Origin of the sequence: Streptomyces sp. NPDC102270 (assembly GCF_044766405.1) — a bacterium.
Taxonomy (GTDB): domain Bacteria; phylum Actinomycetota; class Actinomycetes; order Streptomycetales; family Streptomycetaceae; genus Streptomyces.
Genome location: NZ_JBIWLX010000014.1, coordinates 57,672 through 115,342, shown reverse-complemented (window position 1 = coordinate 115,342; position 57,671 = coordinate 57,672). Strand labels below are relative to the sequence as shown.

Genomic DNA, 57,671 nt, shown 5'->3' with positions numbered 1-57,671 from the left:
CCGCTTCGGTGATCTTCTCGAAGCACTCCCGGAGTACGGCTTCGGCCCAGGACCCCTCCTTCTCGAAGCCGAGGACGAGGCGGTCGGGCCGGACGGTGTCCTCAATCGCGCGGGCCTCGCGCAGAAACTCGGGATTCCACGCAACCTCGACTGCGTCCCCGGCGGGGGCGTACTCGTGCAGCAGATCACGGATACGAGGAGCCGTGCCGACCGGGACGGTCGACTTCACCGCGACGACGGCCCGGCGCGTCAGGTGGGGCGCGAGCTGACGGACCGCAGTGAAGAGGTGGCTGAGGTCGTAGGCGTGTGCGCCAGGCTGTTGTGGGGTGCCGACCCCGATGAAGTGCAGGTCGCCGAAGCCGGCGGCCTCTGAGTAGGAGGCGGTGAACCGGAGTTGGCCGCTGGCGGTGTGCCTGGCGAGGAGGTCGTCGAGGTCGCGCTCGTGGAAGGGGGCCTTGCCCGTGTTGAGGACGTGGACCTTGTCGACGTCGGAGTCCATGCCGAGGACCTCGTGGCCAAGCTCGGCCATGCAGGCGGCGTGGGTGGCGCCGAGGTATCCGCAGCCGATGACGGTGAGCTTCATGAACGAGGTGTCCCTTCCAATGAGGCCGCTTGGCGGCGGGGTGCAAGACGGGCCGAGCGGCCGCACAGCGATGGATGTCGATGCGGATGACTGGCGGGTCGCGAGGATGCCCGGGAACTCGTGGGCGGAGAACCGGAGATCGACGTCCTCGGCCGGAGCAGAGTGACTCGTCCTTCAGGAACTCCGTCACCGGCACAACCACCTCGCCGGAGACATCCAGAAGTCGGCACGGCCCCCGAGGAACGCCGGAGCCACCGGGCGGGCAACTCCGCGCCGGGGCACGAGAACCGCGGTAGCCCGGGCTGGCCGGCAATCCTCCACCTCGAGCAGCTGCCGAGCAGTAGGAACCCGGGCCCAGCGGTGGGTGACGACGCCACTAGCCCGACGCGGATCCGGGGCAGCACCCGGTTCCGGGAGCGGATCGGGTCGCCGACGGTGAACCGGACCGTCAATTCCTGGCAGATGGTCCCACGGCTCGTGACAAATGACTGTACTTTTCCAATGAAGTCTAAATCTGCCGACATCAGATGCTTCCCGCACCAGTGTATTTCCGCAGGCTAACGGAGAAAAGGGATCTGGCGGCCGCGAAGGCGAGGATCCCGACGAGCGGCGCGATCGTCGCCAGCCAGGGCGAAAAAGGGAGTTCCGCTGTCTTGTCGGCCAGCTCAGCCGCCGGGACATAACCAATGAACGCTATCGGAATACAGAAGGTGAGCAATAGTTGTACATTCATCGGAAAGATCTTAAGCGGATAACTTCCAAAAGTAGCGAGAAGCTCGTCGACCCACTGGGACCAAGGAATCGTTGATATCGAACGCAGTGCGAAACAGGCGATAACGGTATGCAGGGACGCCTCCAGGAACACGCCTCCGATGATGGCCAAAATCAGGTAGCCGATTCGCGGGGCCGTCCAGTGCACATGCATCTCAGGCATAGCCATGGTGAACAGTGTGATCGCCACGACCAGGTCACCGATGGCGTTGAGGAATAGCTTGTCCAAAAGGATCTGCCGGTAGACTGAAAGCGGGCGCAGCATGAACGTATCGATCTTCCCTTCCTGGACGATGCGGGGAAGAGCTGCGAGCGAATTGAATCCGGCGACGTACAGGCTGTGGCTGAGCAGTCGGATGGCAGCCACCAGGAGGACCTCGCCCTTCGTCCATCCCGCCAGGTTCGGGAAGCGGTTGACCAGCACCGTGGCCAGCACCAGGACAGACGCCTGCCAGATGATCCCGGACGCGATTGCGAGCAGGAAGTCGCCGCGGTATTCGAGATTCGCCCGAAAGTTCACCTTCGTCACACACCAAGTGAGACGCAGATTGTGGAATCTACGGCGGCGGAGCCCTTCAAGTGCCACGACGCCAGGGGGATGCGCGAGTTGTCGAGCCTGAACCTCCCGCGTTTGTTTCACGTCCCCGCGCACGGTTATCCCCCCTCAATTGCCGTGCTCGACTCCGCTCGGCGCCACATCAGCCGAGTCAGAGTCATGAGTATCACTATCCACAACAGTTGAACACCGATCAGCGGAACTGCCGCGCTCGCCGATGTCCGGCCCACGTAGACGGACAGCGGGGTATTGAGGACGTTCTGAAACGGCAAGAGCTCGTTCACCTCGCGAAACCATTTCGGAAAGAGCCACAGTGGCGCGATGGCGCCGGACATCAGGCTCATGACGAACTGGTATATGTTCAGCGCATTGGTATTCATCATCGTCCAGAAGCAAATCAGATCCAAGATCTGATTCAGGTAGTAAAGCGTGACACAGCCGAGCGCGAACGATCCGAATGCGATGACTGCCGTCGACGCGCTCACCGGCGCGGCGATGACGCCGGTGTACCGGCAGGCGATGTAGCCGATCGTTCCCCACGCCAGGCCGTATGCCCGGTCACCGATGGCGCGCAGGGCGTAGTAGCGGCGTGGAGGGATCGGCCGCACCAGCCAGTAGAGGATGGTTCCACGCTGGAGGTGCTGGACCATGCTGTCGCGGGAGAACATCCGGTCGATGCCGCCCGTCTGAGTCACCAGGACCGCGAGGACGGCATAACTCACGGTTTGGGTGGCGGCCATGCTCTGTGTACCACCGGACGCCTGGTAGAAGCCCCGCCAGAAGCAGGACACGACGAAAAGCTGCATAGCCAGGCGGATGGCGGCGTTGACCACCCGGGCTCGCTGTCCGAGCTCCGCGCACCAGCAGATTCCGGCGATAGTGGTCAAGCGCCGCGCAGACCGTCCGGGTGTCAGCCTCGGCCCAGCCCGATGCTCATCGGGTTTCGCGGTAGGCAACGTTCATCACGTCCTCCAGATCGTGGGTGTCGGTCCCGTAGCGGGAGCGGAGATCCCCGATCGGACCGTCGAAAACCGTCCTGCCGTGGTTGACCAGGATCACGCGGTGAGCGAGCCGGTCCACCTCCGTCATGTCATGTGTCGTCAACAGCACTGTCCTGCCGCAGGATTCGACCTGGTGGCGGAGGAACTCCCGGACGCTCTCCTTGGCGATCGCGTCCATCCCGATCGTCGGCTCGTCCAAGAACACGACCGGTGGATCGTGGAGGAGCGCGGCGGCGAGATCGCAGCGCACGCGCTGGCCCAACGAGAGATGCCGCACCCGGGTCTCCCAGAAGGCGGACAGCTCCAGGAGTCGGTCGAACTCATTCAGCCGGACTTGGTAGTCGTGCTCGTCTATGCCGAACACCTCGCGCAGAATGCGGAAGCTGTCCCGCGCCGGCAGGTCCCACCACAGCTGGCTGCGCTGGCCGAAGACGGCACCGATGGCCATGGCATTGGCCTGGCGGTTGCGATGCGGCACGAGTCCTGCGACGTTCAGGCTGCCCGCGGTGGGCTCCAGGATCCCGGTGAGCATCTTGATCAGCGTCGATTTGCCGGCGCCGTTCGGGCCGAGCAGCGCCACGAGTTCGCCCTCCGCGACGGTCAGGCTCACGTCCTCGACCGCGACCTTCGTCTCATAGCGTGGGTTCACGAGGTAACGCAGGCCACCGGCAAGACCCGGATCGCGCCGCGGGACCTTGAAAGTACGTCGCAGACCATGGGCGACGATCATCGGTCGCTTCTCGTCACTCACCGCTTGTCCCCACGCGGCCGACGCAGTACGGCAACCTGCGACGGACCGAGTTCGACGCTTCCGTCGTGCACGACGCCGCTCAGCAGATCCGTACCCGAGGCCGCGACCTCATGCGCCCCGGACCGGTCATGGTTGATCAAGAAGAGATACTCGGCGTGCTCGGCCTGGCGTACCACGGCCTCGACGGGCTCGGGCCAATCGGCCGATCGCACGCCCGCGTCCGCGAGTACCGTCTCCAGCAGAGCAAGCAACGCATCGGGCTCAAGCCGTGTGGCCACGTACCACGCAGTGCCGTCGCCGAAGGCGTTGCGGGTCACGGCGGGCTCTCCGGCATCGAGCCCGGTCGTGAAGGCAAGCCTCGGCTCGGCACTCGTCGTGACGACACGTTCCGACCAGACCCGAGCCGTCGTTCCGTCCGAGAGCAGCACCTGTTCCTCAAGGTCCAGCGGATGGAACTCCTCGGTGTAAGCGCCGAGCACCTCGCGCAGAGCGCCCGGATACGGTCCGGGGTGCACGTGATCGTGCTGGTCGACGATTCCGCTGAAGTAGGAGACGAGAACGGAGCCGCCGGTGGCGACGTAGTCGCGCACATTCGAGGCGCACGCATCGTCGAGCAGGTAGAGGCTGGGGAGAACGAGCAGCTTGTACGCGCCGAGCTCGGCCCATGGGGGCACGAAGTCGATCGTGACCTTGCGGCCCCACAGCGCCCGATAGTAGGCGCGCATGCGTTCCAGATAACGCAGGTCGCAACTGGGCTTGTCCTCGAACTCCATCGCCCACCACGACTGCCAGTCCCAGACGATCGCCACATCCGCCACCACTCGGGAGCCGCGGACCTCCGACAGGGCGCGCACATCGCCGCCGAGAGCGACCACGTCGCGCCAGAGGGCCGAGTCGGTGTGTGCCTGGGGCAGCATCGCGGAGTGGAACTTCTCGGAACCGAAGCGCGAGGCACGCCACTGGAAGAACATCGCCCCGTCGGAGCCGCGTGCGATGTGGGCCAATGTGTTGCGACGCATCTGGCCCGGAGCCTTGGCCGGGTTGCGCGGCCGCCAGTTGACGGCGCCGGTGGAGTGCTCCATCAGCAGCCACGGGTGCCCGCCGGCCACACCACGTGCCAGGTCGGCGGACATGGCGAGCAGAACATGGCTGTCCGGTTCGGCTGTCTGGAGGTAGCTGCTGGTGCCGACGTAGTCGACGTGCCCGGTCCACATCCAGTAGTCCTGGTACTTCGCCTCGCCGACCATGAAGTTCGTGGACACCGGTATGTCGGGGGTGATTTCGCGCAGTACGTCGGCTTCCGCGGAGTAACACGCGAGGTGTTCATCGTTCGAGAAACGAAGAAAGTCGAGGCGTTGGGTCGTGTTGACCGGCATAGGCGCCTTGCGCGGTGGGGTGACCTCCTCCCACCGCGTGTATGCCTGGCCCCAGAAGGCCGTCCCCCATGCTTCGTTCAGCGCGGTGATCGACCCGTAGTGGTGTGCAAGCCAGTCGCGAAAGGCCGTTGCGCTGCGATCGCAATAGCACATCGGGACGTGCGCCCCGTATTCATTGTTGACATGCCAAGTTCGTAGCGCCGGGTGGTCCTTGTAGTGCTCGGCGAGCGCTCGCGCGATCCCGGTGGCCGCCCGCCGGTATTCCGGCGCGCTCGGGCAGAAAGACTCGCGGGCACCCGTTCCGAGGGTCACACCGACCGAATTGACGGGCAGTACCTGCGGGTACCGCCGTAGAAACCACGCCGGCGGCGCGGCGGTCGGTGTTGCCAGGCTGGCGCCGATTCCGGCGTCGGCCAGCAGATCCATCACCTTGTCCAGAGCCGCGAACTCGTATCTGCCCGGCTCGGGTTCGAGCGACACCCACGAGAACGTATTGATGTTCACCAGGTTGATGCCGGCCTGCCGCATCAGGCCCATGTCCTCGTACCACGTCTCGGCGGGCCACTGGTCCGGGTAGTAGTCGGCGCCGAAGATCATTGTGTCCGAGTGGGGAAGGCGGGGCGCTGGGTGCAACCTGATCTCCTTGCCTACGTGCTTTGTGGGAACGATCCCAGTACAAGAAGCGCCATCTTGAGGTCTTCTTGAGTGGCTGTCAACAGATCATCGACTGAACTGACTTGAGGCCGCCGGAGGAGCTGCCCGATGTTCGCGGTACCACGGCCCGCTGTCGCCCCGGCCGTGTGGGGTGATCTGAGGTGTTCCGCTGCAGCACTCTCCAACTGGGCTGATATCGCTGCGTGTCGGCATGAGTACGACGATGGATCCACGTGTGCTTCGTTCTGCGCATGTACGAGATCATGAATCCGGACATCCCCTCCAACTCCGGTGGTCCGGTGGGAAGTTGCCGCGGCATCCTCTTGATCGACTCGATAGCCGGTGTTACGTTGTGCACGTTCCCAGTCGGGATGGGGCATCGCGAAGATCACCGACGACACCGAGGGACTGCCGACGTGACCAGGGCGCCGAACTTGAGCGTGACGCCCGTGCGGACAGGGCGACGAGGTGGACTTCGGTGACCACGCGTCGACGGTCCTGGGCGGACTTGACGAGTTCAACACCGTCGCGAGGGCCGGAGGCCGGACTTCCGGCGCCGGGCGACCTTCGAGCGCACAGGCGCCTCCGCTGCCTGATCACGGGCCACCGAAACAGCGACTCTCGATAATTGGTCGATTTGATTCCAGGAAGGCGGCGAGACAGTGGCGTTCCCAGTTGTTTTCCCTGTCGGATCCAATACCGGACGAGCGGTCGGAAGGAATGTTGCAATCGCCGTGACGGCGGAAAGAGGTCAGCCGTCCCGGCGGCTGCTCGGTGCGCTCCAGGGTGGTAACGGGGAGGGTCGATGACGCGGGCCGCGCGCCGCGCAGTGGTGACCGGCGGAGCAGGATTTCTCGGTTCGCACATGTGCGAACGGCTGCTGGCTCTCGGCTACTCGGTGGTCTGCGTCGACAACCTGAGCACCGGCACCCTGGACAACATTCGGGCACTGTCCCAAGACCCGAACTTCGAATTCCGGGAGGCCGATGTATCGGCGGGGCTGGACATCACCGGCTCTGTGACGGACGTCCTGCACATGGCCTGTCCGGCCTCACCGCGCGACTATCTCCGGCTTCCGCTGGAAACCCTTCGGGTCGGCTCGGCCGGCACCCAGCATGCCCTGGACCTGGCCGCCGCCCATGGGGCCCGTTTCCTCCTCACGTCGACCAGTGAGGTCTACGGCGACCCGCTGGTCCATCCGCAGCCGGAGTCCTACTGGGGAAACGTCAATCCAGTCGGCCCTCGCGCGGTGTACGACGAGGCGAAGCGTTTCAGTGAGACCCTCACTGTCACCTACCAGGAGCGGCAGGGCCTCGACGCCCGTATCGCACGGATCTTCAACACCTTCGGCCCGCGGATGCGCGGCGACGACGGCCGGATGATCCCCACGTTCATCACCCAGGCACTCGCGGGCGACCCGCTCACCGTCGCCGGCAGCGGTGAGCAGACCCGCTCACTCTGCTATGTGGACGACACGGTGGACGGTCTGCTCGCCCTGCTCACCAGCCCGGACGTACATGGTCCGGTGAACATCGGTGGGAGCGCGGAGCTCAGCGTCCTGCAGACGGCCCATGCGGTGATCACGGCCGCCGGTTCGTCGTCCGATGTCGTCTTCGTACCCCGCCCCGAGGACGACCCCTCCCTGCGCTGCCCCGACACCAGCCTCGCCGCGGAGCGCCTCGGCTGGCGACCCAGGATCGATCTGGAAGAGGGGCTGCGGCGCACGATTCACTGGTTCGCGGAGTCCCGCGTCGCTAGCCCGGGGCTGAGCCGATGACGAAGCCGACCCCTTCGCCTGTCACCCCGGTCGATGCGGGACAGGCCGAGTTCAGCGCTCTGTCCGTCGTCATCCCGACCAAGGGAAACCCCTGGGCCGTCGCACGGCTCGTCGAGTCACTGGGCGTCGCCGTGACGGAGATGCCCGCCGGAGTCCGGACCGAGATCGTCGTCGTGGACGACTCGTCGTACGACGACGGCGAGCGAATCCGGGGAACCTGCGAGAAGGCGGGCGCACGCTATCTGCGCGGACCCCGCCGGGTCGGCGCCAAGCGCAACCTCGGCGTCGCCGAAACCCGCCATCCGCTCGTGCTGTTCATCGACTCCGACTGCATCGCGACGCCGACCCTGCTGCGCGAGCACCTGGACTTTCACAACGCCCACCGGGGCCGACAGGACATAGGCGCCGTGGCTGGTCCCACCGTGGTCGCGGGCGAGGCCGCCTCCGGACCCTGGCGCACCGTTCGGCACTCGCTGGTTGCCAATGCCCCTTGGAACTGGCCCTTGCGTTTCGAGCAGCTGTGGTGGGCTGCCACATCCAACCTTTCCGTGCGAAGGACGGCCTTCGAAACGATCGGTGGCTTCGACGAGCACACCTACACCGTGGTGGGCGGCGAGGACGTGGACCTCGGGGTGCGCATGGACGCCGCCGGGTACCGCACACTCGGGCACCCCACCGCCGTGGTGGTCCATGCCACGGACGGAATCACGCGGCTGCAGCAGTTCCGCCGCAAGCTCTTCCTGTACGGCAGAGCCTGCGTCTACAACTGTGCCCGGCAGCCGGAGCACACCCGCTGGTGGCCCAATCCCACGACGGTCGCCCTGGCCGCCGGTGCGACCGCGGCGCTCCTGCCGCGGCACCGCCTGCCCGTCCTGCTGACCGCCGCCGCAGGAACCGCCCTGTGGTTCGGGAACGACACACGGCAGACCGCTCGCCGCGCCGGCACCACCACGGGATCCGCCGCAGCAGCCGTCTCCGTCGACTGGAGCTACCACCTCGGGATCACGCTCGAGGCCATCCGGCGTGGCAAGCCGACGCTGGCCATGAAGCGCTTCGACTACTTCCCGGAGGAGCGCTTCGTGCCGACCGCTCCCGGGACGTCGCCCGAAGGTCAAGATGAGGAGACAAGGTGAATCCACGACTCGTCCTGCAAACAGGCATCTACGGCTACGGAATCCTGGGGCAGAGAGCCGAGACCGATCTGGAAGGCACACTCGATGCCATCCGTGCCGCCGGATACGACGGCCTTGAGGTCATGTCCTCCCTCCTGGGCGACCCCGCCCGGCTGCGGGACGCCTGCGCCGAGCGTGGCCTCGACACCGTGGCCGTGCATCTGTTCTGGCACGAGCTCGACGACTTCTCCTGGGAGACGTTGCGGGCGCTCGCCTGCGACCGGCTGATCCTGTCGGGACTCCCCGTCGACTCGGTGTCCAGCACCCTGGACACTCTGCCCGCGCTGCGCGACCATGTCGCACGCGCCGCCGACGTCGGCGCACGGGTGGCGGTGCACAACCACGAGGAAGAGGCCAGGCCGCTGCACGACGGCCGTACGCCGCTGGAGATCCTCTGCGCCGAGACGGCCCCCGACGAACTGGGATTCGTGGTCGATCTCCACTGGGCCTCGGTGGCCGGCGCACTCGAACGCACGCTCAAGGCGACTGCTGGGCGCTGCGACTACCTGCACATCAAGGACGGGCTGATCGCGGACCCGCAGGCTCCGCACTCGTTCGACCTGGGTACCGGGGAGGTCGAATTGGCGCACGGCTGGTCCACCGCGCGGAGCACGGGGGCGATCGCCGTCACCGCCGTGGAGCGCGCCATGCCCGCGCCCGATCTCCCCGCCGCTCTGCAGCACGACGCCGAGTTCACCAGGCGACTCTGGCAGACCGGCACGGTGCAACGGGGAGCCATGCGGTGAGCCGGCCCGTTCGCGTCGCACTCGTCGGCTGCGGGGCCATCGCCGAACTCGGCCACGCTCCCGCGCTCTTGGGCCTGCCCGACGACGCCGTCGTCAGCGCCGTCGTGGACCTGGCTCCGGCCCGGCGCAACCTGCTCGGTGATGTGCTGTCCGTCGCTCCCGACCGTCGGTACGACAGTGTCGACGCGCTGCTCGCAGACGCCGAGCCGGTCGATCTCGCTGTGGTCGTACTGCCGCCGGAACGCACCCCTGCCATTGTCGAGCGACTTCTCCGTGGCGGCGTCCGCGTCCTGTGCGAGAAGCCCATGTCCGTCGCGGCCGACGAGGCCGCCCGGCTGGCGGGACTCGCCCCGCACGATCGACTCGGCCTGGTGCACAACTACCTCCACCGCAGCGACGTACGCCAAGCGATGCACCATCTGCGCACCGCCGGACTCGGCCGCGTCCGCTTTCTGCGTCTGGAGCAGCCCGATTCAGGGCACTTCCCCGGCGCCGGAGTCAGTCCGCACTGGCGGCGGCAGAACACCGGTGGAGGTTGCCTGACCGACAACGCCTACCACTGGGTGTACGTCGCGCGGGAACTCACGGGTTCACCCGTCGCACAGGTCACGGCGCGCCTTGCGCGGCCGGATGCCACGTCCGCCGTGGACATCGCCATGGTCCTGCTGGACCACGAGAACGGCGCACTCACCAGCGTGCAGACGGCGTGGTGCGCTCCTAGCGCCCAACGCGTCCTCGAAGTGCACGCGGAGCACGGGTCGCTGCGCCTGGAGGGCGACTGCGGACCGTGCGAGGTCTTTCCGGCCGCCGGTCCGACACAGACGCAGCCGGTCGAACCCTCGTACACAGGTCTGTATCGAGAGGTTCTCGCCGCGGTACGCGCCGGAGAACCCTTCGCCGCGCCCGCGGACGCCTGCGTCGACGTCCTCGCCGTACTGCAGGCCGCCGATCTCTCCGCACGCCAGGGCCGGACCGTGCCGGTCGTTCCAGCCGGCGCCGCATAGCCGGGCAGAGCCCGTTGCCAACCGGGCCCGGCGCTGCCGTCAGTTGCGCGCCTTTCCCCCTCCACCGTCCCCATCCTGGTAGGAGCCAGTTGCCGTATGCCGACCTCCGTACCCGTCAACACCGCGCTGACCGTGGCCGTTTGCAGTATCGGACGCCCCGACCTCTTTCGGGCGCTCAGCCTGATCGCCGCAGATGACACCAGCCTCATCGCCGAACTGATCGTCGTCGACAACACCGGCGGCTCGATGGACCGTGAGGCCGTCGCCGAGGCCGTCGGGAGCCTCCCGGTGCGAGTGCTCGACGGCCCCGGTCCCGCCGCCGTCGGACGCAACCTGGCCCTGTCCCAGGCCCGGACGGATGTGGTGCTCTTCTTCGACGACGACTGCCTGCCCGAGCCCGGCTGGGCCACGGAGATGGCCGCCTACATGTCCGCCGAGCCCGAGGTCGCAGCGGGCTTCGGCCGGGTCGAACCCGTGCCCCTGCCGAACTGGCGGCTGGGTAGTGAAGTCGTGCCCCTGCTGGGCGAGAACGCATGGGGAGAGGTCGAGACGCCCGACGGCGACCTGTGGTGCCCAGCCGTATCGGGCCCCAGCTGGCAGCCGGGTGTGTACACCGGACCTCCCACCATTCCCGTGTCCGTGGTCGGTTCCTCCAACAACCTGGCCCTGCGCAGGAGCCTGCTGCTGCCCGACCGCCCCGTGTTCCTCCCCCATCTCGGCCCTGGAACCGCTCCCGCTTCGGGCGAGGACACCGAACTCGGTTACGCACTGATGCGGGAAGGCCGCAAGGTCGCCTACGTCCCCCAGGCCAAGATGGTTCACAACTCGTGGCTCGGCACGGACCGCGCCGAACAGAAAATGCGCTGTTACCTCCGCGGCAATGTGGAGGCACTCGGCTACCACGCCCTGCGGGGCGACGACCACGCGGCGCGGTTGCTCGCCGCGTACTTGGGCCAATTCCGTGTCGGCAACGGCCGCGGGCTCGATGAGTTCGGAGACATCTTCGCGTGGGGATACGGCTCCCTCACCGGCGGCACGGCCGGGACATCCTCGCGCCAGGCCGAGTCGGGCTGATCCGAAAGACCCGGCCCGGATCCGGTCTGATCTCCACCGAACGTCGCCCGCATGCCGCCGATGCCATCCGTTTCTTCGAGATGCCATCCGTTTCTTCGAAAGGAGAAGTTCGTGACCGTCAGCGTGCCCGCTCCCGAGGGTGCCCTGCGCTGGGGTATCCTCGGCGCCGCCCGTATCGCGGCGAACTTTGTCGGACCGGCCCTCGCCCGTTCACCCCACGCCGCGGTGCGCGCCGTCGCATCACGCCGCCCCGAGGCCGCGCGACGGCTCGCCGAAGCGGTGGACGCGCCGCGGGTTCACAGCGACTACCAAGCTCTGCTGGACGATCCTGACGTCGACGCGGTCTACATCGCGCTGCCCAACGCACTGCACGCACCATGGACGCTCGCCGCTCTGGCCGCGGGGAAGCATGTGCTGTGCGAGAAGCCGCTCACCACCACGCCGCACGACGCCGAGGCGATCCGCTCCGTCGCGCGCGAGGCAGGCCGCGTCGTCGCCGAGGCGTTCATGTACCGCGTCCACCCTCAGTTCGCGGCCTTCGTGGAGCGGATCCGGGCCGGCGCCGTCGGCGAGGTCCGCAGCGTCGAAGCCGCACTGTCCTTCGTCCTGGAAGACCCCGCTGACATCCGGATGTCGGACGAACTGGGTGGCGGGGCACTCCTCGACCTCGGGTGCTACATCGTCGATGCCGCCAACCTGGTGTACGGCGGCCTCCCCGTCGCGGGCTCCGCCGTCAGCCACCGCAGTGACTCCGGCGTGGACCTCCACACCTCTGCAGTTCTCGACTACGGCCGTGGCAGGACCGCCCAGCTCTCAGCGAGCTTCCTGCTCCCCTGGCACGACTCTCGGCTGGTGGTCCGCGGAGACAAGGGCAGTCTCAGCCTTGACCACTGCTTTAACCCCGGTACGGGAGAGGGCCGTCTGACCCTGCTGACGGCAGACGGCCACCGGGAGCTGACCACCTACGCGGGTGTCGACATGTACGAACAGATGGTCGACCGCTTTGCCCACATGGTGAGTGGGCGCGGGGAAAGCTACGTCACTCTCGACGATTCCGTGGGCGTGCAGCAAGCACTGGCGCTACTCACCACGCCGCGCACCGATCGGTGACGCGACACCTATCCGTCTTCACTCCGGCAAGGAGATCGATGTGCGAAAAGACGACCGACTTCTGACCGCGCCGGTGCAGCCGTTCGAGGTCACAGACCGGCGCCGCGACAACCAGGCCCTGAACATCGAGGAGTATCAGCAAGGGGCGGTCGAACTGCGCAGCCGGCCGCTGGCCCTGTTCGTCGAGCTCACCGAGAACTGCAATCTCAAATGCCCGATGTGCCGCTTCGGGGAAAAGTATGACCCGGCCTTGAACATGGACGAGCAGATGTTCGACCGCCTGGCGGACGAACTCTTCCCGTACGCGCATCTGGTGGACGTCCGTGGCTGGGGCGAGTCCACCATGCTCAGCGGTTTCGGGGACATGGTGCTGCGCGCCCTGGAGCACCGGGTCCGGGTCCGGGTTGTGACCAACGGCCAGATCAACCGGCCTGCCGTCTGGGACGCCATGATGCGAGGGCAGGGCATCGTCACCGTCTCGTGCGATGCCGCCTCGCCCGCCCTTTTCAAGAAGTTGCGCGGTGGCGGAACCCTGGAGAGGCTCGAAGCGACCTGCCGCGCCCTGGTGGAGGCGCGCGACCGCTATCAAGTCCCGCGCGACCATGTGAACTTCAATGTCGTCTCCAGCATGGACAACCTCGACGAGCTCGCCGACATCGTGCGGCTCGCCAGTCGACTGGACGTTCCGCTGGTGGTCATCCACCCGTTGGTCGCCCCTGCCGACGACCCCTCCCATCTGCGCCAGGACCTGGGCCGGACGCGCGAGGCGTACGCCGAGGCGGCCGAGGTCGGCCGCGAACTCGGTGTCGTCGTGCAGCTCGGTGCGGCGCCGGATCCTTCTCTCGCGCTGCCGGAGATGGTCCGCAAGCCGGCCTGCATGCACCCGTGGAGCTATGCGTACATTCGGTACAACGGGGATGTCGGGTTCTGCGACCACTTGATCGGCAACGGCGAGTACACACTCGGCTCCCTGCGCGAGAACACCTTCGAGGAGATCTGGAACGGCGAGGCATGGCAGTCGCTGCGCCGCGCTCATGTTCAGGGTGAGATACCCGACGCGTTCGCCCCGTGCCGCTACACCTACGCGCAGCGCTACATCGACTTCGAACACCTGGTACACCCCGACCGGGCGGAGATGATCGTGAGCAGTGCCACCCACGCTGAGGTCACACGGACCCGGGATCCCCGGCAGGTGCCCGTAGTGCCGTTCGGGCTTGAGCCCACATCGGAGGTGCTGGTACCCACGGCCATGCTCTCCGAGAGGCTGCGGCAGCTGCCCGGCTCACAGCGTTCGTGAGTGAAAGACTAGGACAGGAGATACGCCATGAATGAAATCGAGAAACTCCCCGGCGGCTTCATAAGTGGTGTGGTCCTGGTGGATGGCACGGTGCGGCGTTGTCCGACCGGGAATTCGGTTTTCGTCAACCGCCTGCTGCAGCACTACGAAGCGAATTCCTGGAACGGCGCGCCCCGCTATCTCGGTAGAGACGAGGAGGGTCGGGACGCGCTCAGCTATGTCCAGGGGTATGTGCCCTGGCAGGGCGGCAACCCCGCGGTCGCCTCCTCCGCGGCCTTGACTACGCTTGCCCGCCTCGTCCGCGCGGCCCACGACCTCACGGCGGGCCATCCTCTGGCGGACGGGCATGAGGTGGTGTGCCACAACGATCTGTCGCCCAAGAACACGGTGTACCGCTCCACGGATGAACCACTGGAGCCCATCGCTCTCATCGACTGGGACCTGGCGGCACCAGGTCGGCGTGTCCATGATGTGGCGCATCTGTGCTGGCAGTACTTGAGTCTCGGTCCCGGCACGGATCCGGTATGGGCGTCCGGACGGATCCGTGAGGTTGCGGATGCCTACGGTCTGGCATCCGCCGACCGCCAGGAGTTGGTGTCAAACGTGGCCGGGTGGCAGGAACGCTGCTGGCGGGGTATCGAGAGCGGAGCCGCCGGCGGAGACGCGGCCTTGATCAGTTTGCGTGAGGCGGGCGTCCCGGAGGAGATAAGGGCTGCACATGCCTGGGTGACGCATCACCAGCAGACTCTGGAGGCCGGTCTCGCGGCGAACTGATTTGTGCAGGACGTCACTTACCGCTTCTCCGCCCTCGTCAGGCCCGGTGGGAGCCGGTGACGTCCGTGCGCGCTGGTCGTTCGGTTCCTCCGCGTCCGCCTGACGCGCCAGGCGGATGCCCATAGACATTCGATTGCGCTTGCGGCTCTGTTCGCACCGTTTTCCGCCGACATCCGGCACCCAGGTAGAAGGAGTTACGTATGCCAAATGAGCGCCCTCAGACTGTCCTTGTCCTCGGTGGGGACGGATTCTGCGGCTGGCCCACTGCTCTGGACCAGTCTGACCGGGGTCGCAATGTCGTCATCGTCGACAACCTCAGCCGTCGCAAGATCGATGCTGAACTTGGAACGGCCTCGCTGACCCCGATCCAGACCCCTGAGCGACGACTGGAGGCATGGCGTGCCTTGTCGGGCCGGACCATCGACTTTGTTGATCTGGATGTCTCGGCGGACGTCGAGGCTCTGAGTAGACTCCTGGACAAATATCGGCCGGACGCCGTTGTGCACTTTGCCGAACAGCGCTCCGCGCCCTATTCGATGCTGTCCACGACGCATCGGACCTACACGGTGCACAACAACTTGATGGCGACGCAGAATCTGCTTGAGGCAATTCGCCTTTCAGGGGTGCCCACGCACATTGTGCACCTTGGGTCGGTGGGGGTGTACGGCTATTCGTCGAAGGACTGGACGATGCCGGAGGGCTATCTCAAGGTCGCCATCCCGTCATCTGCGCACCCGGACCGGCAAGTGGAGATACTGCATCCCTTCGAACCGGTTTCCATTTACCACCTCAGTAAGTGCATGGATGCGCAACTGTTTGAGTTCTATGCCCGGTATGACAACCTGCGGATCACTGATCTGCACCAGGGTGTCGTCTGGGGAACGCAGACCCGGTTGACGAGCCAGAGCGATCTTCTGGTCAACCGTTTCGACTACGACTCCGTCTGGGGTACCGTGGTGAACCGTTTCCTCATGCAGGCGGCGCTCAACCACCCCCTGACCGTATACGGCGTGGGCGAGCAGACTCGCGCGTTCATCCACCTCGAAGATGCCGTGAACTGCGTCAACCTCGCCCTGGAGAATCCGCCGGCGCCGGGTGATCGGGTGCGGGTCCGCAACCAGGTAGCCGAGTGCCTGCGGGTGCTGGATGTAGCCACCGTGATTTCGGATCAGACCGGTGCCGAAATTTCTTACGTGGACAATCCGAGGAACGAGCAGGCGCGGAACACCCTCAGCGTGACCAACGAGAGCTTCTCGGAGCTCGGCTTCACCCCCACCCTTCTGCGCGACGGGATCTGGCGCGAGTCGGTGGAGATCGCGCAGCGGTTCCGTGCTGATGTCGATCTCGATCGAATCCTGCCCGCGCGGCCCGGTGCGCACGTGGGCGAGCGCGTATGAACGGCATGCGGCAGGACGTAGTGGCGGAATTGTCCGCGGTGGACTCTGATTTTCTTGAGCGGGCCCGGCGGGCCGCAGGTGATCCGGCCGAGCATGACCGGCTGTTCGGTGAGGCCGAGATCTTCGGCCAGATCGAAATGCGTCAGCCGAGCAATGCTGTCTCGAAACATGACGGACCGGTACGGATAGGCACGTGGAACGCGGAGCGCTGCAAGTACGTCGGGGCAAGCGCGCAGCTCATCAGGGAATCGGGCTGCGATGTCGTGCTGCTGTCCGAGATGGACGTGGGCATGGCCCGTTCCGCCAATCTGCACACCCTGCGTGCACTGGCTGAAGAGCTCGGTTTCGGCTATGCGTACTGCGCGGAGTTCCTTGAACTGGGCATGGGCAATCAATCCGAGCAAGTGGAGTTCGCTGACGAGCGCAACCTGGCCGGAATCCATGGCAACGGAATTCTGTCCCGTTTCCCCTTGTCGGAACCGGTGGTCGTGAATTCCCCCGCACAGGGCCTGTGGTACTCACTGGACTGGCACCACCGCCGGATCGGTGGCCGGCGGGCTCTGTTCGCGACCGTCGCTGTCGGTACGGAATGGATCAGGGTGGGCAGCGTCCATCTGGAGAGCCTGTCCGATCCCGGCTCGAGGGCCGCGGAGCTTTCGGCGCTCGTCGACTCGGCCGATTCGACGCTTCCCACCGTCATCGGCGGCGATTTCAACACAGCAGACGTACCGGACGAGGAAGCACCGGACGACTGGTTCGCCAAACCTGGTCACCACGAGCCGCTGTTCGACGTGTTCGCAGCGGCGGGTTTCGACTGGCTGGACTGCAACTCGGCGGTCCCGACTCGTCGCACCCTGGGCAACGGCCTACCCCGCGCCCCGCACCGCAGGATGGACTGGCTTTTCCGGCGCGGCCTGGCCGCACGGAATCCCCTGTGCCGGCCCGCGGTGAACTCGGCCGGCCATCCCATCTCCGACCACGAACTCGTCAGCGCTGACTTCCTGCACGGGCTCCCCGACGACCGTGGCAGGGCTCGCGGGTGGTGACGACAGGGCCTCGCGAGCCCGTTGGCGCGTGAAGGAGACCGCGGTGCGGAGTGCACCCGCGAGCCGCACGACGTCCGGTGAGGCCGGACGCGTGGGCCTCGTCCTCCGCCCGTCCGGTTGATCAACGCTTCACCCCATCGGTGACGCAGGGTGTATGACACAGTCGAAAGAGAGACCAACGGTGACCGACATTCTGGTCCACACACTCAACGACGGAACGGCGAGCCCGGCGATCGGTCTGGGTACCTGGCCGATGACGGACGCGGAGGCGGAGGAGGCGGTGGCCGGAGCCCTCGCCATGGGCTACCGCCTCGTCGACACGGCGACGAGCTATCGCAACGAGACCGGCGTCGGCCGCGGTATGGCCCGCAGCGACGTCCCTCGTGAGGAGATCGTGGTGACGACGAAGGTCCCCGGCCGGCACCATGGATACGAGGAGACCCTGGCCTCCTTCGAGGCGTCCCGCGCACGGCTCGGCGTGGAGTACGTGGACCTGTATTTGATCCACTGGCCGCTTCCCCGCGTCGACAAGTACGTCGAATCGTGGCGGGCCATGATCAAGCTTCGTGCGGAGGGGCTCGTCCGTTCGATCGGTGTCTCCAACTTCACCGCCGAGCACATCGAGCGGCTGGAGAAGGAGACCGGCGTCCTGCCGTCCGTCAACCAGATCGAACTGCACCCCTACTTGCCGCAGGACGGCCTGCGTGCCTTCCACGAGGCCAAGGGCATCCGTACGGAGAGCTGGAGCCCGCTGGGCTGCGGCAAGGACCTGCTGGACGAACCCAAGATCGTCACCGTCGCCGAGGACCTCGGGGTGACCCCGGCCCAGGTGGTGCTGCGCTGGCACACCCAGCTCGGCGCGATTGTCATCCCCAAGTCCGCGAGTTCCGAGCGGCAGCGCGAGAACCTCGACATCTTCGGCTTCACCCTCAGCCCCGCCCAGATGCGGTCCGTCGCGGACCACGTCTCCCGGCGGCTGGGCGGGGACCCTGAGGTCTACGAGGAGTTCTGACTCCGCGGCAGGGTACCCACTACCTCCGGGGGGCCCGCGGGACGACCGGGAGCGCTCGCACAAGGCACGCCGTGGTCCGAGGACGCGCCGAACTCAGGCTGCCCGTTCGAGTGATCACAGCGTCGGCGGCACCACGATTGCCCGCGCGCGGCGAGAAGGCCGGATGGACCTGAGTCTTGCTGCGGACGGTGAGTTGATCTACGAAATATTGCCCAACGTATCAGCATCATCCGGCACGGACTCCGGGCCGGGATGCTGCGCCTCCTCGGGCACCGGCTCCGCCTGGGCGGGTGAGGCGTTCCAGATACCCGTGATCGCGGCGGTGGCGCACTGCCCACGGCGCGTACACGACCTGCGGCTATGTCCTCCAGTGCACGGCACCATGACCAGGTACGGCCGCGGACCATCCGGGTGCGGCTCCTCGCCGACGTCGTGGATGGTGGACACCGCTGGATGGTTGAGCGCGGCGGCAGCGTGGGCCTCGCGCCGGAAGCGGGCTCGCGACTGCGGATCGTGGGCCAGCTGTGAGGAGAGCAGCTTGACTGCGACGGTACGGCGCAGCTGCCGGTCCACACCCCGATGGACCGGTCCCATGCCGCCCTGCCCAGCTTCTCGACCAGCTCGTACCGGCCGCTGAGGACCCATATCCCGCCCCACCCACGCCTCCCGCGATTCAGAACCCCGGCGCAGCTTACGGCGCCACCTCGACGGGCCGATCGCCACCGCCGCAACCCGGCGGGTCGCAGAGCGGGCGCGCGAGCTCGCTGCCGGGCTTGCGCCTGGTGCACGGGAGGACGACCTGCCCCGCATGAAGGGCGTTCGAGCCGTTGAGGAGTATGTGCTGGGTGGCGATCACGCCGAAGCGGCACCGTCGCGATCGCGAGGCGAGGCACTGCGTGTGCAGGTGAGCAGGAGGGCCGCCGTGATCATGGACGGGCTCAGACCCGCGCCGAGAGTGAGTGCGACCAGGGCCGGTACGGACGTCAGCGATCCCGATCCGAAGACGGACCACAGTACGTCGCGGAACGCCCTCGCCACGCTGATCGCGATGCAGCCGGCGACCACCGATGCCTCGCCGATACGGCGGAGCCGGGTGCGCGGCGGACGCGCGATGAATCCGGCAACCGCGTTGCTGATCACGCAGAACACGAGGTTGGAGGTGGCCGCAACGAGCAGAAACCAGGCGATGAGCAGCGGATCCGTCCAGCGTTCGCCGATGGCCTGCGCACTGGTCACCGTCGCTGCCGCCAGCAGGCTCAGCACGACGAACACGGTCATCGTGCTGCGGCGCACCCAGGCCGCGGTGTCCGGACCGACCCAGCGCCGCAGCACGGGAACGCGCCGGCAGACGATGACGGCGTCGCCAAGCCAGCCGTGCCGCCAACCGCCGGACGAGCCGTGCCGACGACGACATCGCACGAGCGACGCTGCCGCCCTCACGGTCAGCACGGAGTTGACGATCAGCCCGCCGATCAGCATCGATGCCCCTCCAGAGACCGAGAAGGAGCCCCTGACGACGACTGCGGCCCACTCGGAAGCCAGCGGAGCCCGGCCAGCGTGAGCATCACCCCCGCCGCACGCAGCGTCTGCCGCGCCCGGTCCGCACCGCCCGGCGCCCGCCACGCGAGCAGCCGCAAGGCGATGACCAGCGCGAGCATCGGCACCGTGAACTGAACCAGGGACACCATCACGTCGTACGGGTCGTCCTGCCACGGGCTCGCCGCCCTGACCGTCTTGTCCTGGGTCTCCAGCACCGTCAAAGCCTCGAACGCAGCGGCGGCGCCAAGGGCTACCCAGACCACGGCCGAGGGCGCCCACCCGTTCTCCTCCATTGGTTCCATGAGTCGTCATAGTACGCATCTCGTACTACGTGACAAGTAGTATCGCGGCTCGTAGTATGAGGTCGGGAGACGAGGAGACCCATGCACAGCAACGACGCCCAGATGCTCGTTCTCACCGCCCTCGCGGACAGGTCGCTGCACGGATACGCCATCAACACGGCGATCGAGGAGTTGACCGGCCGCAGACTCGGCCCGGGCAGCCTCTACGGCGCGCTGTCCCGGCTGGAGGGGCGCGGGCTGATCCAGGCCGCGGACGAGGAGGGCGAGGCCCAGGAACGGCACCGCACCATGCGGATCACCGACGCGGGCCGCGACCAACTGCGCGCCGAACTCCAGCAGATGGCCCGGATCTCCGCCGCCGGCCTGCGCGCACTCGGGATCACCTCGGCATGAACGCGGCCACACTCCTGATCCGGCCCTACCCGCCGGCCGTGCGCGAGCGATGGGGCGAGGACATCAGTCACGAGGTGTCCTCCAGCGGAATCCGCTCCTGGCCCGGCCCTTGTGTGCATCGGGACCGGACTGGCCGTCGCCGCGGGCCAGAACGTCCTCGCCACCGTCGGCACCGCTCCTCGCCCGGACTCCCTTGCCGTGACGCCGGCGCTGGGTCTTCTGGCCGCCACGGCCATCAGCATCGGTCACTATCTGCGGCGGCACTGAGACGAACGCCCCGAAGAGGCGCCGGAGCGGCGGTCGCGGCGGATACGTGCGCTTCCCACCCGCCGCGCGGTACAGCGCGACAGCATCGTTCCTGAACTCCGCCGGATACGGGGACTTCCGTCCCACCAGGACACCCTTCCTCAGATCTGCAAGATCCATTGTCAGTGTGTCCACACCGCCGGTGTCGCCTCATTGCGGTGTGCCTCCTGTTTCGCGCACTCGCAGTCGGCATCCGGCGTCGGCTGTCGGAAAGCCCCCTCTGGCGATCGGGTTCGAACAGCAGGGGTAGACGTGTTGCGAGGGGCGGGAGGATGGGCGGGTGCTGTCCCGGGCCCGGGGTCTGACTCATGACTCTCTTGACCAAGGTGTCCAAGTCACACGGTGTCGGCCGTCGGTCGGGGATGGTGCGTTGTCGGTGCCGGGCTGGCGGGGCGTGTCCAGATAGGGGCCTGCCTGATGTTGTGGCGTTCTCACGATTCTGACCGTCTTACGCGGCCCGGCACCGGCAACGCGACAGGCCATCGGACCGGAAGGAGGAGTGGGAGGGGCATGTCCAGTGAGACCGTGCCCGGTGCGTCGTCGGCGCCGCGGACCCGCCGCCCTGTGAGGGAGGTGGTGCTGGGAGTGGATACGCACCGCGATGCGCATATGGCTGCGGTGCTCTCCTTGTCCGGGGCGGTTCTCGGCACTGAGGAGTTCCCGGCCTCCGCGGCCGGGTACCGTACCTGTGCGCGGTTCACCGACTTGGGCGGGCACGAGGAGGGTCGGTGACGAGGCGGTGCTGCAGGCCACTCGGATCACGCTGGGTCTGCTGGCCCACCGGATCGGCCAGCTCTCCGAGCAGATCCGCGATGTGGAAGCTCGTCTGGCCCGCCTCGTGAAATGTCATGCCCCGCAGCTGCTCGACGTGGTGGGGATCGGTCCGGACACGGCCGTCGCCTTGCTGATCACGGTGGGGGACAACCCGGAACGCCTGAACAGTGAGGCGTCCTTCGCCGCTTTGTGCGGGGTCAGTCCTGTCGAGCGTTCCTCGGGACGCCGGCAGTTCCGTCGCCTCAACCGTGGTGGCGATCGTCAGGCAAATGCCGCGCTCCACCGCATCGTGTTCACCCGTCTGCGGGTCGATCCGCGCACTCAGGTCTACTACGAGCGTCGGATCAAGGAGGGCAAGACCCGGCGTGAAATCGTCCGTTGCCTCAAACGCTATGCGGCCCGGGAGGTCTTCCACCTGGTCAAACAGCTGCAGCCCGCACCCCGCTCATAGGGGCCGTCGTGACAGATGAGAGGCTCAGACGAGTGAGCGAGACACCACCGAACACCCTGCAATACCGCTTTGACGGGCCAGAAGAGGCTCCCGTCCTGATCCTCGGTCCCTCACTGGGTACCACATGGCACATGTGGGACCGCCAGGTCCCCGAGCTGGTCAAGCAGTGGCGCGTCTTCCGGTTCGACCTGCCGGGGCACGGCGGCGCCCCCGCCTACCCGGCGGGCTCCGTCGGCGACCTCACCGACCGGCTGCTCGCCACGCTCGACCGGTTCGGGGTGCAGCGCTTCGGCTACGCGGGCTGCTCGCTCGGCGGCGCGGTCGGCATCGAGCTGGCGCTGCGCCACCCGGAGCGGCTCGCCTCCCTCGCGCTGATCGCCGCCTCGCCCCGCTTCGGCACTGCCGACGAGTTCCGCCGGCGCGGGGTGATCGTACGGACGAACGGGCTCGATCCCATCGCCCGCACCTCGCCCGACCGCTGGTTCACCTCCGGGTTCGCCGCCGCCCAGCCCGCGATCACCGAGTGGGCCGTGCAGATGGTGCGCACCACCGACCCCGGCTGCTACATCGCGGCCTGCGAGGCGCTCGCCGCGTTCGACGTGCGGGCCGGCCTCGCGAGCGTCGGGGTGCCGACCCTGGTCCTCGTCGGCTCCGACGACCAGGTCACCGGCCCCGCCGAGGCCCGCACCCTGGTAGCGGGCATCCCGGACGCCCGGCTCGCCGTCGTACCCGGCGCCTCCCACCTGGTGCCGGTCGAGCAGCCCGCCGCCGTCACCGACCTCCTGGTCAGGCACTTCTCCACCGCCTGGCAGCCCGCCTTCGACTCCAGCACCGGCCAGACGGCGATCCCCACCGCCCCCCTCACGCCGGTCCTCAACGCCGCGCCGCCGCACCCCGTGCCGATCGCCGAGATCGCACCGGCCGCCCCGGAACCCGGGACGACGGGCCGTGCCGATCCGTACGACACCGGCATCAAGGTGCGCCGCGAGGTGCTCGGCGACGCGCATGTCGACCGGGCGCTGACGCAGGCCGACGACTTCTCGGGCGACTTCCAGGAGTTCCTCACCCGCTACGCCTGGGGCGAGATCTGGGACCGGCCGGGGCTCGACCGCCGTTCCCGCAGCGTCGCCACGCTCACCGCGCTGGTCGCGGGCGGCCACCTGGACGAGCTCGCCGTCCACACCCGGGCCGCCCTGCGCAACGGCCTCACCCCCTCCGAGATCAAGGAAGTGCTGCTCCAGGCGGCCGTCTACTGCGGTGTGCCGGCGGCCAACAGCGCGTTCAAGGTGGTCCAGCGGGTCATCCGCGAGGAGACCACCCCCACCGAGTGAGCCGGGCGGTTCGCCCAGGCAGGATGGACCCATGAAGCTCACGAAGATGTCGCACGCCTGTGTCCGTCTGGAGAAGGACGGACAGACGCTCGTCCTCGATCCCGGCGCCTTCAGTGAGGAGGACGCCGCCCTCGGCGCGGACGCGATCCTCGTCACCCACGAGCACCTCGACCACTTCAGCGAGGAACGGCTGCGGGTGGCCCTGGACGCCAATCCGGCCGCCGAGATCTGGACGCTGAAGTCGGTCGCCGAGAAGATCGGGACGGCCTTCCCGGGCCGCGTGCACACCGTCGGCCACGGCGACACCTTCACCGCCGCCGGCTTCGACGTCCAGGTCCACGGCGAGCTGCACGCCGTGATCCACCCGGACATCCCGCGCATCACCAACGTCGGTTACCTGATCGACGGCGGCGCGGTCTTCCACCCCGGCGACGCCCTCACCGTCCCCGACCACGCCGTCGAGACGCTGATGCTCCCCGTCATGGCCCCCTGGAGCAAGATCTCCGAGGTCATCGACTACGTCCGTGAGGTCAGGCCCCAGCGCGCCTACGACATCCACGACGCCCTTCTCACGGACCTCGCCCGACCGGTCTACGACAGCCAGATCGGCGCCCTCGGCGGCGCGGAGCACCTGCGGCTGAAGCCGGGGGAGAGCACGGCTCTGTGAGTGTCAGTGCCGCCGGGTAGGTTGTCAGGCATGCGCATCGCGACCTGGAACGTCAACTCGATCACCGCACGTCTCCCGAGGCTGCTGGCCTGGCTGGAGAGCACCGGCACCGATGTGCTGTGCCTCCAGGAGGCCAAGCTCGCCGAGGAGCAGTTCCCGTTCGACCAGCTGCGCGAGGCGGGCTACGAGGCGGCGGTCCACGCGACGGGCCGGTGGAACGGCGTGGCGGTGATCTCCCGGGTGGGCCTGGAGGACGTCGTCAAGGGCCTGCCCGGCGACCCCGGTTACGACGGCGCCACGGAGCCCCGCGCGATCTCCGCGACCTGCGGCCCGGTCCGCGTCTGGTCGGTCTACGTGCCCAACGGCCGCGAGGTCGACCACGCGCACTACGCGTACAAGCTCCAGTGGTTCGAGGCCCTGAAGGCCGCCGTCGCCGGTGACGCGGCCGACACCCGCCCCTTCGCGGTCCTCGGCGACTACAACGTGGCGCCGACGGACGACGACGTCTACGATGTGGCCGCCTTCGAGGGCCTCACCCACGTCACCCCCGCCGAGCGCGCCGCCCTCGCCGCCCTGCGCGAGGCGGGTCTGTCGGACGTGGTCCCGCGGCCCCTCAAGTACGACCAGCCGTTCACGTACTGGGACTACCGCCAGCTCTGCTTCCCCAAGAACCGCGGCATGCGCATCGACCTGGTCTACGGCAACGAGCCCTTCGCGAAGGCCGTCACCGACGCGTACGTCGACCGTGAGGAGCGCAAGGGCAAGGGCGCCTCCGATCACGCACCGGTCGTCGTCGACCTGGACGTCTAGACCACGATCCGGACGCCTGGACCACGACTTGGACGTCCGGGCCTCGCTCCACCCGGCACGGTGGAAACGACAGCCCGCGCGCCTGTGGTGCACAGGGCCGAGTGAGTGACACGCTGAGCGTATGAAGATCCCTTTTCTGGGCGGCTGGAGTGAGAAGCCGGGGACCCGTGATCCCGAAGGCATCGCCGAACTCCTCTCCGAGTGCGAGCTCCTGCGCTCCCACGCCTCCCGTTCGGGTGTCCTGCTGGACGACACGGCGGCCTCGCTGGAGGCGCTCGACCAGCTCGTGCCGGGCTGGCGGGACGACGAGGAGATCCTGCTCTGGCTGGGCAACGACGCCGGGCTCTATCTGGGCACGGTCATCGTGCGGACCGTCCCCGGGGCGGCCTGGGATCTGCGCTCGGACGGCCAGCCCGTGATCCGGCTGGAATCGGGCCGCGAGTTCGACGTGGTGGCCTCCGGTCACGAGTGGGCCGCGAGCGGGGTGCCCGAGCTGTCGCAGCTCTACGCCGAGGTCGCCGAGGAGTGAATCCATGGCCGTAAGTACGGCGTAAATACGGCTTATGACCGAAAAGTGCGTGTCGTTCCTCACGTTCGATCTTGCCTCGATAGGTTGCGGCAACCACGACACAGCTGAGAGTGAGTAGGGCTGGGTATGGCCGTCGTCGATCCGTTGATCGAACTGCGTGACGTCAACAAGTACTACGGGGAGCTGCATGTCCTGCAGGACATCAACCTCACCGTCGGCAAGGGGGAGGTGGTCGTGGTCATCGGCCCTTCGGGGTCGGGCAAGTCCACGCTCTGCAGGACGATCAACCGCCTGGAGACCATCAAGTCCGGTTCCATCACGCTCGACGGGCAGCCGCTGCCCGAGGAGGGCAAGGCCCTCGCGAAGCTCCGTGCCGAGGTCGGCATGGTCTTCCAGTCCTTCAACCTGTTCGCCCACAAGACGGTTCTGCAGAACGTGTCGCTGGCCCAGGTCAAGGTCCGCGGCCGCAAGAAGGACCAGGCCGACCAGCGCTCCCGCCAACTCCTCGACCGGGTGGGCCTCGCCGACCAGGCGGACAAGTACCCGGCCCAGCTCTCCGGCGGTCAGCAGCAGCGCGTGGCCATCGCCCGCGCCCTCGCCATGGAGCCCAAGGCCCTGCTGTTCGACGAGCCCACCTCGGCCCTCGACCCAGAGATGATCAACGAGGTCCTGGAGGTCATGCAACAACTGGCCCGGGAGGGCATGACCATGGTCGTCGTCACCCACGAGATGGGCTTCGCCCGCTCGGCCGCCAACCGCGTGGTGTTCATGGCCGACGGCCGCATCGTCGAGGACCGCGCCCCCGACGACTTCTTCACCAACCCGGACAGCGAGCGCGCCAGGGACTTCCTCTCCAAGATCCTCAAGCACTGAGAGGAGCGACGGCCATGGCTTCGAGCCTCGACTACGATGGTCCGCTCACCCCCAGGGTGACGGCGACCGAACCTCCAGGGACGCTGCTGCCGGGTGGGGGACCCCCCACGGCCCGTCAGCCGTAGGGGGCAGCAGTCACAGAGCCCTACCCGCCCGGCGCCGGCCGGAGATCACTGCTCGCGCAGCGGAATCGACACGTACGACGGGTCGTTCGCCGGTGAGGAGAAGGTCAGCTGAGCGCCGGACGGGTTGTGCTCGATGTAGAGCGGGTCGACCGTGTCCACCACCAGGGCCAGCCGGTGCCCTGCCGGGACGTCGTAGGCCGTGGAGAACAGCTCGAGGTCGACGCCGAACGGCTTCCCGGGCGTCTGGCCGTGGAAGGTGTACGGCGCGTTGGAGACCAGCTTGCCGAGGCCGAGCGGCCCCACGTCGTAGAGGTAGGCGACGAGGGTGCCGCTCTCCTTGGTGGGGGTGACGGTGGTGTGCAACTTCGCGGTGCCGCGCACCTGTTGGGCGGTCGGGTACTTCTCCGACTGCCAAACGGCGGCCCAGCGGCGCGGAAGCAGCGGGATCGAGGCGACCGGGGGAGCCTGGGCGATCTGGTCGAGGATGCTGGACAGGAAGACGATCCCGCCGTCCGCGCCCGAGTCGACGTTGGTATGGATCGTGGTGGTGCCCGAGAGGGCGATCTTCTTACGGGTCGCGCCGACCGACTTCCAGTCCGGGTAACCCTCGTAGCCGCCCGTGGAACGGGACTTGAGCCGGACCGGCTCCTCGTGGTCGATCCCGTTGTCCGTGCCCTTGAGGTAGTGGTCGAACCAGCGCTCGGTGTCGGTCCACACGTCGTTGGGCAGGCCGAACAGTCCGGTCAGTTCGGCCGTGGCGTGGTCTCCGGGTCGGAACTCCAGTCTCTTCGGGCCGGTCAGCTTCTCGTAGAAGTCCGCGTACTGGTTGGGCGCGAAGACCGTGTCGCCCCACGCGTTGGCCATCATGACCGCCGCGCCGTTCTTGTTCAGTTGGTCCACGTATGTGGCGGCCGAACGTTTCTTCCCCCAATCGATCATCTCCTGTTCCTTCGACAGGTTCGACGCGTAGAAGTTGTCGAAGATCTGCCGGATCTCGGCGCTCTGGCGGCCGGTGACCAGGCTCGCGCCGTCCAGCAGGGCCCCGGCCTGGACGTGCTGGGTGCGTCCGGAGTAGATCGAGTCGATCAGGTCCGCCCAGCCGCTGAGCGCGGCGACGGCCTTGATGCGCTTGTCGTGTGCGGCGGCGAGGAGGCTGATGCCGGCGCCGTAGGAGACACCCGCCATGCCGATGTGCTGTGCGTCGGCGGGGGTGTTGGCGAGTGCCCAGTCGATGACCTTGGACGCGTCGGCGGTGTCGGGAGGGCCCGCCACTTCTATCTCCCCGCCCGACTGCCAGAACCCGCGGACGTTGTAACTGACCACGATGTAGCCGGAGTCCGCGAGCTTCTGGGCCTGGGCGAGGTACTCGATCTGGGGCAGGCCCCAGCTCGTGGGCAGGACGAGCAGCGGGTAGCGCCGGGAGCCGTCGGCTCCGGCGGGCGTGATGACGTTCGCCTTGAGGACGGTTCCGCCGTCGCCGGTGATGTCGACGAAGCGGACGGCGTCCGCCGCCTGGGCGGTGGGGGCGAGTCCGAGGGCGCTTCCGGCGATCAGGGTCGCGGAGACGGCGCCCACGGTGGTCGTACGCAGGGCCTTGCGAGGGTGTCCCACGGGTCACTCCCTACTCGTGTCAATGCAAAGTGACCAGACGGTAACCTCGACGCTTTACCGGAGGTAACCCGTCGGTAAGTTACGTGGGAGTAACGATTGTTGGCATGTGAATCAAGTCAGGAGGCGCGGTGGGAGTTGCGTGGAGCCGCGGTTGCCGGAAGAGGCGTCTTGGCCTCCCGGGTCACGTCCGCGACCAGCTCCACGACGTCCGGGCCGTACGCACCGGAGTTGACCACCCGCAGCAGCAGGACGAAGGTGCTGTCGCCGTACTTGCGGGTCAACCGCTCGTGGTTGCGGGCCAGATAGCGGGTCGCGGCCTGGTTGGTGATCGCGGTCTGGCCGCAGAAGAGGAACACCGGCCGGGCGCCGTTGCTCTGCTCGACGGTGAGCCGGGCGAGGAGGGCGTACTCGGACGTGCCGACCTCGACGCGGTAGCGCTCGGAGCCCACCTGGAAGGCACCGCGGTCCGGGCTCGGTTCGGCGTCCACGTTGACCCGGACGCCGGGCAGCAGGGACGAAAGGTGGGCGGCCATACGGCGGTTCGAGGCGGGGCCGCCGACGCAGAACTCGGTGCGCTCGCCGAAGCCCTGCCGTGCCGCGTCGTGCGGAAGGACCTGGGCGTGGGCGTTGCAGTCCTTGATGAGCGCGGCGAGCTCCAGGAGGGCGAACACGTCGTAGCGCATCACCGCGAGGTCCGGGCCGCCCGCGCCGCGGTTCACGACCAGCAGTGACTCGGAGTTGTCCGGCAGTCCGAAGAACGCCTGCTTGCGGCGGAGTTTCCGCTTCCACAGATACGTCCGGGCGAGCCAGCCGAGCGCGGCGCTGATGCCCGCCGCCACCACACCCAGGACGATGTTGCGCACGTCGTCAGTCATGTGCGCGCATGCTAGCGGGCCGACACGGCTGGTACGTACCGGTGTTCGATGTGTGGCATTCGCATGACACCTGACCCGATGGGGGGTGTCGGGGTCCCGGCGATGTGGTTACGCTGCGCGGACGGTCCTGGACTGGAGGTACGGATGCGTCGCCCTGTCGCACGGAAACTGTCGGTGCTGGCGGTCTCGGCCGCCGTGGTGTCGGTGGGGGCGGCGGCACCGCCGCAGACCGCCTCGGCACCCGGGAAGGTACCCGTCGCCGTCGGCTACGGCGGCGCCGTCTCCAGCGTCGACGCGGACGCCTCCGCCGCCGGCATCGAGGTCCTGAGGAAGGGCGGCAACGCGGTCGACGCGGCCGTCGCCACCGCCGCCGCGCTCGGCGTCACCGAGCCGTACTCCTCCGGCATCGGCGGGGGCGGCTACTTCGTCTACTACGACGCCAAGTCCCGTACGGTCCACACGATCGACGGCCGCGAGACGGCACCGCTGACCGCCGGCTCCGACCTGTTCGTGGAGAACGGCAAGCCGCTCGCCTTCGCCGACGCCGTCAGCAGCGGGCTGAGCGTCGGCACCCCGGGCACACCGGCCACGTGGGCCACGGCCCTGGGCGAGTGGGGCAGCAGATCGCTGGGCAGCGTTCTGAAGCCGGCCGAGCGGATCGCCCGGGACGGGTTCACGGTCGACGACACCTTCCGCTCGCAGACCGCGTCCAACGAGACGCGGTTCCGGTACTTCCCCGACACCGCGAAGCTGTTCCTGCCCGGCGGGCAGCTGCCGGTCGTCGGGTCCACCTTCAAGAACCCCGACCTCGCCCGCACCTACCAGGAGCTGGGCCGCAAGGGCGTCGGCGCGATCTACCGCGGCGACCTCGGCGACGACATCGTCGACACGGTGAACCACCCGCCCGTGGACCCGAGTTCGGGCTGGAACGCGCGGCCGGGCGAGCTGTCCGAGAAGGACCTCGCCGCTTACCGGGCCAAGCTTCAGAAGCCCACCAAGACCTCCTACCGCGGGCTCGGCGTCTACTCCATCGCGCCTTCCTCCTCAGGCGGCACGACGGTCGCCGAGGCCCTCAACATCCTCGAGCACACCGACCTCTCCAAGGCCAGTGAGGTCCAGTACCTGCACCACTACATCGAGGCCAGCCGGATCGCGTTCGCGGACCGGGGGCGCTGGGTCGGCGACCCCGCCTTCGAGGACGTACCGACGAAGGGGCTGCTGTCGCAGCGGTTCGCCGACTCGCGGGCCTGCCTGATCAGGGACGACTCGGTGCTCACGAGTCCGGTGGCGCCCGGGGACCCGCGCAATCCAGGGGCATGCGCGGATCGGGGCACGGCGGCTCCGACGACGTACGAGGGCGAGAACACCACGCATCTGACGGTGGCCGACAAGTGGGGGAACGTCGTCTCCTACACGCTGACCATCGAGCAGACCGGGGGCAGCGCGATCACCGTGCCCGGGCGCGGGTTCATCCTCAACAACGAGCTGACGGACTTCTCCTTCGTGCCGGCGAACCCCGCTGTGCACGACCCGAACCTGCCGGGGCCCGGCAAGCGGCCGCGGTCCTCGATCTCACCGACGATCGTGCTGGACCGGCACAACCAGCCCGTGGTGGCGCTGGGTTCGCCCGGCGGGGCGACCATCATCACGACCGTGCTCCAGGTGCTGACCGAGTTCGTGGACCGCGGGCTGCCGTTGGTCGACGCGATCGCCGCGCCGCGGGCGAGCCAGCGCAACGCCGCGCAGACCGAGCTGGAGCCGGCGCTGTACAGCAGTGGGGTGCGGTCCCAGCTGGAGGCGATCGGGCATTCCTTCAAGCTGAACCCGGAGATCGGGGCCGCGACGGGTGTGCAGCGGTTGCCGGGCGGGAAGTGGCTCGCGGCCGCCGAGACCTCCCGGCGCGGTGGCGGGTCCGCACAGGTGGTGCACCCCGCGCCGTAGTCGCCTAGGAGGCGTTCCCCGTACGGAATTCCAGGGCGCCCGCTTCGGCGTCCACCGTCACCTGGCCGCGCTCCTCGACCGTGCCGTCGAGGAGCATCCGGGACAGCTGGTTGTCGACCTCCCGCTGGATCGTGCGGCGCAGCGGGCGGGCGCCGTACTCCGGCTGGTAGCCGCGTTCGGCCAGCCAGTCGATCGCCCGGTCGGTGAAGTCGACCGTGATGCCCTGGGCGTGGAGCAGGCGGCGGGTCCTCTCCAGCAACAGCTTCGTGATCTCACGCAGTTGCTCTCCCGTCAGCTGGCGGAAGACGACGATCTCGTCGATACGGTTGAGGAACTCCGGGCGGAAGTGGTCGCGCAGGGGGCGCAGGATCTGTTCGCGCCTCGCCTCCTCGTCCGCGTCCGAGCCGCCCGCGCCGAACCCGATGCCGGCGCCGCGTCGGATGATCGCCTCGGAGCCCAGGTTGCTCGTCATCACGATCACCGTGTTGGTGAAGTCGACCGTGCGGCCCTGTGAATCGGTGAGCCGTCCGTCGTCGAGGACCTGGAGGAGGATGTTGAAGACGTCCGGGTGAGCCTTCTCCACCTCGTCGAGCAGGAGCAGGGAGTACGGGTGCCTGCGGACGACCTCCGTCAGCTGGCCCGCCTCCTCGTGGCCCACGTATCCGGGCGGGGCGCCGACCAGGCGGCTGACGGTGTGGCGCTCCTGGTACTCGCTCATGTCCAGGCGGACCATGCGCTCCTCGCTGCCGAAGAGGGACTCGGCGAGGGCGCGGGCCAGTTCGGTCTTGCCGACGCCGGTCGGGCCGAGGAAGAGGAAACTGCCGATCGGCCGGTCCGGGCTCGCGAGGCCGGCACGGGAGCGCAGGACGGCGTCCGAGACGACCCGTACGGCCTCGTCCTGGCCGACCACCCGCCCGTGCAGATGCCGCTCCAGGCCGAGCAGCCGGTCCTTCTCCTCCTCGGTGAGGCTGCTGACCGGGATGCCGGTGAGCCGGGACACCACCTGGGCGATGGCCTCCGTGGTGACCTCCAGGTGCTGGCCCTCGTCGGCCTCGCCGTCCCCGCCGGCCTCGCCGATCCGCTGCTTCAACTCGGCTATCCGGTCGCGTAGTTGGGTGGCCTGCTCGTACTGCTCGTCGGCGACCGCCTGGTCCTTGTCCAGGCTCAGCTGCTCGACCTCGCGCTCCAGGGCCCGTACGTCCGTGCCCTTCGTGCGGGCGCGCAGGCGTACCCGCGCTCCTGCCTGGTCGATGAGGTCGATCGCCTTGTCCGGCAGCCGGCGGTCGGGGAGGTAGCGGTCGGAGAGCTCCACGGCGGCCACCAGCGCCTCGTCGGTGTAACGGACCTGGTGGTGGGCCTCGTAGCGGTCGCTCAGCCCGCGCAGGATCTCGATCGCGTCCGCGGGGGTGGGCTCCGGCACCAGGATCGGCTGGAAGCGGCGGGCCAGGGCCGCGTCCTTCTCGATCCTGCGGAACTCCTCCAGCGTGGTCGCGCCCACGATGTGCAGTTCGCCGCGGGCCAGGGCGGGCTTGAGGATGTTGCCGGCGTCCAGGGAGCCGCCCTCGCCGCCACCGCCCGCGCCGACGACCGTGTGCAGCTCGTCGATGAAGACGATCAGCCGTTCGGAGTTGTCGCGGATCTCGCCCACGATGTTCGTCAGCCGCTCCTCGAAGTCGCCCCGGTAGCGGGTGCCCGCGACCACCCCGGTCAGGTCGAGGGCGAAGACCCGGCGTCCGATCAGCACGTCGGGCACGTCCCCGTCGACGATCCGCTGGGCCAGGCCCTCCACGATGGCGGTCTTGCCGACGCCCGCGTCACCGATGAGCACCGGGTTGTTCTTGCCGCGTCGGGACAGCACCTCGATGGTCTGCTCGATCTCCTCGTCCCGGCCGATGACCGGGTCGATACGGCCGTGGCGGGCCAGGTCGGTGAGATCGCGGCCGTACTTGTCGAGGGTGGGCGTGCTCGTGCCGCGCGATGTCTCACCGCTCGGCTGTCCCCCGTCCGGGGCCGCCTCGGGAGGCAGACCCGTGGGGGCGAACCGGGCCGAGTTGAGGATGTGCCCGGCGGCCGAGTCGGGGTTGGCGGCCAGGGCGCTGAGCACGTGCTCCGGGCCGATGTAACCGGCGCCCCGGGCCCGGGCCAGCTCGTGCGCGTCGAGCAGGGCGCGCTTGGCCGCCGGGGTGAGGGACAGTGAGGTGGGCGGCGGGGCCTCCTCCGGCTGGTGCTGGACGGGGCCGGAGCGTTCGTCGATCTCCGAGGCGAGCGTGTCGGGATCGGCTCCCGCCCGGCTCAGCAGGGTCCGGGTCGGCTCCGCGGCGAGCGCGGCCCGCAGCAGGTGCTGGGTGTCCAGATCCCGGCTGCCGTGCTCGGCGGCGTACTGCGCGGCGCCCCGCACCAGCTCCCTGGCCGGCTGGCTCAGCAACTGGCCGATGTTGATCTGCCGGGGGCCGGGACGCGGCCCGCCGAAGAAACGGGCGAGGAACTCTCCGAAGGCGTCATAGCCTTCCGGTCCGCTGAATCCGCTGGTCATGGCGTTCCCATCCGGCATCCCCGCGCGGGCCGGGGACACCCCTCGCTGATCGACGTGCCGGGGCCGGGTAACCCGGGTGTCAGCCGGTTACACCTTCGCACGGATGGGGGAGCGGGGCACACGCAGCGCTCGGCGGGCGACGCCGGTTCACCGAGCGTTTGCGGAGAGCCTGCTCAGCGCGCCGTCAGGACGCGGGGTCCCACGTCGGTGATGGCCACGGTGTGCTCGGTGTGTGCCGCGCGGGAACCGTCGTTCGTCTTCAGCGTCCAGCCGTCCGGCGCCGTGTGGTACTCGTCGGTGCCGCCGGCGATGAGCATCGGCTCGATCGCGAGCACCATGCCGTGCCGCAGCGCGAGCCCCCGCCCCGGGCGCCCCTCGTTCGGCACCGGCGGGTCCTCGTGCATACGGCGGCCGATGCCGTGGCCGCCGAAGTCGTCCATGATGCCGTACCCGCCGTCCCGGCAGACCGTACCGATCGCGTGCGCGATGTCGCCGATGCGGTTGCCCACGACCGCCGCCTCGATCCCGGCCGCCAGCGCCCGCTCCGCGGCCTCGATCAACCGGAGGTCGGCGGCGCGCGGTCTGCCCACGGTGAAACTGATCGCCGAGTCCCCTGCCCAGCCGCCGAGTTGGGCACCGCAGTCGATCGAGACGAGGTCGCCGTCGCGCAGCCGGTAGCCGGTCGGGATGCCGTGCACGATCGCGTCGTTCACGGAGGCACAGATCACGGCGGGGAAGGGAGTGGTGGCGAAGGTGGGGCGGTAGCCCAGGAAGGGCGAGGACGCCCCGGCCTCCCGCAGCACCCCACGCGCCACCTCGTCCAGCTCCAACAGGGAAACGCCCACGTCAGCGGCCTCTTGTACGGCGGTCAGGGCGCGCCCGACCACCTGTCCCGCCTCGTACATGGCATCCATCGATGTATCCGTCTTCAGCTCCACCATGCCAATTACTATACCGGTATTAGAATGGGTGCATGGTGCGCACCCCTCTCACTCCCGAAGAACACGAACGCGGCGAACGGCTCGGCCGGCTGCTGCGCGAGGCCCGCGGCGGCCGCAGCATGACGGAGGTCGCGACGACCGCCGGGATCTCCCCGGAGACACTCCGGAAGATCGAGACCGGACGGGCTCCGACGCCGGCGTTCTTCACGGTGGCCGCGCTCGCCCGGGCGCTCGGGCTGTCCATGGACGAGCTGGCCGGACTGTGCGAGTTGGCGGGCGTGTGACGGGAGTTCGCTCAGTGACCGGGAGTGCGCCGGGAGGCACCTGCTGCGCCTTTGCAAACTGCCTGTAGCCCGTTCGTAACACTGCTGGTGTTGCCTTACGGACCGGAGTGCTCCGGTCTAACGGGAGTTGAGCGATGGCAGTGGATCAACTCCCGGGTCGGATGCGGGAGTTCGTGGCCTATCTGGACGGTGTGCTGGCGCGCCTGGATCAGGGCGCCGGTTGGTGCGCGGTGTTCTGGCAGCGCGACCCGGACGGTATGCAGGCCTGCCTCGACGGCCGCGAAGTGCCGCCCTGGGACGTGGTCGAGGCGCTTCTGCAGGACCTCGCCGCGGAGTACGGCCCCGAGGTGGCCCACGCCGAGGCGGAGCGGGCCCGCCCCCTGCACGCCGCCGCCCAGGCCGCCCACGACGCCCGCCCCGGCGGCCGGGACGCCCTCGGCGACCGCTTCGACGTCATGCTCCGCGAACAGCGCTACGCGGCGGAACGGCAGGCCGAACTGGGCCGCCGGCTCGCCACCGCCACCACCCACGAGGAGGCCGATGCCATCCGCCTGGACCTCGCCTGGGCCCGCGACGACCACGAGCGCGCCGTACGGCGTTGCGCCGAACTCCAGTCCCGGATAGCCGAGTTGGACCACCGCGCGATGACCGACCAGGCCCGGGCGATCCGACGGGGGCGGGTCGGGGAGAGGGGCTTCGGGGGTGGCGCTGCCGGCAGCGGTCGAGGCGCCGAGTTCCCGAACATGCCGCAGCAGCGCGACGCGGTCATGGAGACAGACGCCGAAGCGCTCCACCCGGGGCACGCACCGCAGTCGACGGCCCCATCGGGATACGCCCCGTACCCGCAGGCCCCGGCGCAGGTCACCCGCCATGACGTGGAACCCCCGCAACAGCCCACCCCCGCCGCCCCGCCGCCGGAGGCAGCCGCCCCCAAGCGCAAGCGCCGGCGTGGCGGTGCCCGTTTCGCCGGTATGGGCGACGAGGGCGGCGCCCCCGTGGCCGTACCCCCGGCCGCCGTGCCCGACCTGCCCGCCGCGCCGGTGACGAAGGGGCGGACCTTGCGCGGGGCCCGTTTCGCCGGGGCCGCGGAGGTGCCGGCGGTGCGTGAGCAGGAGCGGGCCGAGCCGTCGGACATGGTGGCGCGGCGGGAGACCGCCGAGACGGTCACGACGCTGGTACGGCTGCGCTCGGAGGGGCGCACCGGCGAGGCGCACGCCCTGCTCGTCGAGGTCGCCCACTGGCCCGCCGACCGTTTCCCGCTGCTCGCCGCGGAGCTTCAGCGCGCCGGGCTCGGCGCCGACTGGACGTCCCTGCTGTGGGAGGCCGCCTCGCTGCCCGCCGACCGGCTGGTGGCCGCCGCGGACGCCCTGGTGGCGGCCGGGCGGAGCGTGGACGGCGAGCAGGTGCTCAGGCAGGGGGTCGCGCGACCCGCGGGCGAGATCGGCGCCGCCGTGCTCGCGCTGGCCGCAGAGGGCCGCCGCCGTGAGGTCACCGCGCTCCTCGACGCCTACGTCCGCGTCCGCACCCCCGAGGAGGCCGCCCGCAGCGCCGAGCCTGCCCCGCAGACCCTCGTACCGCTCCTGCTGGCCGCCGCGCGAGGCGTCTCGGACGAGCGGCACTGGGACCTGGTGCATGCCCTGCGGGTCGCCGGATTCTCCGCCTGACAGGTCCCCCACAATCCCGCCGACCGGGCACGTCACTCCTCCACTGGAGTGTGAAACGTGATCGACTTCGCGGGTTAACGACGATGGTCTTGGCAAGCCTCTCCAGGAGGCTTACGTTCGTCCCTCTACGGCTACATCTACGGGCGTAGAGGCTCTGACGTCCCGCCGAAGGAGCAGCTCATGGCCAACGTCGTACGTGCCGCTCTGGTCCAGGCCACCTGGACCGGCGACACCGAGTCCATGGTGGCGAAACACGAGGAGCACGCCCGCGAGGCGGCCCGACAGGGCGCGAAGATCATCGGGTTCCAGGAAGTGTTCAACGCCCCCTACTTCTGCCAGGTCCAGGAACCGGAGCACTACCGCTGGGCCGAGCCGGTACCCGACGGCCCCACCACGAGTCGTATGCAGGCACTCGCCCGCGAGACCGGCATGGTGATCGTCGTGCCGGTGTTCGAGGTCGAGCAGTCCGGCTTCTACTACAACACCGCGGTCGTGATCGACGCCGACGGCAGCGTCCTCGGCAAGTACCGCAAGCACCACATTCCGCAGGTCAAGGGCTTCTGGGAGAAGTACTACTTCAAGCCCGGCAACCTCGGCTGGCCGGTCTTCGACACCGCCGTGGGCAAGGTCGGTGTCTACATCTGCTACGACCGGCACTTCCCGGAGGGCTGGCGGCAGCTGGGCCTGAACGGCGCCCAGCTCGTCTACAACCCGTCCGCCACGCACCGGGGACTCTCCTCCCACCTGTGGCGCCTGGAGCAGCCCGCGGCCGCCGTCGCCAACGAGTACTTCGTCGCCGCCATCAACCGGGTCGGCGTCGAGGAGTACGGCGACAACGACTTCTACGGGACGTCGTACTTCGTCGACCCGCGCGGCCAGTTCGTCGGGGAGACGGCGAGCGACAAGGAGGAGGAACTGGTCGTCCGCGACCTGGACTTCGACCTCGTCGAAGAAGTGCGGCAGCAGTGGGCCTTCTACCGCGACCGCCGCCCCGACGCCTACGAAGGGCTGGTGCAGCCGTGACCGAGGACCTGCTGGGCCGCCACCGGGCCGTCCTGCCCGACTGGCTCGCCCTCTACTACGAGCAGCCGCTGGAGATCACGCACGGCGAGGGCCGGTACGTCTGGGACGCGGAGGGCAACAAGTACCTCGACTTCTTCGGCGGCATCCTGACCACGATGACCGCGCACGCCCTGCCCGAGATCACCAAGGCGGTCAGTGAACAGGCCGGGCGGATCATCCACTCGTCGACCCTGTACCTGAACCGGCCGATGGTCGAACTCGCCGAGCGCGTCGCCCAGTTGTCCGGTATCCCGGACGCCCGGGTCTTCTTCACGACCTCCGGTACCGAGGCCAACGACACCGCGCTGCTGCTGGCCACGACCTACCGCCGCAGCAACACGATCCTGGCGATGCGCAACAGCTACCACGGCCGCTCCTTCAGCGCGGTCGGCATCACCGGCAACCGCGGCTGGTCACCCACCTCGCTGTCCCCGCTCCAGACGCTGTACGTCCACGGCGGCGTGCGCACCCGCGGCCCGTACGCCTCCCTCGGCGACGACGACTTCATCGCGGCCTGCGTCGACGACCTCAAGGACCTGCTCGGCCACACCCGCCCGCCCGCCGCCCTGATCGCCGAGCCGATCCAGGGTGTCGGCGGCTTCACCTCCCCGCCCGACGGCCTCTACGCGGCCTTCCGCGAGGTGCTCGACGAGCACGGCATCCTGTGGATCGCCGACGAGGTGCAGACCGGCTGGGGCCGCACCGGCGACCACTTCTGGGGCTGGCAGGCACACGATCAGAGCGGCCCGCCGGACATCCTCACCTTCGCCAAGGGCATCGGCAACGGCATGTCCATCGGCGGCGTCGTCGCCCGCGCCGAGATCATGAACTGCCTCGACTCCAACAGCATCTCGACCTTCGGCGGCACCCAGATCACCATGGCGGCCGGCCTCGCGAACCTGACGTACCTCCTGGAACACGACCTGCAGGGCAACGCCCGGCGGGTCGGCGGACTGCTCATCGAGCGGCTGCGGGCCGTCGCGGCGCAGGTTCCGGGCGTACGGGAGGTGCGTGGGCGCGGTCTCATGCTCGGCGTCGAGCTGGTGAAGCCCGGCACGGACGAGGCCGACCCGCAGGCCGCGTCCGCCGTGCTGGAGGCGGCCCGCGCCGAAGGGCTGCTCCTCGGCAAGGGCGGCGGGCACAACACCAGCGCCCTGCGGATCGCCCCGCCACTGTCCCTGACCGTCGCGGAGGCCGAAGAGGGCGCCGCGATCCTCGAACACGCTCTGAGGAGCACCATCCAGTAGGTCCACAGCAAGGGAACACCGTCATGAGCACCACCTTGGAGCGCCTGGAGCCCCTGGAACCTCTGGAGCCGACCCTGTCGGTCCGCCAGGTCCTCATGCTGGAACGGGTGCTCGCCGGGGAGCCCGAGGTGGTGGCCGGTGCCGGCCAGCTCGACCGGGCCGTGCGCTGGGTGCACGTGGCCGAGGCCGCCGACGTCGGCGTGATGCTCAGTGGCGGCGAGATGGTCCTCACCACCGGCGTGCTGCTCGCCGGTGACGACGACAAGCAGACCGAGTACATCCGGTCCCTGCACCGGGCGGAGGCCGCGGCCGTGGTCCTCGGACTCGGCCGCGCCTTCCCGGCCCCGCCGGACGTGATGCGCCGGGCCGCCGAACGGTGCGGGCTGCCCATGGTCGTCCTGCACCGGCCCTTTCCCTTCGCCGAATTGACGGAGGAGGTCCAAGCCCGGCTGGTACGGCGGAAGTTCGCCGCCGTCAGCATGTCCGAGGCCGTTCGCACCGCGCTCACCGGACTCATCACCGCGGGCGCCCCGCTCCAGCGGATGCTGGACGAGATCGCCCACCACAGCGGCTGCCCCGTCGTCGTCACCAACCTCGCCCACCGCGTCCTCGCCACCGCGGGGGAGCGGTCCGCGGTGGACGACGTGCTGCGCGACTGGGAGCGCATCGCCCGCCAGGCCGGCGGCAGCGAGGGCGACGGCTGGATCCGCGCCGAACTGGGCGGGCGCGGGGAGCGCTGGGGCCAGATCATGCTGTGCGGCTACCGGGGCGACACGGCCACGGGACGCCTCCTCGCCGACCGCGCCGCCGAGTCCCTCGTCCTGCACCGCATGCTCGGCGGCACCTCCGCCCACACCTGGGAGGAACAGTCCGCGCAGAGCCTGCTCACCGACCTGGTCAGCGGGGTCGTACCGGCCCGGCAGCTGCTGCCCCGCGCGCGGGCGGCCGGGCTGCCCGTGAACCGGCGCACCTTCGTGCCGCTCGTCGTACGGGACGGTGACCCAGCCGAACTCGACCGGGTGCTACGGCTGTTGGGGCTGCCGGGAATCGTTGCCGAACTCGCCGACGGGGCCACCGCCGTCCTGCTGAGCCTGGCCCGGGACCAGGACGCCGCCGTGCTCACGGCCAACTTCGCGGCGCGGCTCACGGGAATGGTCGTGGCGGCGGCCGACCCTCGTACGGTGTGGGACGACGTTCCCGCCGGCATGCGCGAGGCCCGGCATGTAGCGGACGCCGTCGCCTCGGGGGTGCTCGACCTCCCGGCCGTCGTCCGCCTCAAGGACGTCCATCTGCGCGGCCTGATACGGCTGTTGCGCGACGACCCGCACGTGCAGTCCTTCGCCGAGCGTGAGCTGGACGGACTGCTGTGCGCGGCGGGAGACGATCTGCTGGCGGTGCTGCGCACCTACCTCGCCACCGGCCGCAACAAGTCCCGCACCGCCCAGCTCCACCACGTCTCCCGCCCCGCGCTGTACCGGCGGCTGGAAGCCATACAGGGCCGGCTCGGCGTCGATCTCGACGACTTCGAGCAGGCCGCCTCGGTGCACATCGCACTTCTCGCGCACGACGCGCAACAGGGCTGAAACATGTCACGACCTGGGAAAACGGCGGTGAAACATGGGCTCACGACAGGGTGACACCGTGGCACGCCCAAGGCCCGCGGACGTGACACCGTGCAACTCAAAGCAGCTTTTCGGACTTCCTAGTCTTCTCGCACACCGAGTGACCGGAGGTCCCGATGAGCAGAGTGATTCGTGCCGCCCTCTTCCAGACCGCGTGGACGGGCGACAAGGAGTCGATGATCCAGGTACACGAGCAGGCGGCCCGGGACGCGGCCGCGCAGGGTGCTCAGGTGCTGTGCTTCCAGGAGCTGTTCTACGGGCCGTACTTCTGCCAGGTCCAGGACAAGGCGTTCTACGAGTACGCCGAGCAGATCCCGGACGGCCCGATCGTCAAGCGGTTCCAGGCGCTGGCCAAGGAACTGGGCATCGTCCTGATCCTGCCGATGTACGAGGAGGAGCAGCCCGGCGTCCTCTACAACACCGCCGCGGTGATCGACGCGGACGGCTCGTACCTCGGCAAGTACCGCAAGCACCACATCCCCCAAGTCCCGGGATTCTGGGAGAAGTTCTACTTCCGTCCCGGCAATCTCGGCTGGCCGATCTTCGACACCAAGGTCGGGAGGATCGGTGTGTACATCTGCTACGACCGCCACTTCCCCGAGGGCTGGCGGGCGTTGGGCCTCGCGGGCGCCGAGATCGTCTTCAACCCGTCGGCCACCTCACGCGGACTGTCCGCCTACCTGTGGCAGCTGGAGCAGCCCGCGGCGGCCGTCGCCAACGAGTACTTCGTCGGCGCCATCAACCGGGTGGGCGTCGAGGAGCTGGGCGACAACGACTTCTACGGGACGACGTACTTCGTCGACCCGGAGGCCCAGTTCGTCGGCGAGGTGGCGAGCGACAAGGAGACCGAACTCGTCGTCCGCGACCTGGACATGGCCAAGCTGCGGGAAGTCCGCGACCGCTGGCAGTTCTACCGGGACCGCCGCCCGGACGCCTACCCCCCGCTGACCGCACCCTGACCGAACCGACCACCTTGGCAGGAGAGGGAACATGAGCAGCCGTACCGTCATCAGCGGTGGCCTCGTCATCACCGCGTCCGACGAGATCCACGCCGACGTGCTGATCGAGGACGGCCGCATCGCCGCCCTCGCCGTGCCCGGTACCCAGAGCTGGACCGCGGACCGCACGATCGACGCCACCGGGAAGTACGTCATCCCCGGTGGCGTCGACGCCCACACCCACATGGAGCTGCCGTTCGGCGGCACCTTCGCCTCCGACACCTTCGAGACCGGCACCCGGGCCGCCGCCTGGGGCGGTACGACCACGATCGTCGACTTCGCGGTGCAGAGTGTCGGCCACACCCTGCGCGAGGGCCTGGACGCCTGGCACGCCAAGGCCGAGGGCAACTGCGCCATCGACTACGGCTTCCACATGATCGTCTCCGATGTGAACCAGGAGACGCTCAAGGAGATGGACCTGCTGGTGGAGGAGGGGGTCACCTCCTTCAAGCAGTTCATGGCCTACCCCGGCGTCTTCTACTCGGACGACGGCCAGATCCTGCGCGCCATGCAGCGCTCCGCCGAGAACGGCGGCCTGATCATGATGCACGCCGAGAACGGCATCGCGATCGACGTGCTGGTCGAGCAGGCGCTGGCCCGCGGCGAGACCGACCCCCGCTATCACGGCGAGGTGCGCAAGGCGCTCCTGGAGGCCGAGGCCACCCACCGTGCCATCAAGCTCGCGCAGGTCGCCGGCGCGCCCCTGTACGTCGTGCACGTCTCGGCCATGGAGGCGGTGGCCGAGCTGGCACGCGCGCGTGACGAGGGGCTCAACGTCTTCGGCGAGACCTGCCCGCAGTACCTGTTCCTGTCGACGGACAACCTCGCGGAGCCCGACTTCGAGGGCTCGAAGTACGTGTGCAGCACCCCGCTGCGTCCGAAGGAACACCAGGCCAAGCTCTGGCAGGGACTGCGCACCAACGACCTCCAGGTCGTCTCCACCGACCACTGCCCCTTCTGCTTCGTGGGCCAGAAGGAACTCGGCCGCGGCGACTTCTCGAAGATCCCCAACGGTCTCCCCGGCGTCGAGAACCGCATGGATCTGCTCCACCAGGGAGTCGTCGACGGGCACATCTCGCGTCGCCGCTGGATCGAGATCGCCTGCGCCACCCCGGCCCGGATGTTCGGCATGTACCCGAAGAAGGGGACCATCGCGCCGGGCGCCGACGCGGACATCGTCATCTACGACCCGCACGCCGAGCAGATCGTCTCCGCCGAGACCCACCACATGAACGTCGACTACTCGGCCTACGAGGGCAAGCGCCTCACGGGCCGGGTCGAGACGGTCCTCTCGCGCGGCGAACTCGTCATCACCGAGCGGGAGTACACCGGGCACGCCGGGCACGGCACGTACACCCCGCGCTCCACCTGTCAGTACCTCAACTAGGAGTGGCGCCCATGGACTTCGGACTCGTCCTGCAGACGGATCCGCCCGCCTCGAAGGTCATCAGCCTGATGAAGCGGGCCGAACGCAACGGCTTCACCTACGGGTGGACCTTCGACTCCGCCGTGCTCTGGCAGGAGCCGTTCGTGATCTACAGTCAGATCCTCTCGAACACCACGAAGTTGAAGGTCGGCCCGATGGTCACCAACCCGGGCACCCGTACCTGGGAGGTCACCGCCTCCACCTTCGCCACCCTCAACGACATGTTCGGCAACCGCACGGTCTGCGGCATCGGCCGCGGCGACTCCGCGATGCGCGTCGCGGGCCGTACGCCCAACACGCTGGCCCGGATCAGCGAGGCCATGAAGGTCATCAGGGCGCTCGGCTCGGGCCAGGAGGCCGACCTCGGCGGCACGGTGATCAGGTTTCCGTGGATCAAGGAGGGCGCCGAACTCCCCGTATGGATGGCGGCGTACGGCCCGAAGGCGCTGAAGATGACCGGCGAGGAGGCCGACGGGTTCATCCTCCAGCTGGCCGACCTGTATCTCACCGAGTACATGGTGAAGGCGGTCAAGGACGCGGCCGTCGCCGCCGGACGCTCGCCGGACGAGGTCAAGATCTGCGTCGCCGCCCCCGCCTATGTCACCGAGGACGACTCGCCCGAGGCACTCGCCCACGCGCGCGAGCAGTGCCGGTGGTTCGGCGGGATGGTCGGCAACCACGTGGCCGACCTGGTCTCCAAGTACGGCGAGCACTCGGCCGCCGTCCCCGACGAACTCACGGACTACATCAAGGCCCGCGAGGGGTACGACTACTCGCACCACGGTCGGGCCGACAACCCGGACACCGCGTTCGTGCCCGACGAGATCGTCGACCGGTTCTGTGTCATCGGACCGGTCGAGAAGCACATCGAGAAGCTGAACGCGCTGCGTGCGCTGGGCGTCGACCAGTTCGCCGTCTACGACATGCACGACGCCCAGGAGGCGACCATCGACGCGTACGGCTCGAAGGTCATCCCCGCGCTCAACGCCTGATATGCGATCCCCGACCCCCCACACCTTGTTCTCCCCTCTCCTCCCCGCCGTCCCGGGGCGGAGAGGGGCCCAAGGCCCCCGCACGGCCTTTCCCGTCCCGCTCTGATCGATTGGCCTGCCATGACCGAAACAGTCCCCACGGGGTCGCCGATACCGCAGTCCGCCGGTAACCGCGTCGAACTCGCCCCCGAGGCCTTCCCCGCCGACAGCCCCTTCGCCAACGAGGACCTGCGTCCCGTACCGGTCTCCGAGCGCAAGTGGACCACGTACAACTTCGCGGCCCTGTGGATCTCCATGGCGCACTGCATTCCCAGCTGGACCCTGGCCTCCGGCCTGGTCGCGCTCGGCATGGACTGGAAGCAGGCCGTGTTCACCATCGCCCTGGCCAACATCATCGTGCTGCTGCCGATGCTGGCCACCGGGCACGCCGGACCCAAGTACGGCATTCCCTTCCCGGTCCTCGCCCGTGCCTCCTTCGGGCTGCGCGGCGCCAACATCCCGGCGCTGATCAGGGCGGCCGTGGCCTGCGGCTGGTTCGGCATCCAGACCTGGATCGGCGGCAGCGGCATCTTCGCGCTGGGCTCCAAGCTCACCGGCGGCCACTGGGAGAACGCGGCCGAGATCGCCGGCAACCCGTGGCCGCTGTGGCTCTGCTTCGTACTGTTCTGGGCGCTCCAGATCGCGATCATCTACCGCGGCATGGACTTCCTGCGGCACTTCGAGAACTGGGCCGCGCCCTTCGTGATCGCCGGCGCCCTCGTGCTGCTGATCTGGATCGCGGTCAAGGCGGACGGCTTCGGCGCGCTGCTCGACCAGCCGTCCAAGCTCGGCTGGGGCGCCGACTTCTGGCCGGTCTTCTTCCCGTCCCTCATGGGCATGATCGGTTTCTGGGCCACTCTGTCGCTGAACATCCCCGACTTCACCCGCTTCGGTGCCAGTCAGAAGGCGCAGACCTGGGGCCAGGCCCTGGGACTTCCCACCACCATGACTTTGTTCGCGGTCCTCGCCGTGCTGGTCACCTCCGGATCCGAGGCCATCTACGGCGAGGCCATCTGGGACCCGGTCGCGCTGGCGGCCAAGACGGACAACGCCTTCGGTCTGCTCTTCGCACTCGTCATCGTGCTGGTCGCCACCGTCTCCGTGAACATCGCGGCGAACGTGGTCTCACCGGCGTACGACCTGTCCAACCTGGCCCCGAAGTTCATCAACTTCCGCACCGGCGCGCTGATCACAGGCGTCCTCGGCATCCTGATCTTCCCGTGGAAGCTGATCTCCACACCGGAGTTCTACATCTTCACCTGGCTCGGCGTGGTCGGCGGTCTGCTCGGCACGGTGGCGGGCATCCTCATCGCCGACTACTGGATCGTGCGGCGCACGGTCCTGCACCTCGTGGACCTCTACACGCCCGGCGGCCGCTACTGGTACACCAACGGCTGGAACTGGCGGGCGATCGCCGCCTTCGTGGTCGGCGGGCTGCTCGCGGTCGGCGGCTCGTACTCGGCCGTGGGCGCGGACGGCAAGAAGACCGGGCCGTTCCCGACCGACGGTCTGATCCCGTTCCTCAAGCCGCTGGCCGACTACGGCTGGGCGGTGGGCCTGAGCGCGTCCCTGCTGCTGTACATCGCGCTGATGCTGCCGAAGGGCAGGGAGCAGGAGGGCATCGCGGTCTGACCGTGCGCGTCACGCGCGCGTGGAGGGCGGTCGGATCGGCCCCGGGTCCACCGACTCAGGTCTTCCGACCGCTCTCCAGCGCCGCCACCGCTTCCTTGGCGGCCTTGATGGCACCCTTGTTGATCTCGTCGGTGCCGGGCGCCTTCTTCGACTCGAAGTCGCTGCCGTTGTACGTCACGGTCACCAGCGCGTTGGACACCTGGATCATGACCACACCCTCGCGGGTCTGCTGCTTGTCCTGGGTCGTGAGGTTCACCACCGAGTACCCCGCGTCGCCGACCCCGGGCACGCTCCCGCCGCCGCTCTTCTCGGAGATGTTCTCCTTGTACGCCTTCGCGGCCGCCACATCGGACTCCGTGATCTCGAAGGACACGTCGAGCCAGCGGTAGTCGTACCCCTTGAGCGCGTTCCAGGAGCAGGTGCGGCGCAGCGTGGTGTCCGTGGAGGGGATCTCCTTGCCGGCCGTCTTGGCGCCCGGCACGAGCGACTTGATGGTGACCGTGCTGATGCTGCCGCAGGGCGCGGGCGCGGCGGCGTACCGCTTCGTGGGTGCCGCCGTGGACGCGCCCGAGGGGGACTCGCCGGCGGACCGCGGCGCCGACTCCTTCTCGGCGGCCGGCGCGGTGGCGGCGGGCCCCGACGTCAGCGCCCAGCCCGCCGCGGCGAGCACGACGACGGGCGAGATGCGCGCGGTGAGCGCGAGCGGCAGGGAAAGAGTTCGCACGGCGCACTTTTCGTGGGGGACGGACGGTGCGGAGGGGTCCGCACTGCGGACGGGACGCCAGTTTCACATGTCTGCCTGTGGGGCGGAAGTCTGAACTCGCTCCGTACCTGTGCCGTCACCGCACCCTGCCATCGATGCCTCATGTGTCCGTTTATGTCCGGGCGATGGGCCGGTGGAGGGCCGATTCGACACGGTCCACGGCCAGGAACGCCCCGTAGGCCACGAGGTGCACCAGACGGTCGTCGGTGTGCTCCGGCCGCCGCCAGGCCGCTACGTCCTCGTCGGTGATCCGGTACGGCGCGAGCGCGGCCAGCAGTACCAGACGCGCACCGGGGCGCTCCCGCCGGTCCGGGAGACCGCTCGGATCGAGCGGCGGGTGCGACCCGTCCCAGTCCAGCAGTGTCTCCTCGACGAGGTCCTGGTCGTCGACGCCGAGGAGGCCGGCGCCCGTCATGGCCGCCCGCAGCAGCGCCGCGTACGCGAGTCCGACGGGCGTGCCGTCCGCCCACGCGGGGGCTTCGCCGGGGTCGGGCAGGTCGATCAGCGCGAGCGACGCGCCGGGCCGGGCGGGGCGGCGTACGGTCCGGGCGAGGGTACGGCCCCCGAGGGAGCGGACGGCCCGGAAGCGCTGGGCGTTGCCCGGCAGTAGGTTCTCGGTGAGCAGGGCGGACACGATCCGGTTGATGAAGTGGAAGGCGAACGCCGTGCCGAGGTAGCCCGGAGCGTGCTCGCGCGGGAACGGGTACGGCGCCGCGTCGAGGCCGCCCGGCACGCGCGTGTGCCTGCCCCACTCCAGCACGCGTGCGTGCTCCTCGTTCTTGGGCCGCTCTCCTCGGGCGACGCGTTCGGCGAGTGCGTGGTCGCCGGTGGCGTGCAGCAGCATGGTGTGCGCGTCCACGCAGAACGGGCAGCGGTTGGCCAGCGACACCCCGAGCGCCGCCAGTTCCTTGCCGGTGCGGCTGCCGGGGCCCGCGATCAGCGACTCGCGCATCAGCGCCCACGTGGGGGCGAGGAGCTCCGGCGCGGAGGAGAGGACCACGAAGGTGGCGGGTTCGTCGATGCCGAAGTCGCGGGACACCTGCTCGTAGACCTCGGCGACACGGCCGGTGGCGGCCTTGGGCGGCAGGGGCTCGGTGTAGCGGAAGGGTGTGGACATGCACAGCAGCGTGCGCTCCGGTCCGGGTCCCGGTCGTCGTACGGCTGAAGGGAGTTGGCGCTGCGCCGACGAGTGCGGGACGGGTCCGGGGCTACTACGGGGGGAGTAGCCGAGGAGTTGTCCACAGGGCTGACGCCGGTGTCGGTGCGGCGGTCTAGCGTGGGGGCATGAGCGGGCACCCGGTCGATTCGGCCATCTCCCAGCGGCTCGCCGATCTGGCCCTCGCGGTCGTGGTCGGCGCCCTCGCCGTGACCGTGGCGGCTCTCGACGCGGACACGACCGCCCTCGACCACGGGCTCCTCGTGGTGAGTGCGGCCGTCCTCGCGTTCTATCGCGCGCTCCCGCTCGTGGTGCTCGCCGTGGCCACGGTGACCGGGGCCGCGTACGTCCTGCACGCACACCCCGGACCGCTTGGCGCGCTGTCCGTCTTCGCCGCCGTGCACCTGGCGTCCCAGCTGGGGCACCGGGGCTGGGCGGCCGGGGCGAGCGGGATCTTCCTGGGGGCGTACGCGGCGACGGGCCCGACGGCCCTGGATGCGATCGAGAAGACCGCGCTGCTCGCGGGCTGGTTCGTGTGCGCGGTGGTGACGGGTCTCGCCGGCCGCAATTGGCAGGCGTATCTGCGCCAGACCGAACAGCGTGCCCTGGAGGCGGAGCGCACCCGGGAGGAGGCGGCCTTGCGCCGCGCCGGGGAGGAACGGCTGCGGATCGCCCGGGAGTTGCACGACTCCCTCACCCACAGCATCTCCATCGTCAAGCTCCAGGCGGGCGTGGCCGTCCACTTGGCGCGCAAGCGCGGCGAGGAGGTGCCTGCCGCGCTGCTCGCCATCCAGGAGGCGGGCGGCGAGGCCATGCGCGAGCTGCGCGCCACGCTGGAGGTCCTGCGCACCGACGAGCCGACCGGCACCCCGGCGCTGCTCGTGGAGCGGGCGCGGGCGGCGGGCCTCGCCGTCGAACTGAGCGTGACGGGCGAGGAGTGCGCCCTGCCCGCCCCCCTGGACCGGGCCGTATACCGGATCGTCCAGGAGTCCCTGACGAACGCGGCTCGGCATGCGGGCCCGGCGAAGGTACGGGTCGAACTGGCCTACGGCAAGGACGACGTGGCGATACGCGTGGACGACGACGGGGCCGCCCGTCCGGACCGCCCACCGCAGCCCGGCCACGGGCTGACCGGCATGCGCGAACGCGTCACGGCACTGGGCGGGACGCTGCACACCGGTCCGCGGGAGGAGGGCGGGTTCTCGGTACGGGCGGAACTGCCGTTGGGGGTGGGGGAGTCGGTGTGAGCGGAGGGTGGCTTCTCGGGGTGCGGGACGGTTCCCCGGTATGCGCGGGGTCTTGTGCGCGGGCGTGGGCGGGGTTCTCGGTGGGCGGGCTCTCGGGGGTGGGCCCGGTGCGGGTCCTTCGGGAGTCGCCGTGATCGGGGCGAAGGGCGGCATGGTGGGGCGCGTGGAGGTGTGGGCGTGATCAGGGTGGCGCTCGTCGACGACCAGGCGTTGATGCGGGCGGGATTCCGGGCCCTGCTCGACGCCGAGGACGGGATCGAGGTGGTCGGGGAGGCGGCGGACGGGGAGCGGGGCGTGGAGCTGGTGCGCGCGCAGGTGCCCGACATCGCGCTGATCGACGTACAGATGCCGGTGATGACGGGCATCGAGGCGACCCGGCGGATCGCCGCGGATCCGGAGCTGGCCGGGGTCCGCGTGGTGATCCTCACCAACTACGGCGTCGGCGAGTACGTCTTCGAGGCGCTGCGGGCGGGCGCGAGCGGCTTCCTGCTGAAGGACACCGAGCCGGCCGACCTGCTCCAGGCCATCGAGGTGGTGGCCCGAGGCGAGGCGCTGCTGTCCCCCGCGGTCACCCGCACCCTGATCGGCGAGTTCGTCTCCCGGCCCCCGGACCGGTCTACCGCGCCAGGCCTGGAATGCCTCACCCGCCGCGAACGCGAGGTCACGGCCCTGGCCGCCCGCGGCCTGACGAACGAGGAGATCGCCGAGCACATGGTGATCAGCCCCCTCACGGCCAAGACGCACATCAGCCGCGCGATGACGAAGCTGGGCGCCCGGGACCGCGCCCAACTGGTCGTGTTCGCCTACGAGTCGGGACTGGTGACCGCACGCGGTTCCTGAAACTCCGTTGTCGTCTCCGGCCATGGATCAGCACCATGAGGCGATGACCGAGACACCACCGCTGATGCGCCAGGAGATCCTCGCCTACTACGCCCGGGGAAAAGAGGACGCCAGGCTCAAAGAGGGCGGAGCGCCCGCCGGGCGGCTGGAGTTCTGGCGCACCCAGGACGTACTGCGCAGACTGCTGCCGGCCGCACCCGCGCGCGTACTGGACGTCGGCGGCGGGAGCGGGGTGCACGCGGAATGGCTCGGGCGGGACGGACACACGGCCGAACTCGTCGACCCCGTACCGCTCCACGTCGAACAGGCCTCGCGGCTGCCGGGGGTTTCCGCTCGACTCGGGGACGCGCGCGAGCTGGCCGCGTCCGACTCCTCGTACGATGTGGTGCTCCTGCTCGGCCCGCTGTACCACCTGCCCGAACAGGCCGACCGGGTACGGGCGTTGGCCGAGGCGGTCCGGGTGGGTCCGGCCGGGGCGGGCTCGTGGTCGCGGCCACCATCAACCGGTACGCACAACTGCATGACCTGCTGCGCGAGGAGCGCTACTTCACCCCGGCACACCGCGAACGCACCGACGCCGTTCTCGTGGACGGCCGGCACCCCCACCACGACGAGGGCTTCTTCACCGTCGCCCACTTCGCCGCGCCGGACGAGGTGACCGAGGAGTTCACCGACGCGGGACTCGCCGTCGCGGGCCAGTACGGCATCGAGGGCGTCGCCTGGCTGATGGCCGGCCTCGAGGACTGGCTGGACGACCCGGACCGGCGCGAGGCCGTGCTGGCCGCGTGCCGGCACATCGAGTCGGAGCCGACACTGCTGGGGGCGAGCGGGCATCTGCTCACGGTGGGCAGACGGCCGCCGGTGTGACAGGGCGGACGGCCATCGGCTGCGCGGAGTCGTGGAGTTGGCGCTGGCGCACGGTGAGGGTGAGCATCCGCTCGATGTTCTACTGCTGCACATCGAGTCCTCCCTGGGCCCCGATTCGGTCTCCCGCCAGGTCGCCGAGTCCTTCCGCGACGAGTGGCAGGGCACCGTCGTACAGCCGCTTCACGAGGCAGAGACGGCCGATCCATGGATAAACCTTCCTCTCCCGCCCCTGCGCGGGCGCCCCTACGTTCGAAGCCGCGGGCGCTCACCGGCCCGCCGTAACGAAGGAGCGAGACCCCCATGAAGATCACCGGCAACACGATCCTGATCACCGGCGGCACCTCGGGCATCGGCCTCGGCCTGGCCCTGCGTCTGCACGAGGCCGGCAACAAGGTGATCGTCGCCGGCCGGCGCAAGGAGCTCCTCGACGAGATCACGGCCGAGCACCCGGGCATCGACGCGCTCGTCCTCGACGTCGCCGACCCCGACTCGATCGCCCGGGCCCGCGAGACCGTGGCGGCGAGCCACCCGAGACTGAACGTCCTGGTCAACAACGCCGGCATCATGCTGCGGGAAAACGTCCTCGACCCGGCCGGACTCCAGGTCGCCGAGGATCACGTGACGATCAACCTGCTCGGCACGATCCGGATGACGTACGCGTTCCTGCCGCTGCTGGTGGGCAAGGACGAGGCGGTCGTCGTGAACGTCACGTCGGCTCTGGCGTACGTACCGTTCCCGGTCACGCCGACCTACAGCGCGACCAAGGCCGCGCTGCACTCCTTCTCGGAGAGCCTGCGCATCCAGCTCGCCGGTGCCGACGCCGGCGTCCAGGTGATCGAGGTGGTCCCGCCGGGCGTCCGCACGACTCTGCTCGGCCAGCAGGACGACGAGAACTCCATGCCGTTGGACGACTTCCTCACCGAGACCCTCGAGCTGCTGCGTGAGAAGCCGGACACGAAGGAGCTGGTCGTCGAGCGCGCCCGATTCCTCCGCGACGCGGTGGCCAACGGCTCCTACGACGACGTCCTCACCATGCTCAGCGGCATCTGACCGAAACCAGGCTCACCCCGCAGGCCGTCCCCGCAGGCCGTCCTCCACGCCGACGGCCTGCGGCGCACCGCCGACGGTCGGTGAATCTCCCGGGGGTCATGCAGGTCACGCAGGTACGCGGCCATCGGACCGTCTCGCCGTGAGCACCCGACTGCTCAGCCATGGATCGGTGGTCTCTGGATAGCCGGGCGGGATGCGGCGAGGATGGGGCCATGGACAAGAAGGAACTGGCCGAATTCCTGCGCCGTCGGCGTGAGACCTTGCGTCCCCGTGACGTCGGCCTGGTCGAGGGGCCGCGCAGGCGTACCCAGGGCCTGCGCCGCGAGGAGGTCGCCCAGCTCGCCGGCATGTCCACCGACTACTACGCCCGGCTGGAGCAGCAGCGTGCCCCGCAGCCCTCCGTCCAGATCACCGCGGCTCTGGCCCGGGCACTGCGGCTGACCCTGGACGAACGCGACCATCTCTTCGCCCTCATCGGTCACAACGCCCCGGCCCGCTGCCGCCGCTCCGAACACGTCAGCCCGACCCTGCTGCGAGTCCTGGACAGCCTGGACAACACCCCGGCCCTCGTGCAGACGGACCTGGTGGACACCCTCGCGATGAACCCGCCGGCCGTCGCGCTGCTAGGCGACCTGACCCGCCACACCGGTCTGGCCGGCAGCGGCTTCTACCGCTGGTTCATGGACCCGGCCGAGCGTCTGACGGTTCCCGAGGAGTCCCACGAACGCCACGGCCGGGCCCAGGCAGCGCGCCTGCGGGCCGCGCTGACAGCCGGCAGCGACACCCCCCGAGCCGCCCGGATCCTCGCAGAACTCCAGGAACACAGCCCCGAGTTCGTCCGCATGTGGGAGCTCCAGGAGGTCGCCCAGCGCTACGACGACTGCAAGACCGTCCTGCATCCCGAACTCGGCCGCATCGACGTCGACGCCCAGCTCCTCTACACCGAGAACCGCGCCCAGACCCTGGTCGTGCTGACCACCCGCCCCGGCACGGAGAGCCACAGCAAACTCGAACTGCTGTCCGTCATCGGACACCAGCAGCTCACCCCCTGACGTCCTGGCCGCCGTCCGAGGCCCGTGGCCGGGCCGCCCATTTGACCGGATGCCGCCTCCGCTTTACTTTCGAAGGCATACGGAGGCAGCATCCGTTTCATGTGGCCGCAGAGTGACGGCAGGCAGGAGGGTGCATGAGCGCCGGTGCACAGCGCGAACGCAAGCCTCGCGCGGACGTCCAGCGCAACCGCGCTGCCCTGCTGGAGACCGCGCAGCGTCATTTCCTGCGGCATGGCGTCGGCACCTCCCTGGAGGCGGTGGCCAAGGAGGCCGGCGTCGGTCCCGGCACCCTGTACCGGCACTTCTCCACCCGGGAGGCGCTGCTCGCGGCCGTGCTGCAGACCCGCCTCGAGGAACTCGTGGCCCGCCAGGCGGACATCGAGCAACTCGGCGACCCCGCCGAGGCCCTGGAGCAGTGGCTGCGGGCGATGGAGGAGTACTTCAGCGCCTACAGCGGCCTTCCGGAACCGCTCATGGCCGCGGCCCGGGCGCACGAGCCGGACAGCCCGCTCACCCTCCCCTGCGACATCCTCATCACCGCCACCGACCAGTACGTACGAGCAGCACAGCACGCCGGACACGTACGCGCCTCGGTACGGGGCTACGACCTGTTCCTCGCGGCCTGCTCCCTCGCCTGGATCAAGGGCAACGGCCCCGATGAGGACTCCCTCGACCGGTTCCGCGCACTGATCGCGAGCGGCTACCGCGAACGGCACACCCAGGCGTAACCGCCCCCACCCACGCCCCGGCCGACCGTCGCCGCCCACATACCTGTCACCTCGTTCCGCCCTCACGGGCGCAGCGCAACTCCCGGAAGGGTAAATCATGAAAATAGCTGTTATAGGCGCCGGTGCCATCGGAGGGAATCTCGCCGTCAAGCTCAACGCCGCAGGCCACGACGTCCAGGTCGCCCACGTCCGCGGCCCCGAGGCCGTCCCGGCCGAGGTGCTGGAATCCGGGGCCCGCGCGACGGACCTTGCCGACGCCGTCCAGGACCGGGACGTGATCATCCTGGCCATCCCCTTCGGGGTGGCGGGACAGCTGGCGGACCTGTTCGCCGCGGTCCCCGCCGAGACGGTGGTCATCGACACCTCGAACTACTACCCGGGCATGCTCAGCGAGCCCATCGAGGCCGTGGACCACGGCCAGGTCGAGAGCGTGTACACCGCCGAGCAGCTCGGCCGTCCCGTGGTCAAGGCGTGGAACGCCGCTCTGGCCGAGACCCAGCGGGCCAAGGGCGTCCCGGCAGGAACGCCCGGCCGTATCGCCATCCCCGTCGCCGGCGACTCCGAGGAGGCGCGGAAGGTGGTCATGCAGCTCGTGGACGACACCGGCTTCGACGCCTACGACGCCGGCACCCTGGCCGACTCCTGGCGCCAGCAGCCCAACAGCCCCGCCTACTGCACCGAGTTGACCCTCGACGAGCTGCCGGCGGCCCTGGCCGCGGCCGACCGCGCCAAGGACGCAGCCATCCGCGACAGCCTCCCGGAGCGCTTCGCTGCCCTCGGTGCCGCCCCCACCGTCGACGACGTCGTCGAGATGAACCGCGCCGCCCACCGCTGAGCCACCACCCGGCGAAGGCCACCCGCGCACGCCACGCCCCGCCGCGCCACGAGAGCGGCCTCGCCGGCACGTCACGAACACCCACGCGAACACGAAGAGCGCGCCGTCCCCCCCACGTCGCACAGAGAGAAGAAGAGCCTTGACCGGCACCGCATCACCCTTCACCGGCATCACACGCGCGCGACGCTCCCCCCGCCGTTTCCTGGCCACCCCCCTGTCCCCGTCGGACATCCGTGGCGTACTGGCGGATGAGACGGCCCCCTCGAACAGCAACACCCAGCCGTGGACCGTGCACGTCGTCTCGGGTGCGCAGCGGTCCGCGTTGAGCGGGGAACCTCTCCGGGCCGAGGAAGAGGGCCGGACCTCCCCGGACTTCACCGCCGACTACGGTGAGGGTGTCTACCTCGAGCGCGCCCAGGCCCTGACCGCGAGTCATTACGGAGCCCGGGGCACAGCGTGCTCCGACCGAGAGGGCAGGCGGGCGGCGGTCCGCGAGAACCTGGAGTTCTCCGGCGCGCCCCACGTCGCCCTCCTGTTCATGCCGGCCCTCGGTGACGGTACGGATAAGCCGGGGACATCGGCATGTACGCACAGAACTTCCTGCTCTCGCTGGCGGCCCGGGGGCTGGCCGGCATCCCGCAGACCATACTCGGCGTCTACGCCGACACCGTCCGGGAGTTCCTGGGCGTTCCCGAGGAGCTCAAGCTGCTGTTCGGCATCTCCTTCGGCACGGCCGATCCGGCGGTGCCGGTCAACGCGGTCGGCCGGGAACGCGTCCCGCTCCAGCAGAGCGTGGTCCTGCACGACACCCCTGGTGTGCTCGACAGGGAGTAGTACCTGCGGCCGTACCCACGACGGCTGCTCGTCCCACGCCCGCGATCGATAACCTGCTGGGGGACCGGGCGGAGGAGAGCTCCGCCCCGAACTCCCTGAGCAGCGAGGTCGGAGCCCACATGTTCACCACCCGCCCCACCCTCCAGGGCACCTTCGGGATGGTGTCCTCCACCCACTGGCTGGCCTCGCAGTCGGCGATGGCGGTGCTGGAGGACGGCGGCAACGCGTACGACGCCGCGGTGGCCGGTGCCTTCGTGCTGCACGTCGTCGAGCCGCACCTCAACGGGCCCGCCGGCGAGGTGCCGATCCTGCTCGCGCCCGCCGGCGGGGAGGTGCGGGTGCTGTGCGGGCAGGGCGTCGCGCCCGCCGGGGCGACCGTGGCCCACTACAAGGGGCTGGGCCTGGATCTCGTCCCCGGCACCGGCCCCCTCGCCGCCGCGGTCCCCGGCGCCTTCGACGCCTGGATGCTGCTGCTCCGCGACCACGGCACCAAGTCCCTCGCCGACATCCTCAAGTACGCCATCGGCTACGCCGAGGACGGGCACGCGCCCGTGGAGAACGTCGGCGCGACCGTCGAGAGCGTACGGGAGTTGTTCGAGAGGGAGTGGACCTCGTCGGCGGAGGTGTATCTGCCAGGTGGCCAGGCCCCGCGGCCCGGCGAGCTGTTCCGCAACCCCGCCCTCGCCGCCACCTGGAAGCGGCTGGTCGACGAGGTGGCGGGGGCGGGCGACCGGGTCGCGCAGATCGAGGCCGCGCGCGAGGTGTGGCGCAGCGGATTCATCGCCGAGGCCCTCGTACGGCAGGCGCGGCGCCCCACCATGGACACCAGCGGCTCGCGCCACACCGGCACGCTCGCAGCCGCCGATCTCGCCGGGTGGTCCGCGTCCTACGAGGCGCCGGCGACGTACGACTGGAACGGCTGGACCCTGTGCAAGGCCGGCCCCTGGAGCCAGGGCCCGGTCCTCCTCCAGCAGCTCGCCCTGCTGCCGCCCGAGCTGCCCCGGTACGGGTCCGCCGAGTACGTCCATCTGCTGGTCGAGGGCTGCAAGCTGGCCATGGCCGACCGGGAGGCATGGTACGGCGACGCGGCCGAGGTGCCGCTCGGTGAGCTGCTGTCGGCACAGTACAACGCGGGGCGGCGTGAACTCGTCGGCGACAAGGCCTCGTACGAGCTGCGGCCGGGCAGTCCCGGCGGGCGCGCCCCGCGCCTCAGCGCACACGCGCGTGTGGTCCTCACCGACGAGCCCGGGTTCAGCCCGATGGGAGTCGGGGAGCCCACGGTCGCGAAGAACCCCACGTCACCCGTGCCGGGCGAGCCCGAGACCGGTCCCGACGGCGGCACCCGGGGCGACACCTGCCACCTCGACGTCGTCGACCGCTGGGGCAACATGGTCGCAGCGACTCCCAGCGGCGGATGGCTCCAGTCCAACCCGGTCGTGCCCGAACTGGGCTTCCCGCTCGGCACCCGGCTCCAGATGACCTGGCTGGAGGAGGGCCTGCCGAACTCCCTCACCCCCGGCCGCCGCCCCCGCACCACCCTCACGCCCTCGATCGCACTGCGCGCCGGGGTGCCCGTCCTGGCCTTCGGCACACCCGGCGGGGACCAGCAGGACCAGTGGCAGCTCCACTTCTTCCTCGCCGTGGCCCTGCGTTCCCGGGTCCGCGGCGGCCTCGACCTCCAGGGCGCGATCGACGCCCCGAACTGGCACAACGACAGCTTCCCCGGATCGTTCTATCCGCGCGGGATGCGGCCGGGGAGCGTCACGGTGGAGGCACGCATGGATCCCGGGGTGGTCGAGGAGCTGCGGCGGCAAGGCCACGACGTGACGGTGGGGGAGCCGTGGTCGGAGGGACGGCTGTGCGCGGTGGCACGGGATCCGGAGACGGGAGTGCTGTCGTCGGCGGCCAATCCCCGGGGGATGCAGGGGTACGCGGTGGGACGGTGACGGCGCCGGCAAGGCGTACGACGCCGCGCCCTGTGTCACGAGTTGAGCGTCCGTCGCCTCCGGACCCCGGTGTTCACCGCGATTCCACTCGCCCTTCGGCAGGCGGGTGGGGATTGTCGGTCCCGCGTGCTCTCATGGAGCCATGATCGAAGGCACGGAAACCATCGACGAGTTTCTCGACCGGCACGCGGGCGACGTGGAAGAGGCGGTGCGCAAGGCCGCCGCCGCCGAGGTCATGCCGCGCTTCCGGCGGCTCGCCGCGCACGAGGTCGACCAGAAGGCCGGCCCGCACGACCTGGTCACGGACGCCGACCGGCTGGCCGAGCAGTACCTCACCGGGGTGCTCGGCGCCCTCCTGCCCGGCTCCGTCGTGGTCGGCGAGGAGGCGGTCCACGCCAACCCGGCGTCGTACGAGGCGCTGCAGGGCGACACCCCGGTGTGGATAGTCGACCCCGTCGACGGCACCCGGCAGTTCGTGCACGGCGACCCCGGCTTCTGCATGCTGGTCGCGCTCGCGAGGGGTGGCGTGCTGCTCGCCTCCTGGACCTACGCACCGGCCCGGGACCAACTGGCCACGGCGATACGCGGTCGGGGCGCGTTCCTCGACGGCGAGCGGCTGCATGCGGGCGCCCCCGACCCGGGCCGCGACCTCCAAGTGGCCACCTCCCACCCGGACTACACCACGCCCGAGCAGAAGCGCGGCCTGCAGGGACTGTGGACGGACGGCGTCGCACCGCGCCGGTGCGGCTCGGCCGGCCTGGAGTACCTCGCCGTCGCCCGGGGTGAGTCGGACGCCGTGGCGTTCTCCTGGGAGGCGGCCTGGGACCATGCGGCGGGCCTGCTGCTGGTCGAGGAGGCGGGCGGTGTCCATCTGACCCTCACCGGCGAACCGTTCCGCATCAGGGGCGGCAACACCCTCCCCTTCACCGCGGCCCGCGACGCGGCGACGGCCCGCACGGTGAGGCGTCTGCTGACGGGTGAGGCCTGACGCGACGCCGGGCCGGAGCGGCGCGACTTACCCCCGCGCCCCGGGACTGTCGGTCCCCCGGCATATCCTGATCCTCTGGCCATCGGCTGACGAAGGGGTCCGAAGGTGCCGTCGATGCTCGATGCGGTCGTAGTGGGTGCGGGGCCGAACGGACTGACGGCTGCCGTGGAGCTGGCCCGCCGTGGCTTCTCCGTGGCCGTCTTCGAGGCGTGCGGCACCGTCGGCGGGGGAGCCCGCACCGAGGAGCTCACCCTCCCGGGCTTCCTGCACGACCCGTGCTCCGCGGCCCACCCCCTC

52 protein-coding genes and 3 pseudogenes (2 of these 55 cut by a window edge) are annotated in these 57,671 nt (G+C 69.4%); 42 read left to right on the top strand and 13 right to left on the bottom strand.

The genetic code is table 11. The features are described from left to right. The 5 genes and pseudogenes from ACIRP7_RS28950 to ACIRP7_RS28930 form a co-directional block, all read right to left on the bottom strand. Positions 1-583: the start of a UDP-glucose dehydrogenase family protein gene (locus tag ACIRP7_RS28950; protein ID WP_403665164.1), read on the bottom strand. Its footprint begins 737 nt before the window's first position; the window shows 583 of its 1,320 coding nt (coding positions 1-583); its start codon is at positions 581-583; its stop codon lies beyond the left edge, outside the window. A 523-nt stretch (positions 584-1,106) separates the two neighbouring features. Then, entirely contained in the window at positions 1,107-1,883 is a 777-nt protein-coding gene (locus ACIRP7_RS28945) for an ABC transporter permease (RefSeq protein ID WP_403665162.1), read from the bottom strand. Positions 1,884-2,008: 125 nt separating this feature from the next. Beyond that, positions 2,009-2,797 carry an ABC transporter permease gene (locus ACIRP7_RS28940; RefSeq protein ID WP_403665160.1) on the bottom strand — a complete coding sequence of 263 codons (789 nt, stop codon included), beginning with the start codon at positions 2,795-2,797 and terminating at the stop codon, positions 2,009-2,011. 100 nt (positions 2,798-2,897) lie between these two features. After that, positions 2,898-3,641 (bottom strand): annotated as a pseudogene (locus tag ACIRP7_RS28935) (ATP-binding cassette domain-containing protein); the annotation flags it as partial. 17 nt (positions 3,642-3,658) lie between these two features. Beyond that, on the bottom strand, positions 3,659-5,635 hold the full coding sequence (locus tag ACIRP7_RS28930) for a beta-galactosidase (protein WP_403665158.1): 1,977 nt from the start codon (positions 5,633-5,635) through the stop codon (positions 3,659-3,661). A gap of 862 nt (positions 5,636-6,497) precedes the next feature. Here ACIRP7_RS28930 and ACIRP7_RS28925 point away from each other — a divergent pair. From ACIRP7_RS28925 to ACIRP7_RS28870, 12 genes are all read left to right on the top strand, one after another. After that, positions 6,498-7,469 (top strand): UDP-glucuronic acid decarboxylase family protein, encoded by a 972-nt coding sequence (locus ACIRP7_RS28925; RefSeq protein ID WP_403665157.1) that lies wholly within the window; start codon positions 6,498-6,500, stop codon positions 7,467-7,469. After that, positions 7,466-8,602, top strand: a complete 1,137-nt coding sequence (locus tag ACIRP7_RS28920) for a glycosyltransferase family 2 protein (RefSeq protein WP_403665155.1) — start codon at positions 7,466-7,468, stop codon at positions 8,600-8,602. Before ACIRP7_RS28925 ends, ACIRP7_RS28920 begins: the two co-directional genes overlap by 4 nt. Next, complete coding sequence (locus ACIRP7_RS28915) at positions 8,599-9,387, top strand: sugar phosphate isomerase/epimerase family protein (protein ID WP_403665153.1); 789 nt, start codon at positions 8,599-8,601, stop codon at positions 9,385-9,387. The genes ACIRP7_RS28920 and ACIRP7_RS28915 overlap by 4 nt, the downstream gene beginning before the upstream one ends. Further along, positions 9,384-10,391 (top strand): Gfo/Idh/MocA family protein, encoded by a 1,008-nt coding sequence (locus ACIRP7_RS28910; RefSeq protein ID WP_403665151.1) that lies wholly within the window; start codon positions 9,384-9,386, stop codon positions 10,389-10,391. Before ACIRP7_RS28915 ends, ACIRP7_RS28910 begins: the two co-directional genes overlap by 4 nt. 96 nt (positions 10,392-10,487) lie before the next feature. Beyond that, positions 10,488-11,465 (top strand): glycosyltransferase family 2 protein, encoded by a 978-nt coding sequence (locus tag ACIRP7_RS28905; RefSeq protein WP_403665149.1) that lies wholly within the window; start codon positions 10,488-10,490, stop codon positions 11,463-11,465. A 111-nt stretch (positions 11,466-11,576) separates the two neighbouring features. Continuing rightward, positions 11,577-12,575, top strand: a complete 999-nt coding sequence (locus ACIRP7_RS28900; RefSeq protein ID WP_403665147.1) for a Gfo/Idh/MocA family protein — start codon at positions 11,577-11,579, stop codon at positions 12,573-12,575. Between the two features lie 40 nt (positions 12,576-12,615). Next, the gene (locus tag ACIRP7_RS28895; RefSeq protein WP_403665145.1) at positions 12,616-13,872 is read left to right on the top strand and encodes a radical SAM protein; all 1,257 of its coding nucleotides are present in this window, start codon (positions 12,616-12,618) and stop codon (positions 13,870-13,872) included. Between the two features lie 27 nt (positions 13,873-13,899). Then, positions 13,900-14,646 (top strand): phosphotransferase family protein, encoded by a 747-nt coding sequence (locus ACIRP7_RS28890; RefSeq protein ID WP_403665143.1) that lies wholly within the window; start codon positions 13,900-13,902, stop codon positions 14,644-14,646. A gap of 200 nt (positions 14,647-14,846) precedes the next feature. Next, positions 14,847-16,043, top strand: a complete 1,197-nt coding sequence (locus ACIRP7_RS28885) for an NAD-dependent epimerase/dehydratase family protein (protein WP_403665141.1) — start codon at positions 14,847-14,849, stop codon at positions 16,041-16,043. Then, positions 16,040-17,089 carry an endonuclease/exonuclease/phosphatase family protein gene (locus ACIRP7_RS28880; protein ID WP_403665139.1) on the top strand — a complete coding sequence of 350 codons (1,050 nt, stop codon included), beginning with the start codon at positions 16,040-16,042 and terminating at the stop codon, positions 17,087-17,089. Before ACIRP7_RS28885 ends, ACIRP7_RS28880 begins: the two co-directional genes overlap by 4 nt. Before the next feature lie 181 nt (positions 17,090-17,270). After that, a complete protein-coding gene (locus tag ACIRP7_RS28875; protein WP_403665137.1) occupies positions 17,271-18,101 on the top strand; it encodes an aldo/keto reductase in 831 nt (276 codons plus the stop codon). A 360-nt stretch (positions 18,102-18,461) separates the two neighbouring features. Next, entirely contained in the window at positions 18,462-18,629 is a 168-nt protein-coding gene (locus ACIRP7_RS28870) for a hypothetical protein (RefSeq protein WP_403665135.1), read from the top strand. Positions 18,630-18,953: 324 nt separating this feature from the next. On the opposite strand, the gene ACIRP7_RS28865 is transcribed toward ACIRP7_RS28870, so the two are convergent. After that, positions 18,954-19,580: a hypothetical protein gene (locus ACIRP7_RS28865; protein WP_403665134.1), complete on the bottom strand. Its 627-nt coding sequence runs from the start codon at positions 19,578-19,580 to the stop codon at positions 18,954-18,956. Next, on the bottom strand, positions 19,574-19,942 hold the full coding sequence (locus ACIRP7_RS28860) for a hypothetical protein (protein ID WP_403665132.1): 369 nt from the start codon (positions 19,940-19,942) through the stop codon (positions 19,574-19,576). Before ACIRP7_RS28860 ends, ACIRP7_RS28865 begins: the two co-directional genes overlap by 7 nt. An 81-nt stretch (positions 19,943-20,023) precedes the next feature. Between ACIRP7_RS28860 and ACIRP7_RS28855 the strand changes: the two genes are divergently transcribed. From ACIRP7_RS28855 to ACIRP7_RS28820, 8 genes are all read left to right on the top strand, one after another. After that, positions 20,024-20,335 (top strand): helix-turn-helix transcriptional regulator, encoded by a 312-nt coding sequence (locus ACIRP7_RS28855; protein WP_403665130.1) that lies wholly within the window; start codon positions 20,024-20,026, stop codon positions 20,333-20,335. A 111-nt stretch (positions 20,336-20,446) separates the two neighbouring features. Continuing rightward, entirely contained in the window at positions 20,447-20,602 is a 156-nt protein-coding gene (locus ACIRP7_RS28850; protein WP_403665518.1) for a hypothetical protein, read from the top strand. A gap of 778 nt (positions 20,603-21,380) precedes the next feature. Next, positions 21,381-21,866 (top strand): transposase, encoded by a 486-nt coding sequence (locus tag ACIRP7_RS28845; RefSeq protein ID WP_403665128.1) that lies wholly within the window; start codon positions 21,381-21,383, stop codon positions 21,864-21,866. A 32-nt stretch (positions 21,867-21,898) separates the two neighbouring features. Further along, positions 21,899-23,197: a 4-carboxymuconolactone decarboxylase gene (gene pcaC, locus ACIRP7_RS28840; RefSeq protein ID WP_403665127.1), complete on the top strand. Its 1,299-nt coding sequence runs from the start codon at positions 21,899-21,901 to the stop codon at positions 23,195-23,197. A gap of 31 nt (positions 23,198-23,228) precedes the next feature. Beyond that, the gene (locus ACIRP7_RS28835) at positions 23,229-23,864 is read left to right on the top strand and encodes an MBL fold metallo-hydrolase (RefSeq protein ID WP_403665125.1); all 636 of its coding nucleotides are present in this window, start codon (positions 23,229-23,231) and stop codon (positions 23,862-23,864) included. Positions 23,865-23,894: 30 nt separating this feature from the next. Next, on the top strand, positions 23,895-24,674 hold the full coding sequence (locus ACIRP7_RS28830) for an exodeoxyribonuclease III (RefSeq protein WP_403665123.1): 780 nt from the start codon (positions 23,895-23,897) through the stop codon (positions 24,672-24,674). A gap of 121 nt (positions 24,675-24,795) precedes the next feature. After that, a complete protein-coding gene (locus tag ACIRP7_RS28825; protein ID WP_306974396.1) occupies positions 24,796-25,203 on the top strand; it encodes a DUF6278 family protein in 408 nt (135 codons plus the stop codon). A gap of 126 nt (positions 25,204-25,329) precedes the next feature. Continuing rightward, a complete protein-coding gene (locus ACIRP7_RS28820; RefSeq protein WP_356022428.1) occupies positions 25,330-26,076 on the top strand; it encodes an amino acid ABC transporter ATP-binding protein in 747 nt (248 codons plus the stop codon). A gap of 170 nt (positions 26,077-26,246) precedes the next feature. Here ACIRP7_RS28820 and ACIRP7_RS28815 read toward each other — a convergent pair whose 3' ends face one another. Together ACIRP7_RS28815 and ACIRP7_RS28810 are read right to left on the bottom strand one after the other, a co-directional pair. Beyond that, the gene (locus ACIRP7_RS28815) at positions 26,247-27,812 is read right to left on the bottom strand and encodes a CocE/NonD family hydrolase (RefSeq protein WP_403665120.1); all 1,566 of its coding nucleotides are present in this window, start codon (positions 27,810-27,812) and stop codon (positions 26,247-26,249) included. A gap of 116 nt (positions 27,813-27,928) precedes the next feature. Continuing rightward, positions 27,929-28,687, bottom strand: coding sequence for a hypothetical protein (locus ACIRP7_RS28810; protein ID WP_403665118.1), 759 nt, complete (start codon positions 28,685-28,687; stop codon positions 27,929-27,931). A 144-nt stretch (positions 28,688-28,831) separates the two neighbouring features. Between ACIRP7_RS28810 and ggt the strand changes: the two genes are divergently transcribed. Next, positions 28,832-30,628 (top strand): gamma-glutamyltransferase, encoded by a 1,797-nt coding sequence (gene ggt / locus ACIRP7_RS28805; protein ID WP_403665116.1) that lies wholly within the window; start codon positions 28,832-28,834, stop codon positions 30,626-30,628. A gap of 4 nt (positions 30,629-30,632) precedes the next feature. Here the strand turns inward: ggt and ACIRP7_RS28800 are convergent, their stop codons facing one another. Together ACIRP7_RS28800 and map are read right to left on the bottom strand one after the other, a co-directional pair. Next, on the bottom strand, positions 30,633-33,161 hold the full coding sequence (locus ACIRP7_RS28800; protein ID WP_403665114.1) for an ATP-dependent Clp protease ATP-binding subunit: 2,529 nt from the start codon (positions 33,159-33,161) through the stop codon (positions 30,633-30,635). 173 nt (positions 33,162-33,334) lie between these two features. Further along, positions 33,335-34,102, bottom strand: coding sequence for a type I methionyl aminopeptidase (gene map / locus ACIRP7_RS28795; protein ID WP_403665112.1), 768 nt, complete (start codon positions 34,100-34,102; stop codon positions 33,335-33,337). A 32-nt stretch (positions 34,103-34,134) separates the two neighbouring features. Between map and ACIRP7_RS28790 the strand changes: the two genes are divergently transcribed. From ACIRP7_RS28790 to ACIRP7_RS28750, 9 genes are all read left to right on the top strand, one after another. After that, entirely contained in the window at positions 34,135-34,386 is a 252-nt protein-coding gene (locus ACIRP7_RS28790) for a helix-turn-helix transcriptional regulator (RefSeq protein ID WP_352381469.1), read from the top strand. A gap of 134 nt (positions 34,387-34,520) precedes the next feature. Then, the gene (locus tag ACIRP7_RS28785) at positions 34,521-36,050 is read left to right on the top strand and encodes a hypothetical protein (protein WP_403665110.1); all 1,530 of its coding nucleotides are present in this window, start codon (positions 34,521-34,523) and stop codon (positions 36,048-36,050) included. Between the two features lie 180 nt (positions 36,051-36,230). Beyond that, positions 36,231-37,073 carry a nitrilase-related carbon-nitrogen hydrolase gene (locus tag ACIRP7_RS28780; protein ID WP_403665108.1) on the top strand — a complete coding sequence of 281 codons (843 nt, stop codon included), beginning with the start codon at positions 36,231-36,233 and terminating at the stop codon, positions 37,071-37,073. Then, the gene (locus ACIRP7_RS28775) at positions 37,070-38,359 is read left to right on the top strand and encodes an aspartate aminotransferase family protein (protein ID WP_403665106.1); all 1,290 of its coding nucleotides are present in this window, start codon (positions 37,070-37,072) and stop codon (positions 38,357-38,359) included. The genes ACIRP7_RS28780 and ACIRP7_RS28775 overlap by 4 nt, the downstream gene beginning before the upstream one ends. A gap of 23 nt (positions 38,360-38,382) precedes the next feature. Then, entirely contained in the window at positions 38,383-39,942 is a 1,560-nt protein-coding gene (locus ACIRP7_RS28770) for a PucR family transcriptional regulator (protein ID WP_403665104.1), read from the top strand. A gap of 155 nt (positions 39,943-40,097) precedes the next feature. Then, a complete protein-coding gene (locus ACIRP7_RS28765; RefSeq protein ID WP_164421243.1) occupies positions 40,098-40,940 on the top strand; it encodes a nitrilase-related carbon-nitrogen hydrolase in 843 nt (280 codons plus the stop codon). A 31-nt stretch (positions 40,941-40,971) separates the two neighbouring features. After that, the gene (gene hydA, locus ACIRP7_RS28760; protein WP_403665101.1) at positions 40,972-42,366 is read left to right on the top strand and encodes a dihydropyrimidinase; all 1,395 of its coding nucleotides are present in this window, start codon (positions 40,972-40,974) and stop codon (positions 42,364-42,366) included. 11 nt (positions 42,367-42,377) lie between these two features. Beyond that, positions 42,378-43,397 carry a TIGR03842 family LLM class F420-dependent oxidoreductase gene (locus ACIRP7_RS28755; RefSeq protein WP_403665099.1) on the top strand — a complete coding sequence of 340 codons (1,020 nt, stop codon included), beginning with the start codon at positions 42,378-42,380 and terminating at the stop codon, positions 43,395-43,397. A gap of 120 nt (positions 43,398-43,517) precedes the next feature. Continuing rightward, entirely contained in the window at positions 43,518-45,068 is a 1,551-nt protein-coding gene (locus ACIRP7_RS28750) for an NCS1 family nucleobase:cation symporter-1 (protein ID WP_403665097.1), read from the top strand. Between the two features lie 55 nt (positions 45,069-45,123). Here ACIRP7_RS28750 and ACIRP7_RS28745 read toward each other — a convergent pair whose 3' ends face one another. Continuing rightward, complete coding sequence (locus ACIRP7_RS28745; RefSeq protein ID WP_403665095.1) at positions 45,124-45,792, bottom strand: hypothetical protein; 669 nt, start codon at positions 45,790-45,792, stop codon at positions 45,124-45,126. 151 nt (positions 45,793-45,943) lie between these two features. Next, positions 45,944-46,948 carry a carboxymuconolactone decarboxylase family protein gene (locus ACIRP7_RS28740; protein ID WP_403665093.1) on the bottom strand — a complete coding sequence of 335 codons (1,005 nt, stop codon included), beginning with the start codon at positions 46,946-46,948 and terminating at the stop codon, positions 45,944-45,946. 167 nt (positions 46,949-47,115) lie between these two features. On the opposite strand from ACIRP7_RS28740, the gene ACIRP7_RS28735 reads away from it, so the two are divergent. The 12 genes and pseudogenes from ACIRP7_RS28735 to ACIRP7_RS28680 form a co-directional block, all read left to right on the top strand. Continuing rightward, complete coding sequence (locus ACIRP7_RS28735) at positions 47,116-48,234, top strand: sensor histidine kinase (RefSeq protein WP_403665091.1); 1,119 nt, start codon at positions 47,116-47,118, stop codon at positions 48,232-48,234. 177 nt (positions 48,235-48,411) lie between these two features. Further along, entirely contained in the window at positions 48,412-49,074 is a 663-nt protein-coding gene (locus ACIRP7_RS28730; RefSeq protein WP_403665089.1) for a response regulator, read from the top strand. 43 nt (positions 49,075-49,117) lie between these two features. Then, a pseudogene (locus ACIRP7_RS28725) lies at positions 49,118-49,941 on the top strand (class I SAM-dependent methyltransferase). A gap of 300 nt (positions 49,942-50,241) precedes the next feature. Beyond that, complete coding sequence (locus tag ACIRP7_RS28720) at positions 50,242-50,991, top strand: SDR family oxidoreductase (protein WP_403665087.1); 750 nt, start codon at positions 50,242-50,244, stop codon at positions 50,989-50,991. Positions 50,992-51,203: 212 nt separating this feature from the next. After that, complete coding sequence (locus ACIRP7_RS28715; protein ID WP_403665085.1) at positions 51,204-52,043, top strand: helix-turn-helix transcriptional regulator; 840 nt, start codon at positions 51,204-51,206, stop codon at positions 52,041-52,043. A 134-nt stretch (positions 52,044-52,177) separates the two neighbouring features. Continuing rightward, a complete protein-coding gene (locus tag ACIRP7_RS28710; protein ID WP_403665083.1) occupies positions 52,178-52,771 on the top strand; it encodes a TetR/AcrR family transcriptional regulator in 594 nt (197 codons plus the stop codon). A 97-nt stretch (positions 52,772-52,868) separates the two neighbouring features. After that, positions 52,869-53,606, top strand: a complete 738-nt coding sequence (locus ACIRP7_RS28705; RefSeq protein ID WP_403665081.1) for an NADPH-dependent F420 reductase — start codon at positions 52,869-52,871, stop codon at positions 53,604-53,606. 139 nt (positions 53,607-53,745) lie between these two features. Then, positions 53,746-53,901, top strand: a pseudogene (locus ACIRP7_RS28700) (nitroreductase family protein); the annotation flags it as partial. 287 nt (positions 53,902-54,188) lie between these two features. Beyond that, positions 54,189-54,440, top strand: coding sequence for a nitroreductase family protein (locus ACIRP7_RS28695; RefSeq protein WP_403665079.1), 252 nt, complete (start codon positions 54,189-54,191; stop codon positions 54,438-54,440). Positions 54,441-54,559: 119 nt separating this feature from the next. Next, positions 54,560-56,386 carry a gamma-glutamyltransferase family protein gene (locus ACIRP7_RS28690; RefSeq protein WP_403665077.1) on the top strand — a complete coding sequence of 609 codons (1,827 nt, stop codon included), beginning with the start codon at positions 54,560-54,562 and terminating at the stop codon, positions 56,384-56,386. A 142-nt stretch (positions 56,387-56,528) separates the two neighbouring features. Next, the gene (locus ACIRP7_RS28685) at positions 56,529-57,374 is read left to right on the top strand and encodes an inositol monophosphatase family protein (RefSeq protein WP_403665076.1); all 846 of its coding nucleotides are present in this window, start codon (positions 56,529-56,531) and stop codon (positions 57,372-57,374) included. Positions 57,375-57,488: 114 nt separating this feature from the next. Next, positions 57,489-57,671, top strand: the start of a protein-coding gene (locus ACIRP7_RS28680; protein ID WP_403665074.1) for a phytoene desaturase family protein. It continues 1,230 nt past the right edge of the window; the window shows 183 of its 1,413 coding nt (coding positions 1-183); its start codon is at positions 57,489-57,491; the stop codon falls past the right edge of the window.

Bases quoted from the DNA above. Each gene is read 5' to 3' on its own strand.
- ACIRP7_RS28930 (WP_403665158.1), bottom strand. From the start codon at position 5,635: ATGATCTTCGGCGCCGACTACTACCCGGACCAGTGGCCCGCCGAGACG.
- ACIRP7_RS28925 (WP_403665157.1), top strand. From the start codon at position 6,498: ATGACGCGGGCCGCGCGCCGCGCAGTGGTGACCGGCGGAGCAGGATTT.
- ACIRP7_RS28920 (WP_403665155.1), top strand. From the start codon at position 7,466: ATGACGAAGCCGACCCCTTCGCCTGTCACCCCGGTCGATGCGGGACAG.
- ACIRP7_RS28905 (WP_403665149.1), top strand. From the start codon at position 10,488: ATGCCGACCTCCGTACCCGTCAACACCGCGCTGACCGTGGCCGTTTGC.
- ACIRP7_RS28890 (WP_403665143.1), top strand. From the start codon at position 13,900: ATGAATGAAATCGAGAAACTCCCCGGCGGCTTCATAAGTGGTGTGGTC.
- ACIRP7_RS28885 (WP_403665141.1), top strand. From the start codon at position 14,847: ATGCCAAATGAGCGCCCTCAGACTGTCCTTGTCCTCGGTGGGGACGGA.
- ACIRP7_RS28880 (WP_403665139.1), top strand. From the start codon at position 16,040: ATGAACGGCATGCGGCAGGACGTAGTGGCGGAATTGTCCGCGGTGGAC.
- ACIRP7_RS28870 (WP_403665135.1), top strand. From the start codon at position 18,462: ATGTCCTCCAGTGCACGGCACCATGACCAGGTACGGCCGCGGACCATC.
- ACIRP7_RS28865 (WP_403665134.1), bottom strand. From the start codon at position 19,580: ATGCTGATCGGCGGGCTGATCGTCAACTCCGTGCTGACCGTGAGGGCG.
- ACIRP7_RS28860 (WP_403665132.1), bottom strand. From the start codon at position 19,942: ATGGAACCAATGGAGGAGAACGGGTGGGCGCCCTCGGCCGTGGTCTGG.
- ACIRP7_RS28855 (WP_403665130.1), top strand. From the start codon at position 20,024: ATGCACAGCAACGACGCCCAGATGCTCGTTCTCACCGCCCTCGCGGAC.
- ACIRP7_RS28835 (WP_403665125.1), top strand. From the start codon at position 23,229: ATGAAGCTCACGAAGATGTCGCACGCCTGTGTCCGTCTGGAGAAGGAC.
- ACIRP7_RS28830 (WP_403665123.1), top strand. From the start codon at position 23,895: ATGCGCATCGCGACCTGGAACGTCAACTCGATCACCGCACGTCTCCCG.
- ACIRP7_RS28825 (WP_306974396.1), top strand. From the start codon at position 24,796: ATGAAGATCCCTTTTCTGGGCGGCTGGAGTGAGAAGCCGGGGACCCGT.
- ACIRP7_RS28820 (WP_356022428.1), top strand. From the start codon at position 25,330: ATGGCCGTCGTCGATCCGTTGATCGAACTGCGTGACGTCAACAAGTAC.
- ACIRP7_RS28810 (WP_403665118.1), bottom strand. From the start codon at position 28,687: ATGACTGACGACGTGCGCAACATCGTCCTGGGTGTGGTGGCGGCGGGC.
- ggt (WP_403665116.1), top strand. From the start codon at position 28,832: ATGCGTCGCCCTGTCGCACGGAAACTGTCGGTGCTGGCGGTCTCGGCC.
- ACIRP7_RS28800 (WP_403665114.1), bottom strand. From the start codon at position 33,161: ATGACCAGCGGATTCAGCGGACCGGAAGGCTATGACGCCTTCGGAGAG.
- map (WP_403665112.1), bottom strand. From the start codon at position 34,102: ATGGTGGAGCTGAAGACGGATACATCGATGGATGCCATGTACGAGGCG.
- ACIRP7_RS28790 (WP_352381469.1), top strand. From the start codon at position 34,135: ATGGTGCGCACCCCTCTCACTCCCGAAGAACACGAACGCGGCGAACGG.
- ACIRP7_RS28785 (WP_403665110.1), top strand. From the start codon at position 34,521: ATGGCAGTGGATCAACTCCCGGGTCGGATGCGGGAGTTCGTGGCCTAT.
- ACIRP7_RS28780 (WP_403665108.1), top strand. From the start codon at position 36,231: ATGGCCAACGTCGTACGTGCCGCTCTGGTCCAGGCCACCTGGACCGGC.
- ACIRP7_RS28770 (WP_403665104.1), top strand. From the start codon at position 38,383: ATGAGCACCACCTTGGAGCGCCTGGAGCCCCTGGAACCTCTGGAGCCG.
- ACIRP7_RS28765 (WP_164421243.1), top strand. From the start codon at position 40,098: ATGAGCAGAGTGATTCGTGCCGCCCTCTTCCAGACCGCGTGGACGGGC.
- hydA (WP_403665101.1), top strand. From the start codon at position 40,972: ATGAGCAGCCGTACCGTCATCAGCGGTGGCCTCGTCATCACCGCGTCC.
- ACIRP7_RS28755 (WP_403665099.1), top strand. From the start codon at position 42,378: ATGGACTTCGGACTCGTCCTGCAGACGGATCCGCCCGCCTCGAAGGTC.
- ACIRP7_RS28750 (WP_403665097.1), top strand. From the start codon at position 43,518: ATGACCGAAACAGTCCCCACGGGGTCGCCGATACCGCAGTCCGCCGGT.
- ACIRP7_RS28740 (WP_403665093.1), bottom strand. From the start codon at position 46,948: ATGTCCACACCCTTCCGCTACACCGAGCCCCTGCCGCCCAAGGCCGCC.
- ACIRP7_RS28735 (WP_403665091.1), top strand. From the start codon at position 47,116: ATGAGCGGGCACCCGGTCGATTCGGCCATCTCCCAGCGGCTCGCCGAT.
- ACIRP7_RS28720 (WP_403665087.1), top strand. From the start codon at position 50,242: ATGAAGATCACCGGCAACACGATCCTGATCACCGGCGGCACCTCGGGC.
- ACIRP7_RS28715 (WP_403665085.1), top strand. From the start codon at position 51,204: ATGGACAAGAAGGAACTGGCCGAATTCCTGCGCCGTCGGCGTGAGACC.
- ACIRP7_RS28710 (WP_403665083.1), top strand. From the start codon at position 52,178: ATGAGCGCCGGTGCACAGCGCGAACGCAAGCCTCGCGCGGACGTCCAG.
- ACIRP7_RS28705 (WP_403665081.1), top strand. From the start codon at position 52,869: ATGAAAATAGCTGTTATAGGCGCCGGTGCCATCGGAGGGAATCTCGCC.
- ACIRP7_RS28695 (WP_403665079.1), top strand. From the start codon at position 54,189: ATGTACGCACAGAACTTCCTGCTCTCGCTGGCGGCCCGGGGGCTGGCC.
- ACIRP7_RS28690 (WP_403665077.1), top strand. From the start codon at position 54,560: ATGTTCACCACCCGCCCCACCCTCCAGGGCACCTTCGGGATGGTGTCC.
- ACIRP7_RS28685 (WP_403665076.1), top strand. From the start codon at position 56,529: ATGATCGAAGGCACGGAAACCATCGACGAGTTTCTCGACCGGCACGCG.